The organism is Allosphingosinicella sp. (assembly GCF_036402135.1).
GTDB lineage: Bacteria > Pseudomonadota > Alphaproteobacteria > Sphingomonadales > Sphingomonadaceae > Allosphingosinicella.
Genome location: NZ_DASWTN010000045.1, coordinates 1 through 54,216, shown reverse-complemented (window position 1 = coordinate 54,216; position 54,216 = coordinate 1). Strand labels below are relative to the sequence as shown.

Genomic DNA, 54,216 nt, shown 5'->3' with positions numbered 1-54,216 from the left:
CGGCCGGCCTTTGGCAGACCGGCCTTGGCGACGACCTCGACCTTCGCAATGTCGTCCTGGTCGGATCGCGCGACATCGATCCTTCCGAACAGGCGCTGATCGATACCGGCATAGTTCGGGTGGTGCCGCCTGGGGAGCGGCTTGCCGAGCGATTGCGAGAGGCCGTTGCTGGGCGCCCGGTCTATATCCACCTCGATTGCGACGTGATGAGCGCCGGCCTCCTGCCGACCGAGTTTCAGGTGGAGAACGGGCTCGACTTCGACGATCTAAGGCGCGCAGCCGAGATATTGGCTGCGGAAGAAGTTCTCGGGATCGAGATAGCGGAATTCGAGGGCGAGTGGCCTGACGGGCGGACTGCAGCCTCGCCCGCGGAACTGTTGTCCGCGCTTGAGCCGCTCACAAAGGCTGTGAACCGAGCCGATTAGTTCCACCTCCATTATGAACATCGGCTGCCAAGGCGGTTAAGGTCCCGATAAAGCCGTCTCCCGCATACCCATCCCACAAGAACAGGGATGAGGAGTTTCCCATGAAGACGATCGTTCTCGCTTTTGCGGCGCTTGCCGTGACGGCTGCGGCGCCCGCGGCGGCGAAGCCCGGCAACGGCCATGGCGGGCACAAGGCTGCCAAGCACCAGAACCATAAGCAGGATCGCGGCCTCGACCGCGGCGGCTTCTACAATTCCGCTTTCGGCGAGCGCCGCATGGGAAACTGCCCGCCGGGCCTTGCCAAGAAGAATAACGGCTGTCTCCCGCCCGGCCAGGCGAAAAAGTACGCCGTCGGCCAGCGGCTGCCGAGCTACCTGTCGCGTTACAATATCCCGGCGCAGTATCAGGACCGCTACTATGACAGCGGCGTCTACAACTACCGGTACGAGGACGATAACATCTACCGCGTCAACCGGCAAACCGGCCTGATCGACAGCATCATCTCGGTGCTCGGCCTCTAAGCCGCCAACCGAGATCAACGAGCCGCGGGCGTCCGAAGCGCCCGCGGCTTTTTCATGTCCGACGCTCGCGCTTTGCCGTGCGCTGCGCTAGCGAAGCACGATGCCGAGCCGCTCCCTGTTCGCCACCCGCTTCTATGAGGGCGACCTTGCCGCGCCCGAACTGCTCGCCGAGTTGGACGAGGCCTGCCGGATGCTGGCGGAGGAGGATGAGGCGGGGCGGCGCTGGTCGAAGGCGCACGGCTATCGCGGCTATACGAGCTACGCGTCCCTCAACGACCTTCCGAGCCGCGACCCGCGCTTCAGCGATCTCGTTCGGCTGCTGAACCGCCATGTCGCCGGCTTCGCCGCCGACTGCGCTTTTGATCTCGGCGGCCGCCGCCTGAAACTCGACAGTCTGTGGGTCAATGTCCTGAAGCCCGGCGGCATCCATTCCGGCCACATCCACCCGCACAGCGTCGTTTCCGGCACAATCTACGTCGCGGTGCCGCCGGGCTCCGGCGCCCTAAAACTCGAGGACCCGCGCCTGCCGATGATGATGGCTGCGCCCCCGCGGCGGGAGGATGCGCCGGAGGGCCTCCGCACCTTCGTCTATGCGGAGCCGAAGCCCGGAAGCATCTTCCTGTGGGAAAGCTGGTTGCGTCACGAGGTCGTCCCCGGCACAGGCAAGGGCGAGCGCATCAGCATCAGCTTCAACTATCGGATTTAGGAAATGGGTTTTCGTTGCGGGATTGTGGGGCTGCCGAATGTCGGCAAGTCGACCTTGTTCAATGCGCTGACAGAGACTGCGGCGGCGCAGGCGGCCAATTATCCCTTCTGCACGATCGAGCCCAATGTCGGCCGCGTGGCGGTGCCCGATCCGCGGCTGCAGGAGATCGCGAAGATTGCGGGCTCCGCGAACATCATTGAGACGCAGCTTGAGTTCGTAGACATTGCCGGCCTCGTCCGCGGTGCATCGAAGGGCGAAGGGCTCGGCAACCAGTTCCTCGGCAACATCCGCGAGGTGGACGCGATCGTCCACGTGCTGCGCTGCTTCGAAGGCGGCGACGTGACGCACGTCGAGGGGCGCGTGGATCCGATTGCGGATGCGGAGACGGTTGAGACGGAGCTGATGCTGGCGGACCTTGAAAGCCTTGAGAAGCGTGTGCCGGCCCTGGCCAAGAAGGCGCAGCAGGGTGACAAAGAGGCCAAGATCCAGGCGAGCGTGCTCGGGCAGGCGCTGGAGCTGCTGCGGGAGAGCAAGCCGGCGCGGCTGACGGAGCCGAAGGACGAGGAGGAACGGAAGGCGCTGGAGCGGGCGCAGCTGCTGACGGCCAAGCCCGTCCTCTACGTCTGCAACGTCGACGAAGGCGAAGCCGCGACCGGCAATGCCCACAGCGCCCGCGTGTTCGAGAAAGCTGCCGCCGAGGGTGCGAAAGCGGTCATCATCTCCGCGGCGATCGAGGCCGAGATCGCCACCATGCCGCAGGAGGATCGCGCCGAATTCCTGCGCGACCTGGGCCTTGAAGAAACCGGCCTCAGCCGCATCATCCGCGCCGGCTACGAATTGCTCGACCTTATTACCTTCTTCACGGCTGGGCCGAAGGAGGCCCGCGCGTGGACGGTGGAGAAGGGGTCAAAGGCGCCGCAGGCGGCGGGCGTCATCCATAGCGATTTCGAACGCGGCTTCATCCGCGCGGAGACGATCGCCTTTGACGACTTCGTAAAACACGGCGGCGAAAGCGGCGCGCGGGATGCAGGCAAGCTCCGTTCCGAGGGCAAGGATTACGTCACCAAGGACGGCGACGTGATGCTGTTCCGGTTTAACGTCTAAGCAGGCTTTCGAACAGCGGCAGCACCTTGTCGCGAGTGAGCGGCGCCAGCGTGAGTTCGCGCGCCTCTGCGAGTGTCACCCAACGCGCCTCTGCAAGCTCCGCGGCAGGCACAACAGTGCCGGACATGCTGACGCGGAAGATTTCCGCCGACACGAGGTGACCGGGCTCGTTCGCCGCCTGCGCGGTGAAGGTGCCGAGCGGAATGCCCTCGCCCGCACTTAGAGCCACCCCCAACTCTTCCTCCAGTTCGCGGCAGAGCGCATCGTGCGGCGCCTCGTCCGCCTCTATCTTGCCGCCCGCCTGCATGAAGGCCCCGGTTCCCTGCTTGCGGACAAGGAGCAGCCGCCCCTCACCATCTTCGATCAGAGCCGCGGCAATGCGGATAATCTTCGCCCCGTCGCTCTCCGAACCCATTACGCCCCCACTCTGTGCTACTTGAGTTCACATCTTCCCGCCCGTACCGCAAGCGGAACGGGAGACGGCAATGATCTACCTCGAAGATATCGAAGTCGGACAGAGAGCCTCGTTCGGCAGCTATCATGTGACGCGCGAGGAGGTGATCGCATTCGCCTCCAAGTACGACAAGCAGCCGTTCCACCTGTCGGACGAGGCGGCGGCGAAGACGCATTTCGGGCGGATCGCCGCGAGCGGGTGGCATACCTGCGCGATGACGATGGCGATGATCGCCGAGAATGTCGTGGCGACGGAGCAGGCGGGTTTGGGGTCGCCGGGCGTGGACGAGCTCCGCTGGCTGAAGCCGGTTTATCCGGGGGATACTCTGCGCGTTGAGAGCGAGATCGTCGAGGTGCGGCCGTCGCGGTCGAAACCGGAGATTGGCTCCTTCCGTACCGCCGTCACCGTCTTCAACCAGGACGATGTGCCGGTGCTGACCTTCACCTCGATCGTGCTGATGCGGCGGCGGCCCGCCTAGGCGAGCCGCCCTCCACGGTCAGTCGCGGCGGTCGCGCCGGTTCTCGCGGCGAAGCTCCTGCCGGTCGCTGCGACGCTCGGCGCGAGCTTCGCGGCGCGTCTCGCGCCGCTCCTGCCGGAACTGCTCGCGGGTGATGGCGCCGCTCTGAAGCCGCTGACGGTTCTCCAGACGCTCGGCGCGGACGGCGCTCCGGTCCTGCTGGCGCTCCTGCCGGAATGCCTGCCAGTTGTCGCGGATCTCGCGGCGGTCCTCGGCCGAAAGACGGGCGCGGCGGCTCTCCCAGTAACGCTGCTGGCTGTCGTTCCAGCGGTAGCGGCTGCCATAGCGGTCGTAGACGTAGAGGCCGGTGCCCGGATAATAATAATTGCCATACCAGCCGTAATAAGGATCGTAATAGCGGCCGCCGTAGCGGCCGTAGCGGCTCCCGTACCGGCCGTAGCCGTAATAGGGATCGTAATAGCCGCCGGTGCTGACGCCGACGGACAGGCCGCCATAGCCGTAGCTGGTGCCGAAGCCGCAGCCGGCGAGCGTGAGGGAAGCGGACGCTGCGAGTATCGCATTGCGAAGACGGGGGGCGAGCATGGGGGCGACTCTCCAGAAAAAGATAGTGAATAGAGAGACTAAGCCGCCGAATGGCTTGAATGGCGGCTTAACGCCGGAGATCGAGCCTCAATGGCCCTCGTAGGCGAGGAGCGCGTGGACCGGCACCCCCTCCGCCCGGAGCCGGTCGGCGCCGCCGAGCTCGACGAGGTCGATAGCGAAGGAGGCACCGGACACCACCGCCCCAGCCTTCCGCAACAGCTTCACGCCGGCAAGGGCGGTTCCGCCGGTCGCGATGAGATCGTCGACCAGCAGCACCTTCGCGCCCGGCGCGCAGGCGTCAATATGCATGGCGAGGCGGTCGGTACCATATTCCAGCGCATATTCCTCGGCGATGGTCTCGCCGGGAAGCTTCCCGTCCTTGCGGATGAGGAGGAGGCCGCGGTGGAGGCGCTGGGCGAGCGCCGCGGCGAAGACGAAGCCGCGGGCGTCGATGCCGGCGATTAGGTCGGGCACCTCATCCAAAGCCGCCGCCATCCGCTCGACCGCGGCGGCGAAGCCGTCCGCGTCGAGCAGAAGAGTGGTGATGTCGCGAAACTGGATGCCGGCCTTCGGAAAGTCCGGAACAGTGCGGATCAGCGCGCGGAGATCGTCGTTGCCGTCGGCCATGGCGGCCGGCCTCAGCCCTCGATCCCCGCCTTGCGCTTCGCCGCCTTGCTCTTCGCCTGGTTCTCCGGGTCCAGCGGGCCTTCCGGCCGCACCGTCCGGCCGCGATTGGAGTGCCAGATATTCTGGTACGCCATGTAGGCGAGCACCGTCGCGATCAGCAGGAAGAACAGCACCGCGATGCCCGTCCGGTGACGGCTTTCGAGGTTCGGTTCGGCCGTCCAGATAAGGAAGGCGGATACGTCCTTCGCCATCTGGTCGCGGGTCGCGGCGGTCCCATCCGCATAGGTCACCTGACCGTCAGCGGTAATGGGCGGCGGCATGGCGATGTTGAGGTTCGGGAAATAGGGGTTGAAGTGCAGCCCCTGCCCCGGCCGCGCCTCGGGCGGAAGGTTGGCGGGCGGGTTCTGATAGCCCGTCAGCAGCGAGTAGATGTACGCACCGCCGCCGTGCCGCGCCTTGGTGATCAGCGAAAGATCGGGCGGCATCGCATTGTTGTTGGCCGCGCGCGCCGCTACTTCATTGGGATAGGGGCTCGGGAAACGGTCGGCGGGGATCGCCTTCCGCGTGTTGGCTTCGCCCGTGTTCGGGTCGATCGAGGGAACCTCGATCTGCCACTGGTCGGCGATCGCCTTGATCTCCGGCTCCTCATAGCCGAGGTCCGCCAGGTTGCGGAACGCGACGAGGTTGAGGCCGTGGCAGGCGGCGCAGACTTCCTTATAGACCTGGAAGCCGCGCTGTAGCTGCTGCCGGTCGAAACGGCCGAACGGACCGTCGGTCGAGAAAGCGACGTCCTTCGGCTCCTTGTGGAACTTGTGCTCGACGGTCTCCGCCGGCGGCTCCGTGACGAAGCTCACCGCGCCGGTGATGAGCGAGATCACCAGGACCAGGATGAAGCCCAGGCCGACCAGGGCGCCAATCAAACGAACCATGACCAGTCTTACCCCTTATTCAGCCGGTGCGGCGCGCGTGCGCTTCGCCCGGGTGGCCGTCTTGTTGGTGCCGAGCGGCGCGGCTTCTTCCGCCTCGCCGTGAAGGACGCTTGCCGAGATGGAGGTCGGCAGCGGCAGCGGCTTTTCGAACTTCGCGATGAGCGGAAGAATGATCAGGAAGTGCGCGAAGTAGTAGATGGTCGCGAGCTGCGAGATCATCACATAGGGCTCTTCCGCCGGAAGACCGCCGCACCAGCCGAGGATCAGCACGTCGGCGACCAGTATCCAGAAGAACATCTTGAAGGTCGGCCGGTAGCTGCCTGAGCGAACCGGCGAGCGGTCGAGCCAGGTGAGGAAGAAGAGCAGCAGGATCGAGGCGAACATCGCGATCACGCCCCACAGCTTCGCCGGCAGGATGAAGTCCACCGTGAAGGCGCGGAGGATCGCGTAGAACGGCCAGAAATACCATTCGGGCACGATATGCGCCGGCGTCGCCAGCGGGTTGGCCGGAATGTAATTGTCCGCGTGGCCGAGATAGTTAGGCGCGAAGAAGAGCATGATCGCGAAGGCGATCAGGAAGATACCGAGCCCGAAGCCGTCCTTCGCGGTGTAATAAGGATGGAAGGGCACCGTGTCCTGCGGCGTCTTCACGTCGACGCCGGTCGGGTTGCTCGAACCCGGAATGTGCAGCGCCCAGATGTGGAGGATGACCACGCCCGCGATCACGAACGGCAGCAGATAGTGAAGCGAGAAGAAGCGGTTCAGCGCCGCATTATCTGGCGCGAAGCCGCCGAGCAGCCAGGTCTGGATCGGCTCGCCAATCAGCGGGATGGCGCCGAACAGGCCGGTGATCACCTTCGCTCCCCAGAAGCTCATCTGCCCCCAGGGAAGCACATATCCCATGAAGGCGGTCGCCATCATCAGAAGGAAAATAACGAGGCCGAGCAGCCACACCATCTCGCGCGGCGCCTTGTACGATCCGTAATAAAGGCCGCGGAAGATGTGGATATAGGTGACGATGAAGAAGAAGCTTGCGCCGTTCGCATGGGCGTAGCGGAGGAGCCAGCCCTGGTTGACGTTGCGCATGATGTGCTCGACCGAGTTGAACGCAATGTCGCCCGCCGGCGCATAGTGCATCGCCAGGATGATACCGGTGATGATCTGAATGCCGAGCGCGATCCCGGCGAGGACGCCGAAATTCCAGAAATAGTTCAGGTTGCGCGGCACCGGATAGCCGCCGCCGACGCTGTTGTAGACGAGGCGAGGCAAGGGAAGCCGCTCGTCGATCCACCGCATGAACGGGTGCTTGGGTTCGTATTGCTGTGCCCAGGGAAAGCCCATCTTGATTTACCTCAGCCGATCTGGACCACGGTGTCGGATACGAAGCTGTATTCCGGCACTTCGAGATTCTTGGGAGCCGGTCCTTTGCGGATGCGGCCGGCGGTGTCGTAGTGCGAACCGTGGCAGGGGCAGAAATAGCCGCCATATTCGCCCTTATTCTCGCCCGGTGCCGCGCCGAGCGGCACGCAGCCAAGATGCGTGCAAACGCCGAGAGTGATGAGCCAGTTGGCCTTTCCTTCCTTGGTCCGCTCGGCCAGCGACTGCGGATCGCGAAGGTCGCCCGAGGGCACGGCATTGGCCTGCTGCACTTCCTGCGGCGTGAGGTTGCGGATGAAGACCGGCTGCTTTCGCCAGATCGTCTTGATCGCCTGGCCGGGCTGGATCTGGCTGATGTCCACTTCGGTGGATGCGAGCGCCAGTACGTCCGCCGACGGGTTCATCTGGTTGACCAGCGGATAGACCACGGCAAGGCCGCCGACGCCGGCGAAGCTTACCGCTGCGATATTGATGAAGTCGCGGCGGCGGACGCCTTCGCCCTCCCCCTGCGTGACCGTGTCATCGGTATGTTGGGCCGTCGCCATCATGATCCTTCGAGCGCGATTCAAACTGGATGTGCGGAAAACCCGCCGCCCGCCAGGAACGACGGAAGCAGGTCAAGCACGCCGCCCCTGAGGTGCCCCCAACAGCGGCTTGGCGCGCCTGATAGCCGCGCAGAAGGCGATTTGCCAACAGCGATTTTTAGCCGAGGCGCGCCGAGCGCAACGAAGCAGCGCGAAGAGTCGCGCCGGGCCGGCCTGCGGCCGAAGCGCCGATCGACGGCGCGGCTTTGCCGCGACGGCTGTTCCTAGGAGGCAAACAGCACGGCCATTGCAAAATAGGATTTCACTTGTTCTTTTTCTGTTCACTTCACTCGAAAGGAGCAGAACATGTCGGACGCCGTCGCAGCCGTGGAGGCGGTGCTGTCCCTGCCGCACGACAAACTGGATTATGCGAGGGCGAAGATCGCGTTCGACAGGATCATCGATCCTTCGATCGATGAACAATGGGTGTTGGCGGAGCTGGACGGGCTGACGGAAAGAGCAAGAGAGCTGGCCGGGGCGAGCGCCCGCGACAACGCCAAGCTCAACGCGCTCCACAAGCTGATTTATCGAAGCGGCCCTTGGAATGAGCACCGGCCCTTTTCCTATGATCATGACGATCCGCTTGGACAAGGAATTTGTCGCAAGCTGCTCTCAAATTATTTGCGGACCCGGCTGGGGCAATGCGTCTCCATGCCGATCCTCTACCTGATCCTCGCCGAGCGGCTAGGGCTTGCTGTCGCGCTTTCAAGCGCTCCGGACCACCTGTTCGTGCGCTACAGCAATGAAAACGGCCGCATCATCAACCTAGAGACAACCAGCGGCGCTCTTCCCGCGCGGGAAGAATGGATGCGCCAATGTTTCTCCATAACGGACGTTGCTCTCAAGAGCGGCCTCTACCTGCGATCATTCTCGAAGCGGGAAGCAATCGGTCGCACGGCAAGTACGGCCAACGAGTATCTAATGGAGCAGGGTCGCTACGAAGAAGTGGCGGGGGTCTCCGCCGCAATCCTCAGACGCTGGCCGAGAGACGACCACGCGCTGCTGAGCTTCGGGTCGGCCTACGGCCATTTGATTGAGGAGTTCAGGAAGAAGTATCCGACGGCGCTCCTCATCCCACCGCCGCTCCGTCACGAACATCGTCGAATGGTTCAGTTAAACGACGGCGCCTTCGAAGCCGTAAAAGCCTTAGGCTGGCAGCCACGCTAAGCTTCCAAACAAATAGGATTTGCAAAATAGGATTTCAGATGTTCTTCATTTGTTCAAGCAAAGGAGAACAGCATGTTCATCAACCCTGCCGACCTTCACGCTCTTCCTGCCCCCACTCCCCTTCGCCCGACTGCGCGCCGAAGCTCTCCTAAGTACAGCCGTTTCGTTCAGCCAGATCCGATTGGGTACGAAGCGGGCATGAACCTCTACAATTATGTTAGCTCCGATCCCATCAACTTTACGGATCCTCTCGGACTTCAGGAAGAAGAAGACGTACCAAATGATGAGGACATAATCGTCATTGGCGATCGCTCGCGAGGAGGCGGTGGCGGCGGCGGCGGCGGCGGTGGGCACTCTGGATGGAACACTCCACCAATTTTGTTGCCGGGGCCGTTCGAGGATCAGCCAAACCCCGGCGTGGAGTGCTTAGGCGAGAATTGTGAAGGAGTGCAGGTAACAGCGCCGCCCCGCGGAACTCCCTTCATCCTGGTGAAGGGGCGCTATGTTCTTAATCGGCATTATATCAGGCCTTGGTGGTCGGACTGCGTCGATTACGGCTTTGTATTTGGGCCTCCGCTGGCTGGGCTTGCCGCAGCCGCTGCACCCGGAGCGGCCATATCGACTGGACGCGCGTTAGGACCCGCAGGTCCCCTTTTTGGTCATCCCGCCTTCGGAGCCACTCATAAAGGAATTTTGAATGGGAGGTTCGGCGGTGGCTTTCGGATCGGCTTTGGAAGAGGTAATAATATGGCGAACTTCCGGGCAGGTTATCGAGATCTGAAAACGGGAGACTGGTTTCGCGTTAAGCCGTGAGAATGCAATGATGAGGAAACTTCTAGAAATCCTGGGTTTTCGGAGTTTGATTACGAGTCCTGAGCGAACGTTTTTGGACCTCAGGTTAGCCGATGTTCCAAAGCTCGTGGAGGCTCATCTAAAAGGCGGTAATGATGAGTTTCATGAGAATGCTCTTTCCGAGTTCCTTCTAATGAAGGCGCCCAAACAGGAACTAACGGCTTTTTGGAAAGATATGGAGAGGATTGATACCCAATTTGGGGAGCCTGGTAAAAAAAATGGCTTGGACACTGATCGGGGTAAAGCTGAGTTGGAAAGATATCTCGTGACACTACTCCGCTGATCAAGTCTCCTCCGATGTTGACAACAAAGTTAGACGGTGATCGCTCTGGAGGAAGATCCTGCAAAGGATTAGGGGCGTATTTCCAATCTTTGCGATAGAGAGGTGACTAGGCTCAATGAAAGCGGTTTAGGAGGAGCGGTTAATGGCTTACCCTACCAATTTGTAGCGGATTGGGATATTCGTCGCAAAGATGAAGTGTATGGAGAGAATCAGCGCAGAGAAATAAATCAGTTTCTACGCCTACTAGATTTTGATCAGCCTTCTGAAATTAAGTAAGCTTCTCTGTGATAAGGTCTTTGACTAAACTTTCTGTAGTGATCACTCGCCACATCGATGGCTCTGGAAATGGATTTGAATTGGATGATCTTCTTAGTGGAGGATATGGCCCAATTGATCCAAGCTTGAGAAATGCCCTTCTCAAGATCGACGAGGAATATCGGAACAGCGAGTTTCGGATTGGGACCTCTAATCCGGCTTCGTATGAGGAGCTTCGATCACTGGCAACAAAGTTGGCAGCCGAAGGAAATTAGCTCTCGGTGTTAGTCCCGACTGCACCGACAAGGAGCGGCCATGCGCCTCGCCCTTTACGAGCCCGATCAGGCGGGAAATGTCGGCACCATTCTGCGGCTCGGCGCATGCCTGGGCGTACCGGTGGATATCATCGAGCCGTGCGGATTCCCTTGGAACGACAAGGCGCTGAAACGGGCGGGGATGGATTATGCGGCAGTCGCCAATGTGACGCGGCATTCAAGCTGGTCCAGCTTCAAGAGCGATGCGGGGGCACGGATCGTTCTCCTCACCACCAAGGCGGACATGCGTTTTGACGAAGCGCAATTCGCGCCCGATGACATCCTCCTACTGGGCTCCGAAAGTGCGGGCGTGCCGGAAGAGGTGCATGCCCGCGCCGACCTCCGCGTGCGCATTTCGCAGGCGCCGGGCACGCGGTCGTTGAATATCGCGGTTGCCGCTGGCATCGCGATCGCCGAGGCGCTGCGGCAGACGAATGGATGGCCGGAATGATCAAGTTGGATGAAGAGCAGCAGGCGGCGCGGGACTGGTTCGAGGGACTCCGCGATCGGATTTGCGCCGAGTTCGAGGCGATTGAGCGTGAGGCGGATAGCGACGCGGCGTTCCAATATACGCCCTGGGACCGCACCGACCATGACGGCTCGCCCGGCGGCGGCGGCGTGCGCGGGCTGATGAAGGGGAAGGTGTTCGAGAAGGTGGGCGTGAACGTCTCCACCGTCGGTGGCAGCTTCAGCCCGGAATTCGCCAAGACCATTCTTGGCGCGGCGGAGGATCCGAGCTTCTTTGCCACTGGGATCAGCCTCGTCGCGCATATGGCCAACCCGCATGTGCCGGCGGTGCATATGAATACGCGCTTCCTCGTCACCACCAAGCGTTGGTTTGGCGGCGGCGCGGACCTCAATCCGCCCCTCCCTTATGAAGAGGATACGGCGGATTTCCATGCGCGGCTGCGGGCCGCCTGCGCGGCGCATGACCCGACTTACTATCCGCGCTTCTCGAAATGGGCGGAGGAATATTTCTTCATCCCGCACCGGAACGTGCACAGGGGCGTCGGCGGGATCTTCTATGACCATTTGGAATGCGCGGAACCCGGCAAGGGCGCGGACTTCCACCGGCATTTCGCCTTCACCCGCGACGTGGGCGAGGCGTTCCTCGACATATTCCCGAAGCTGGTGCGGCGGCGGATGGCGACGCCCTTCACGCCCGAGGACAAGGCGCGGCAGCTCGAATGGCGTGGCCGGTACGCCGAATTCAACCTCATCTACGACCGCGGCACATTGTTCGGCCTTAAAACCGGTGGCAATGTCGACGCCATCCTGATGAGCCTGCCGCCGGAAGCGACGTGGAGCTGACATGGCTCTGATCGACATCCCGCCTGGCGAGGTGGGGGCGGTCGTCACCTATCTCGAAATGGCGGAGCGGCCGAGGCTAAGACCCATGCCGCCCTCGCCGCTTCGCCTGAAGCCGTGGCCGGATGTCACGCCCGCCGAATACCGGCTGCTGTTCGAGCGGGTGGGCGGGCGCTGGCTGTGGTTCTCGCGGCTGCGGATGGACGATGCGACGCTTAGCGCGAACATCTGCGAGCTGCACGCGGTCGTGGACCGCTCCGGGATCGAGGTCGGCATGGTCGAGCTCGACTTCCGCGAGAAGGGCGAGTGCCTGATCCGCTTCTTGGGCCTGGTGCCGGAGCTTGCCGGCAAGGGCCACGGCGAATGGCTGATGGCGCAGACGCTTGCGCTCGGCTGGCGGGCGGGCGTGACGCGCGTTCACGTCAACACCTGCTCACTCGACCATCCGGCGGCGCTGAAAGCCTATCTCCGCGCCGGTTTTCGCGCCTATAAGCGCGCCTTCGAAAGCTTTCCCGACCCGCGCCTCACCGGCCTATTGCCGAGGGATGTCGCGCCTCAGATCCCGTTAGTGGGCGGTGCCGGGCACTGAAGCCGCGGGTGCGCTGAGCCTGCGGTAGATGGCGGCGAACAGCACCACGAGAAGCAACGAGAAAAGCGCGCTGAGCGCCGAGGCAAGGATGAGGACCAGCAAACCGCCGACGCCATCCTGGCCCCCGATCAGGATGAAGACCGAGCCAAGCACCGCTGTGACGACCGAAGTGAGTATCCAGCCGACGACCGCGACGATGACAACGAAGCCCGCAACCGCCCAGCCCTTGCGCTTCGTCAGTCTCCAGGAGCCGCCGATCGCTGCGAAGGGGCTGCGGCGCCCCTCCCCCACCATCAGCGCGCCGCTCACGACTAGGCGACCGAGCAGATAGATACCTGGGAGGATGAACCACAGGCCCGCGAACAGGATGAGCGCGGTCGTGAGGAAAGACAGGAGGAAATAGAAGGGCAGGATCGGTAGCGCCCCCGCGATAGCACCCCCTACCGTGTGGCCGTGAACGTCGAACAGCAGCAGATAGATCGCGATCGCGCCCACCATATTGACGATGTTGGCGGCCAGCAGCCAGACCCAGTTTTCGGTGAAATAGGCCTCGATATCGTTGAGCATCTGGGTCATCGTCTCGGCGCCTTCCGGCTGGGGAGCGAAATAGCCGACCAGGAGGGCCGGCAGGAAAAAGAATACGCCGGCTATCCCGAGGAGCAGGGACGCGTTGCTCCGCATCATCCGGACCGTCTCTTCCCAAACCGCGCTGTAGGAGAATTTCATGTCACATCCCTGCTGAACGGCGGGACCATGCCCGCGCGCTTCGGCAGATTCAAGGAAGGCTTGATCCCGGCGGGCGGGTGGATCAGACGCACGCCATGGCATCGGCAAGCGACATCGAGTGGCGGGAGAGCCCGGGCCTGACGCCCTACCCTGAGGCGCTGGCGGAGATGGAGCGGCGCGTCGAGGCGGTGCAGCAAGGCGAGGCGCCGGAGCTCGTCTGGCTGCTGGAGCATCCGCCGCTCTACACGGCCGGGACCAGCGCGGATCCCGCGGAGTTGTTCAACCCTCAGAGCTTTCCCGTCTACGAGGCGGGCCGCGGCGGCCGTTATACCTATCATGGGCCGGGGCAGCGCGTCGGCTATCTGATGCTGGACCTGAACCGCCGCGGCAAGGACGTGCGGCGCTTCGTCCATTCGCTCGAGGGCTGGCTGATCGATACGCTTGGGGAGATCGGCGTCGAGGCGTGGCGCGCGCCGGGGCGGATCGGCATCTGGACCGACCGGCAGGGCGCGGAGGCGAAGATCGGCGCGATCGGAGTCCGGGTCCGCCGCTGGGTCACGATGCACGGCTTTTCCGTCAACATCGATCCGGAACTTTCTCACTTTTCGGGCATAGTGCCCTGCGGCCTGGCCGATTACCCGGTAACCAGCCTGGCCGAACTGGGAGTGTCTGACGGACAGAAACGTTTCGATACGGCACTGAGACAGGGGCTCAGCCAATTCCTCGCCCGCCTTCAGGGGGAGGATGAGGAGGCTTGAGGGCCCCTCCTTTTCCATTTATCATCCACGGTGATTTGGCAAAAGACGGGGCCACCCCGCCCAAATCGTCAAACTAGGGAGTTTCGAGAATGCGTGACCTTTTCAAGAAAGCCGTTGCCGGTTCGATGATCGCCGGTGCGGCCCTGCTCGTTTCCGCTTGCGGCGGCGGCGAGAATGCCGAAGCCAACAACACCGCCATGACCGAAATGGGCACCGATCCGATGATGGACGGCACGACCAATGACGTCACCGCGATCGACGCCGGCACCGGCGCCGACGCCAATATGGCGATGGACGCGAACATGACCATGGACGCGAACACCACCACCAACACGACGACGACCGACGCCAACATGACCAACGGAATGTAATTTCCGTTTTCATATGCGTTTCGGAAGGGGCCGCTCGGGAAACCGGGCGGCCTTTTCTTTTCGCCTCGCCGAAACGAGCGCCGCTTCGCTCTTGCGGCGGACGGGCGGTTAATCCTAGGAACAGGGCGAAGCCGCTACAGGCGGCGCAAAGCCTTTGGAGAGGTTCTGAGAATCATGAAATCGTTCGGGAAATTCCTAGGTAAGGCCATGACCATGGCTGCGGCCGTGACGCTGGTTCCGCAGGCCGCATCGGCGCAGCTGTTCCTGAACGACCCCAATTTCCAGCGCGGACCGATCGATCCCAGCGACCCCCTGGTCGGCCTACCGATCCCTGGCGCGACGCCTGCCGAATATCGCGCCCACCTCCTCTGGAACATGAGGGCCGGCCTCAACGTAGCAGCTCTCCAGTGCCAGTTCTCGCCGTACCTGCGCACGGTCGACAATTATAACGGCATCCTCGCCCACCACTCGAAGGAGCTGGCGGACGCCTACACGACGATGAACAATTACTTCAAACGCGTGAACGGCGCGAAGGCGGGGCAGAAGGCGTTCGACGATTATACGACAATCACCTACAACAATTTCTCGACGCTGCAGGCGCAATATGGCTTTTGCCAGACGGCGGCGGCGATCGCCAAGGAGGCATTGTCGCAGCCGAAGGGCGAGCTGTTCACGCTTGCGCAGCAGCGGATGCGGGAGCTTCGCAACAGCCTGACGCCGGCTTACGATTCCATCGGCACCTATAATCCGCAGACGATCCGCCAGCCGGTATTTCCGTCGCTCGATCCGAAATGCTGGGACAAGAAGAACCGCCTCAAGAAGCAGTGCGCGACGCAGCCGTTCGGCTGATCAGGGCAGCCCAAGCAGCTTGTGCGTCTGGAGGCTGAGCCGCCAGCGCGGATTCTTCATCACGAAATCGATTGAGGCGGCGAGCGCGGCCTCGCGTTCCGGCCCGTCCATAGGCTGGATCAGGAACACGCCGAAATCCCAGTTTTCGAGCGCAGCTGGATCCACCCCCGGCTGAGGCCAGACCAGCTTCAGCTCGTTCCCGCTCCGCTGCACGACCTCGGTCCCCGCCTTGGGGCTGACGCAGATCCAGTCGATGCCGGGCGCCGCAGCCAAGGTGCCGTTGCTTTCCATCGCCACCTCGAAACCCTCGGCATGCAGCGCGTCGAGGAGGTAGCTATCCAGCTGAAGCATCGGCTCGCCGCCGGTGACGACGACCAGCTTCCGCTCCCCCTCGCCCCATAGGTCGGCAACCTTGGCAGCGAGCGAAGCCGCATCGTAGCGGCCGCCGTTCAGGCCGTCGGTGCCGACGAAATCCGTGTCGCAGAAAGTGCATTGTGCGCTCGCCCGATCCTGCTCCCGTCCCGACCAGAGGTTGCAGCCGGCAAAGCGCAGAAAGACGGCTCGGCGCCCTGCCTGCATCCCCTCCCCCTGCAAGGTGAGGAAGATCTCTTTGACCGCGTAGCTCATGGCCGGGCGGCGTAGCGGGTCGGATCGGGCAGACCGGCTTCCGCATAGCCTTTCGAGCGGAGACGGCAGCTGTCGCAGAGGCCGCAATGAAGGTCCCCGGCCGGATCGTAGCAGGACCAGCTCATGCCCGCGTCAAGCCCGAGCCGCTCCGCCTCCCGCGCAATGTCCGCCTTGGTCATGGAAAGCAAAGGCGTGTGGATGCGGAAGCCGTCGCCTTCCACCCCAGCCTTGGTGGCAAGGTTCGCCATCTGCTCGAAGCTTTCGATGAACTCCGGCCGGCAGTCCGGATAGCCCGAATAATCGAGCGCATTGACGCCGATGAAGATGTCCCGCGCTCCGGACGCTTCGGCAAGGCCGAGGCAGAGGGACAGGAAGATCGTGTTGCGGGCGGGAACGTAGGTGACGGGAATGTCGCTGCCGACGCCGTCCTTCGGAACGTCGATATCGGCGGTGAGCGCCGACCCGCCGAAGCGGCTGAGATCGAGCGGCAGGACCAGGTGCCGTTCGGCGCCGAGTGCCTCGGCAATCGCAGCAGCCGCCTTCAACTCCACCCGGTGACGCTGGTTATAGTCGATCGTCAGCGCGACAAGGCCGAACCCCTGCTCGCGCGCGATGCCGGCGGTCACCATGGAATCGAGCCCGCCCGAAAGCAGGACGACGGCGGAGGGAGAAGCATCGTTCATCGGCTGGCGCGGCTAGTCCCGAAGCGCGCGCCGTGCAAGCCGCACAAAATAAAGGGGCCGCCCGATGAGCGGCCCAGTTCCCGGCTTTAAAAGCCAACTAGGGAGGAAAGCGTGCCGATCACGACACGAACATCTGCCTAGCATGATCCATGTAAATGCCGGCTTAACGGCGGCATGAGGCGGTGCGGCGCGCTTCCAGCCGGTATTCGAATGGCATGCCGCCAGCGATCCCCTGTGTGTCGATGATGGCAAGGCGCGGCGAATCCACCCTGATGCTGCTTCGGCCGAAATCGCCGCCCGGACAGGTGTAATGGACCGTCGCCCTATTGCCGTTGTCCGCGATGACGAGCCGGGAGCAGGGCGTACCCTGATGCTGGATTTGCATCAGGATACGCGGGTCGGTGACGCAGATGGAGCGGGGCTGGGCGCGAGCATTGCCGATTTCCCGCATATCCCAGCGGCCGGACTGGAGCTTCGAGAGCGCAGACAGCTGTCCCCGCCCCTGCGTAGAGGCGGGCGCCGTCGTCATCAGGACCGCGCCGAACGCAAGAAGCGCCCGGCACAATGCGCCGCTCATCATGGCCAAAGCCATCCCTTCATATCTGGAGCGAGGGTTTCCCCTGCCCCGCCCCTGTTCAGCGGCCTATGCCCCCGACCGCTATCCTTCTGCCTTAACAGCAAAAGGTTGAAGAATCGACTTCGCTTCAGCTTGAAGTGCCGCTTTCGAGGTCCTTCCGCGACAGCGGGAAGACGCGCGAGCAGAATTCGCAATCGACGCTGATGAAGCCGTCATCGTCCGCCATATGCTCAAGCTCCTCCTCGCCGAAGCGGGCGATGACGCTGCGCACATAGTCGAAATTGCAGCGGCAGCCCTTGGACAGCGGAACGGCGGAGAGCACCCTGATCTCCTCTTCCTCATGGAACAGGCGCCAGAGCAAAGTGTCGAGCGGCAGCTCCTGGTTGAAGAGCTCGTTCGCCTTGATCGTCTCGGCGAGGACGCGGACATGCTCCCATTCGGGATGATCGAGCCGGGTGTGAAGCCGCTCGCGCCCCTCCTCACCCTCCGGCAAATGCTGGATCAGGATGCCGCCGGCGATATGGCCGGTATCGTCGACCGCTAGGCGGACGAGGCTCGGCACCTGCTCCGACTGGCTGAAATAGCTTTCCGCCGCCTCCGCGAGCGAATTGCCTTCCAGCGGCACGATGCCCTGGTAACGCTCACCCGCGCCCGGAAGGTCGAAGGTGATCGCGAGATAGCCCTTGCCGAACAGGGCGAAGAGCGACGGCAGCGACGCTGTCTCGGCCAGCCGCTCCTTGTCGAAGCGGACATAGCCGCGAAGCTCGCCGTCCCGGTAATCGGCGACGAGAAGGTCGATGATACCGCTCTCCGTCTGCGCCTGAAGCGTCACCTGCCCCTCCGGCTCCTTGAGGAGCGAGCCGAGCAGGGCCGTCAGCACCAGCGCCTCCGAAAGGATGCGGGCGATCGGCGCCGGATAATCGTGCGCGGAAAGAATGTGGTCGAGCAAAGGCCCAAGCCGCACCACCCGGCCGCGGGCATGCCGCGCCGGAAGCGTGAAGCTCACCGCCTCGTCGAGATTGGCGGTTAGGACCGCCTCGTTGAAATCGGAAGATGCCATGCGGCTGATGTAAGAAGGGTAGCCGGCTTTTTTAGAGGGGTGGAAGCGCGCGCACGTAGATGTCCGCCATGCCACGCTCCTGACCCTGCCGTTCAAGGGTGCTCGCCAGCCACAGCGACTTGCCGTCGCGGCTGAAGCGCGGCGTGAAGTTGAACGGGCCGAGGTTCACCGATGCGGGCAGCGGCGCAGGTTCGCTCCAGCCTGCCGCCAAGCGGCGGGAAAGCATGATGCGGGCCGTGCCGTCGCCCAAGCCGCGCCAGAAGGCCGCATGCCGCCCGTCGGGGCTGATCGTGAAGTCGCTGTCGCTCTGCGCGCTGTTGAATGGACCCGCCAGCGCTTCGGCCGGTCCGAAGCCGCCCGCCGCCTCCCTTGCCGTGTAGATGTCGAGGCCGCCCTTCCCGCCCCGTCGGACGGACGCGAAGTAGAGGATACCGCCGTGCAGCTCCGGGCCGAGTTCAGGGTTGGGTGAATTGACCGCATCGCCGAGATGCTCCGGTGCGGACCAGACGCCTCTCACCAGCCGCGAGCGCCAGAGATCGAGGTCCTTCTTGTCGGGCCGCGACGCGGTCGGGCGATCGGACACGAAATAGAGCGTCCGGCCGTCCGGCGTCAGCCACGGATCGGAATCGCTGTAGCGCGGATCGGAAAAGCCGATTTGCGCAGGGGCAGCCCATTTGCCGCGCCGCTTCTGCGAAACATAGATTTTCGCGTTCCGGAACTCGGCCTCGGAGCGGGCAAAGACCATCAGGCGCTCCGGGCGATCGAAGCTCGGATTATATTCGTTCAGCGGCGAATTGACGAACTGAAGCGGCTCGGGAGCCGCCCCAGCAAGCGCCAGCGCGGCCACCGCCGCCAGAGGCTTCAACATGTCAGGCCGCGGCTTGCGGAACGTCGTAGTGCCGCGCGGCTTCGGACAGCCGCTCGACGAACTCCGTCACATGCTCTTCCTCGATGATGAGCGGCGGCAGCACGCGGAGCACGTTGTCGCCGGCGGCGACCGTCAGAAGGCCCTGCTCGCGGAGGTAGCCGACGAAGGCGCGGCTGTCGGTCTTCATCTTGATGCCGAGGATCAGGCCCATCCCGCGCACGCTTTCGAACAGATCGTCGTGATTGGGGATCATCTGCTCGAGCGCGCCGCGGAGGCGCTCGCCCATGCGGGTGACATGATCGAGGAATTCGGGCGTGTTCACCACGTCCAGCACCGCCTGACCCGCAGCCATGGCGAGCGGATTGCCGCCATAGGTCGAACCGTGCGTGCCGATCACCATCCCGGCTGCCGCCTTCTCGGTGGCGAGGCAGGCGCCCAGCGGGAAGCCGCCGCCGATGCCCTTCGCCACCGCCATGATGTCCGGCTCGATGCCATAATGTTCGTAGGCGAACATCTTGCCGGTGCGCCCATAGCCGCACTGGACCTCGTCAAGGACCAGCATCAGGTCATTCTCGTCGCAGAACTTGCGGAGGCCCTTGATGAATTCGGGGCTGGCGGGGCGGATGCCGCCCTCGCCCTGGATCGGCTCCAGCAGGAAGCCGGCCGTGTGCTCGGTGACCGCATCGAGTGCCGCATCAAGATCATCGAAATCGACCACTGTGAAGCCCGGAAGCAGCGGCGCGAAGCCGTCGCGGAGCTTCTCCTGATTGGTGGCGCTGATCGTCCCCATCGTGCGGCCGTGGAAGGCGTTCGAGAAAGTGATGAGCGTATGCTTCTGCGGCTGCCCTTTAGCATGATGGTAGCGGCGCGCGGTCTTGATCGCGCATTCGACCGCTTCAGCGCCCGAATTGGTGAAGAAGACGGTGTCGGCAAAGGTCGTGTCGACCAGGCGCTGCGCCAGCGCCTCGCCCTGCGGACTGCCGTAGAGGTTCGACACGTGGATCAGGGTCGCCGCCTGATCCTGGATAGCCTTGGTGAGGTGCGGGTGGCCGTGACCGAGCAGGTTGACCGCGATGCCGCTCGCGAAATCGAGATATTTCTCGCCCTGCTCGCCGTAGAGATAGACCCCCTCTCCCCTCACCGGCCGCACGGGCGAACGCGGATAAACGGGCATGAGCGGAGTGATGGCCATGTCTCTTCCTCTTTGGACGAAGGTTCAAAAGAAAAGGCGACCATCAAGGGTCGCCTCTTCCATTCAGCTATAGAGGGGGACCGGGCGCCGCGCAACGGCAGCGCCCGGTCCTCTGTGCTTAGTCGTCCCAGCGGTCGCGGCGGTCTTCCCACCGATCGCGGCGGTCGTCGCGGCGATCCTCGCGCCCTTCGCGGCGCTCACGCTGGATGCGCTGGCGAAGGTCCTGGAGCCGGTTCTGAATGTCCTGATGCTCGCGTTGGCTGAGGCCGTTGCGGGCGTAATCGTAGAAGCGGCGCTGGATGCCGTCGGCCTGGCTGTGGAGGCTGGTCCGCTCCCGATTGGACAGCAGGCGGCGCTGGTACATCTGCTCGATACGCTGGTGCGTCTGGGTGATCTGGCGCTCGACGGCGACATTATGACCGCGATTATAGCCATAGCCGCCGCCCCAATTCTGCGCAGCGGCCGGAGCAGCTGCGAAGGCGGTGGAAAGCGCCAAAGCCGAAAGGATGATCTTACGCATTACAACTGCTCCTTCTTCTAATGTTGGAAGCAGATGTACCTCGAGTCGACTGTTACGGCGCTGAACAGAGATGACAGCCGCCGTTCAGCTAAAACGCTAAGTAGCTGAACAGACTAGCTTTTGATCTTCCAACCGCTGCGAAGCAGGAAATAACAGGAGGCGCCAAGCACCACGTTGATCGCGAGGAGGAGCACCCCGCCGAACTGCACTGGCGAGTCGGCGACGTCGAGGAAGCCGTACCTGAAGCCGGAAATGACATAGAAGAACGGGTTTGCGTGGCTCACCGCCTGGAAGGCCGGAGCGAGGCTTTCGATCGAATAGAAAGTGCCCGACAGGAGCGAGAGCGGCGCCACGACGAAATTGGACACTGCCGCGGCATGATCGAACTTTTCCGCCCAGATGGAGGTGAGAAGGCCAAGGAAGCCGAGCATCATGCTCCCCATGATCCCGAACCAGAGGATCGCGCCCGGATGCACCGGCGTCACATGGACGCCCGGCCAGAACAGCATCGCCAGCCAAACCGCGAGGCCGACCAGCACCGCCCGGGTGACGGACGCGCCGATCAGGCCGGTGATGAGCTCCCCCGTCGAGAGCGGCGGCATGAGATAGTCGACGATGTTGCCCTGGATCTTGCCGACGAGCAGCGAGAAGCTCGAATTGGCGAATGCGTTCTGGATCATCCCCATGACGATCAGGCCCGGCGCCAGGAAATCCGCGAACGGAACGCCCATTACTGTCCGCCCTGTGCGGCCCAGAGCGACGGTGAAAATGACCAGGAACAGCAGGGTCGTGATGGCTGGTGCCCAGATAGTCTGAAGCTGGACCTTGAAGAAACGCCTCACCTCCTTCAAATAGAGGGTCTTGAGGCCGCCCCAATTGACGCTTCTGATAACCGGAACGCCAGGGTCGGACCGAACCCAATTCGAAGGCTGCTCGTTCATGGCGCCGTCGCTAAAGGCAGACGCTGTGGGCCGCAAGCTGTGAAGGCGATAAAGGAATAATGCATGTCGTGGACCGATGAGCGCATCGACCGCCTGAAAGAGCTTTGGTCGAAGGGCATGACCGCGAGCCAGATCGCCGACGAGCTTGGCGGCGTGTCGCGCAATGCCGTGATCGGCAAGGCGCATCGCTTGGGCCTCCAGTCGCGCCCGTCGCCCGTAAAGCCGAACGAGCCCGCGCCCGTAAAGGCGAAAGCGAAGCCCGCTCCCGCGCCGGAAGCAAAGCCGGCCCCGGCGCCCGTCGCTAAGGCGCCCGCCCAGCCCGCGCCGCAGCAGGCGCAGCCCGTGCAAGCGCCGCGCCCCGATCAGCCGCGCATCGTCTCCGTCGGCCCCGGCGGCTTCCTTCGTCAGGGTCCGGGCGACCAGCAGGCGCCGATCCCGCCCGCTCCGCCGCGCCGCCTCGTGCCGGCCAAGCCCAGCGCCGAAGTGGCCGACAAGACCAGCCTGCTCGATCTCAACGAGAAGATCTGCAAATGGCCGATCGGTCATCCGGGCGAACCCGACTTCCATTTCTGCGGTTCGCCTGCGAACCCGGGCTTCCCCTATTGCGTCGAACATTGCGGCGTCGCCTATCAGGCGCAGCTCCCCCGCCGCGACCGCCGCGCTCCACCGCCGCTTCCGTTCGGCGGTCCGCGCATCCGGTAAATTGCAAAAATCCGCAGAAATCAGCCACTTTCTGATTTAGGTTAAAGCGATTTCTCGGAACGCTGGGCGCTGAATCTCGTTAAGCAGGCACAACCATCTGCCGCCTCGTTCTTCGCCGGCGGCCTGTTCAGGAGTGTCGGAAGGACCATGTCTCACGAGGACGTGAATTATTACGAGCAGCGGGCCGAAGCAGAGATCGAGATGGCCCAGCGATCCAAGAGTACCCCGGCGGTTCAGGCGCATTACCAGCTTGCCACCGCCTATCTCGACAAAATTTACGGTGGGGCGACGCCCGCCGCCGAATGACAGCGCGCGTGCGCTGAAAGTGGCGGCGTCTCCTCCATGGGGCGCCGCCATTTTCATGTTCCGCCAGCTTCTTCTTTTCAGCGCTTTACTCGCCCTTACCGCCTTTGCACCGGTTCCCGACCGCGCGGCGGAGCGAGACCTGATGATCCTCACTATCGAGAATATGGCGGCGACGGCGGGTGCGGAGCGCCACAGGACGATCGATTCATCGGTTCTATCGGCGATGCGGAAGGTGCCGCGTCACCTGCTGGTGCCCGAGGAGGTGCGGGCCCGCGCCTACCAGAACACGCCGCTTCCCATCGGCTACGACGCCACTATTTCGCAGCCCTATATCGTCGCGCTTATGACGGATCTGCTCGAAGTACGGCCGGAGCATAGGGTGCTCGAGGTCGGCACCGGCTCCGGCTATCAGGCGGCGGTGCTCGGCCATCTGGCACACCACGTCTATACGATCGAGATCGTCGAGCCGCTTGCGGCGCGTGCGAAGGCGCAACTTGCCGCCCTCGGCTATGCCAATGTCCACGTGCGCGCAGGCGACGGCTATGCCGGCTGGCCGGCAGAGGCGCCGTTCGACCGGATCATCGTCACGGCGGGCGCCGATCACGTGCCCCAGCCGCTCCTCGATCAGCTCGCGCCCGGCGGCCGCATGGTCATTCCGCTCGCTCAGACGGACAACGAAATGCAGCTGACGCTAATCACTAAAAGCAAGAACGGCGGCATCTCCCGCGAAAAGGTGCTTCCGGTCCGCTTCGTGCCGCTCGTCCGCTCTGGAAGCTGAACCGCAGCTAACAGCCTCGTTGTAATGGGCAGCGGCTGCGGCCAGGAGCCCACTAGGCCCGGAACCCCCTCCTCACGCCGTCTGTTCTTTTCCTCAAGGAAACAGGAGGTTTCAGATGAAGAAGTTCCTTTTGGCAGCGAGCGCCGCGGCGATGGCTGTGAGCATGCCTGCCCTAGCGAAGCCAGGTAACGGCAATGGCAATGGCAATGGCGGCGGTGGCGGCGGCAACAAGGGCGGCGGTCATGCGGCGCATGTCGCGAAGCCGCAGAAGGCCGAACGCCAGTCCTTCAAGGCCCCGAAAGCCGAGCGCCAGTCGTTCAAGGCGGCCAAGGCTGAGCGTGTACAGTTCGGCGGCGGCCGTGTCGAAAAGGCGCAGAAGCGACAGCAGGTGCGCTTTGCGGATCGTCCGGCCAAGGCCGAGCGCAAGTCCATCGCTCGCCGCATCAAGGCGGAGAACAAGCGCATCGAGCGCGTTCGCGAGAACCGCTTCGAGGATCGCCGCGTCAATCGTTGGGATGACGACGACCGGATCCGCACCGCCACTTTCCGTAACTTCAACGCCAATGGCGATTGCCCTCCGGGTCTCGCCAAGAAGAATAACGGCTGTCTGCCCCCGGGCCAGGTCGGCAAGACCTACAATGTGGGCGAGCGGCTGAGCTCGGAATGGTACCAGAACTACAACGTGCCGCTGGCCTATCGCAGCTTCTATGCCGATACGCCGGACTATTATTATCGCTACGACGATAACGGCTATATCTACCGCGTCAGCCGCGACACCAACCTCGTGAACGGCCTCGTGCCCTTGCTTGGCGGCGGCTTCGGCATCGGTCAGGTACTTCCGGCCGGCTACGACATCTACAACGTGCCGCTCCAGTATCGCGACACCTATTACGACACGGACGACTATTATTACCGCTATGGCGACAACGCCATTTACCAGGTCGATCCGCAGTCGATGATGATCGAAAATGTGGTGGCGCTGCTGACGGGCGATACGCTCGGTATCGGCCAGACGCTTCCGGCCGGCTACGACATGTACAATGTGCCGTGGGAATATCGGGATCAGTATTACGATACCGACGAGTATAATTACCGCTATGCGGACGGTAACATCTACCAGGTCGATCCGCAGACGCAGATCATTCAGGCGATCATTTCCGCCCTCGTCTGATCCTGTGTTTTCATGACGCAACCGCAACGGCACTCATGCGTAGTGCCGTTGTGTTTTCTCCCTTCAGAGGATCAGCGTCATGAGCAGAATGCGTCATTCCGTAATCGCATTGGCAGCCTCCGCCCTTCTGGTCGGGGGCTGTCAGCGTGAAGGTGACAGCGGCAACCAGGCCGCGGCCCCAGCAGGCAACCAGACGGCGGCCAAGGGCAAGGCCGGGCAGCAGTCGATCGGCCAGACGCTCGGTCAGTCCGGCGATCATTCGAGCCTAGTCGGCGCGGTGAAGGCGGCGGGGCTCGAGGCGACGCTGTCGGGCTCGCAGCCCTACACGCTATTCGCCCCCACCAATGCCGCCTTCCAGAAGGTGCCGAACGGTCAGGCGCTGCTGCAGCCGGACCAGAAAGCGCAGCTCACCAGCATCCTCACCTATCATATCGTTCCGGGCGTCGTGACGGCGGAGGATCTCGGCCGCGCCATTCAGGCGAAGGGCAAGGCGGAGATCGCAACCATGGGCGGCGTCAACCTCACCGCCACGCGCGAAGGCGATGCGATCGTCGTCACCGATGCCAAGGGCGGCAAGGCGCGCGTGACGCAGGCGGACCAGCTTCAGTCCAACGGCGTCATCCATTCGGTCGATACGGTGCTGATGCCGAGCTGATCGCTCGGCCGAAACGTCAGAAGCGGGCGGCCTTGGTCCAGGCGCCGGCCTTCAGGGTCGCCACTTCGACGCGCTTGCCCATCCATTCGGCAAGCTCTTCGAACGACAGCGGCCGCTTGAAGACGATGCCGGCATAGCCCGCTTTGTACCAGCGGATCGCACCCTTAATCGGGCGGAGGCTTTCCAGCGTCACGACCACGTCCTTGTTGACGCAGTTCCAGTCGCTGATCGACACCTTGATGCCGCCCAAGGAGATGTCCTGCACCTCGGTGCGGTAGAGCACGCCCTCAACCAGCAACTCGGCGCTGCACGTGATGTCGAGGCGCGGCGGACGCACCGTCTTGCCTTTGCCACGTGCGGGACGGTTGGCGAGCAGCTCGCGAAGATCGACATCCTTGTCGAACTTGATCCCGCAGCTCGTCTCGCGCGTCCAGACGACTTCGCCCGGGAGATGCTGGTTGGAATTGAATTCCACCCGCACCCGCGTTCCGATCGGATGGCTGGTGCTGGTTTCGGCGGAAAGCCCGCCCGCCGAGATGTTTCTAACCCGGCAAATGTCCTGCCCGTGATCCATCACCAGCCTGGCGATCGGAAGGACGGCGCGGAGCCGTTCTTCGACCCGGCGGTCGGTCGGACGCGGAACTTCAGTGCTGAGCGAGAAAGTGGTCGTCTCGAAGGCGATATCGTCGGTCCGGCCCTTAAGGCCGCCGAGACTCCTGCGAATGAGATCTCCCAACATTCCCGTTACTTACCCTTCCCGCCAGAGCAGAACCCGGCAAAGCTACGCCCCATCGGTTAAGTTTCCCTTTCCGAACGCCTCCAGAACATTGCTGTGGATTAACGAAGGCCGCTTGCTTGGCAGAAAGAGACGCGGAGCCTTATAGCTCTCTGCCATGACCGATCTGTTTGCGTCCGGACCTCAAGGCAATAGCGACTATGACGCCTCGTCGATCGAGGTGCTGGAGGGGCTGGAACCGGTTAGGCGCAGGCCGGGCATGTATATCGGCGGCACCGACGAGCGAGCGCTCCACCATCTCGCCGCCGAAGTGCTCGACAACTCGATGGACGAAGCGGTGGCGGGCCATGCCAGCCGCATCGAGGTGACGCTGGAGGCCGGAAACCGCCTCACCATCGCCGACAATGGCCGCGGCATCCCGATCGACGAGCATCCCAAATATCCGGGCAAGTCCGCGCTGGAGGTGATCCTCACCACGCTCCATTCGGGCGGCAAATTCTCGGACAAGGCCTATGCGACCTCGGGCGGCCTGCACGGCGTCGGCGTCAGCGTCGTCAATGCGCTTTCCACCGACACGGTGGTGGAGGTCGCCCGCAACAAGGAATTGTACCGCCAGACCTTCGCCTGCGGCCTTCCCACTTCGAACCTTGAAAAGCTCGGCGGCACGCCCAACCGCCGCGGCACGACGATCAGCTTCACGCCCGACCTCACGATCTTCGGCGAGGATGCGAAGTTCAAGCCGGCGCGGCTTTACCGCCTCGCCCGCTCGAAAGCCTACCTCTTCGCCGGCGTCGAGATACGCTGGAAGTGCGATCCGGCGCTCATCACCGACGAAACCCCCGCCGAAGCCGTGTTCCAGTTCCCCGGCGGCCTTTCGGATCACCTGAAGGAACAGGTCGGAAGCCGCGCCTGCGCCACCAGCGACTTCTTCAAGGGCCGGCAGGACTTCCCGGACAGCCAGGGCTCCGTCGAATGGGCGGTCGCCTGGCCGCTGTGGAGCGAGGGCGGCTCATCCTATTATTGCAACACCATCCCGACGCCCGACGGCGGCACGCACGAGCAGGGCATCCGCGCCGCCCTCACCAAAGGCATCCGCGCCTTCGGCGAACTGGTCGGCCAGAAGAAGGCCAAGGACATCCAGGCCGACGACGTGGTCAACGGCGCGGAGATCATGCTGTCGGTCTTCATCCGCGATCCTCAGTTCCAGAGCCAGACCAAGGACCGGCTGACCAGCCCCGACGCCGCCCGCCTCGTCGAAGCGGCGATCCGCGACCATTTCGACCATTTCCTTGCGGATCATATGGACCGCGGCCGTGCTTTGCTCGGCTTCGTACTGGAGCGGATGGACGAGCGCCTGAAGCGCAAGGCCGAACGCGAAGTGAAGCGGAAGACCGCGACCAGCGGCCGCAAGCTCCGCCTCCCCGGCAAGCTCACCGACTGCGCCAACGACGATCCCGCCGGCACCGAACTCTTCATCGTCGAAGGCGACAGCGCCGGCGGCTCGGCCAAGCAGGCCCGCGACCGGAAGACGCAGGCGATCCTCCCCATCCGCGGCAAGATATTGAACGTCGCCTCCGCCACCGCCGACAAGATCCGCGCCAATACGGAAATCGCCGACCTCATTCAGGCGTTGGGCTGCGGCACGCGCGACCGCTGCAATATCGACGAGCTTCGCTACGAGCGGATCGTCATCATGACGGACGCGGACGTGGACGGCGCCCATATCGCCACCCTGCTGATGACCTTCTTCTTCCAGGAAATGCCGGAAATGGTGCGGAAGGGTTGCCTGTACTTGGCCCAGCCGCCGCTCTACCGCCTCTCGGCCGGCAACATGAACGCCTATGCCCGCGACGACGCCCACCGCGCCGAACTCGAAGCCACCATGTTCAAGGGCAAGAAGGTCGAGGTCAGCCGCTTCAAAGGCCTCGGCGAAATGAACCCGAACCAGCTTCGCGAAACCACGATGGACCCGAAGACCCGCTCCCTCATCCGCATCACGCTTCCCGCGGAATATGAGGAACGGCAAGGGATCAAGGACCTCGTCGACCGCCTGATGGGCAAGAACCCCGAACACCGCTTCACCTTCATCCAAAGCCACGCGGCCGAAGTGGACGAAGAAGCAATCGACGCCTGAGAGCTGCAGGACTGCTTTCGAGCCATTGCAGACAATTGCGGCTTAGGACAGCATCGTCAGTATGTTCGATGAAGTGCCCGTCCGCGTCTGGCTCCTGATTGTTATTGCTGTCGCCGCCTTCGCGCCCGCGCAATACGTCTACCGGCACGTCGCTCACTCGCCATCTCGACGCGACATCACTCAGCCAACGGAAGATCTGAGCTGGCGGACGACCGAACGCTTTTCCTTAAGCCTGTTAATGCTCGTGGCGCTCCTCGGCCTTGCCATATTCATCTTCACACCCACTGCGGAGCATGTCGCAGCTTCGCCGCGCTTCTGGCCCGTCTTGATGCTGGTATTCGGCGTCTTTGCAGCGTTCACTGTTGTACAGGGATTCGCAACTAGGCGAATAGAGCCGCTCGTGAGGGGTTTTTCCGGCACCTATGAACGCTCCATCCACCCGAAGCGCTACTGGGCGTCCATGGCGTGGAACGCAGCCATGGGCTGCTTGGTCATCTGGCTAGCGTACCAAGCCAACGAGGACGCATCGACACAGGCCATTGCCGACAAGTGTGTGTCCGCGATCGATGTTCATCTTCTTGAACAGCAGCTGGCGGCTTGTACGAAGTTTATAGAAGCCCGGCCAGACGACCCCGCGGGGTATATGGATCGCGGCCTGCTCTATCTCGACATCGGCGCGCTCGATCAAGCTGCCGCCGATTTCACGAGGGCCCATGGCCTTGACCCGGAAGATCCTGGGCCGCTCGCATATCGGGGAGCCGCGTCCGCTTGGAAGAATGACAGAGTCAGCGCCGAGAAAGACTTCCTCGCCGTCCGCTCGATGGATCCGTCAAATCCGGTCATGCTCCGGGGCGAAGCTATACTAAAGAAAGAAGCGGGGGACCTCGAAGGGGCAGTGGACCGCCTTACGGCCTCCTTGGCTCGTGAGCCGGACAATTTGTGGGCTCTTCGCACCCGCGCTGAACTGTACTGGGAGTTGGGCGAGCACGAGAAGTCAGCCGCGGATGACCGGCGCTGGCTGCAGCTCAAGAAGCAGGTTGAGGGCTCAGGTGAATAAGGCCTGGAAAAAACGCGCGACTCAGGTCGTGCAGCAATGTCCACCTTCCACCCATTGCGGACGCAGAAAGCCCTCGCCTACTACTTTGTCCACAAATTCGCCGGAGCCGCGACGTCCATCAGCCCGAGCCAATCCGCCATCGATCGAAGCTCCGCGAGCAGGCGCTCCGCCGTCTCCGGCGCAGCCTCGGGCTCCAAGTGTGCGCTCTGGACGCGAAGCACCCCCGCTTGCCGGTCCGCCTTCAAGTCGACACGCGCCGCGATGCGGTCGCCGAGGAGGAAGGGCAGCACATAATAGCCGTGCACGCGCTTTTTGGCGGGCGTGTAGATCTCGATCCGGTAGCGGACGCCGAACAGCCGCTCGGTGCGGCTCCGCTCCCAGATTAGCGGATCGAAGGGCGCGAGCAGCGCCTGTCCCATCGCCTTGCGCGGCCGGCGGGCGCCCGCGTGGAGATAAGCGGGCTGGCTCCAGCCCTTAACCGCCACGGGGAGCAGCACGCCTTCCTCCACCAGCTCATCGATGCGCGGCTTCGCATCCTGCGGCTTCAGCCGGAAATAGTCGCGGAGATCGCCCATCGTCGCCACGCCCAGCGCCTCCGCCGCCTTGGCAAGCAGCGCCCGGTGCGCGTCCGCCTCGCTCGGCGTCGGTTGGTTGAAGATGGCACCCGGGATCACCCGCTCCGTCAGATCGTACACCCGCTCGAAGCTGCCCCGCCGCGTTGCGGTGGTTACGCGCCCGATCCAGAACAGCCATTCGAGCGCCCGTTTCGTCTCGCCCCATTCCCACCAGCCGCTCCGGCTCTTGCCCGTCTCGAAATCGGACGCGGCAAGTGGCCCCTCCGCCTCGATCCGCTGAAGCACGCCCGCGATCACATCCTGGTGCGAATTGGCGAAGGCGCGGATGTTCCGCCACACGCCCTCGCCCCGCTCCGCGCGCGCCATGCGCCAGCGGAACAGCGGCTGGTCCTCGATCGGCAGCAGCGACGCCTCATGCGCCCAATATTCGAACAGCCGCCGCTTCCGTCCCCACGCCGCCTCGTCCAGCAAGGCCCGCGGATAGGCGCCGAGCCGCGAGAAATGCGGCAGGTAATGCGCCCGCACCAGCACATTGACGCTGTCGATCTGGTGGAGGTGCAGCCGCCGCGTAACGCGCCCCATATGCCCCTGGTTGACCGTGCCCTCAGCCTTAGGCCGGTCGAGCCCCTGCGCCGCAAGCGCGATGCGGCGGGCAGCGGCAAGCGTCAGCGTCTCGGGCAAGGCAGCCTTATGTCGTGACCGCAGGCGCCACGAGCGGGAAGCGCGGGATGTCCACGGCAAAGGCGGAGCCGTCCGAGCTCACCATGTGGTAGAGCCCCTCCATCGCGCCCGTCGACGTGGTGAGCGGGCAGCCCGAGACATAATCGAAGCTTGCGCCCGGCTCGATCACCGGCTGCTCGCCGACGACGCCCTCGCCCACGACCTCATGGCGTCCGCCGCGCCCGTCGCTGATGATCCATTCGCGGCTGATCAACTGCACCGTCTCCCGGCCGCCATTTTCGATCCGGACGTGATAGGCCCAGAACCAGCGGCCCTTGGCGGGCTCCGACTGTTCGGGAAGGAAGCTGACCGACACCCGGACGGTGACGTCGCGCGTCGTGGCGCTGTGCGGAAAGAGGCTCTTCACGGCGCCGACTTTCTACAGTTGGAAAGGCGGCGTCAACGGACCACCCGCCTGAGCCGCTCCACCAGCCGCTCGCGCGCGGCGAGCACGTCCGCCTGCCGCTCGATCAATATGTCGCGGGCCAGGAAGTGGCCGGTGATGCGGAGCCCGTCGCATATCTCGTCCCATTCCGCCGCGCCGCCGCCCAGCAGGAACAGCGGCAGCGGGAACAGCCGGTCGATATATTCGCCCGCCGCCTCCGCGCTCACCGCGCGCCCGCTCTTCGGGCTGACATAAGCAAGATTGGCCCGACTGCCGGTTGCGGCGCATTCGGAAAGATCGAGGCCGAAGCCCAGCTCGGCAAGGATCAGCAGCTCGTAGCGGACGAGCGCGGCCGCCCATCCCTTGGCGCTCGGCGCCGCCTCCACCGCCGAAAGCACTCCGTCCAGCACCTCGTAAAGCCGCGGATAAGCCTGTCCCTCCGGCAGCGCCGCCGCAGTCAGCGCACACACCCACTCGATCGCGGCGGCAGGCAAGGCCTCGCTCAGCAAGGGCGCCCGGCTATGCACCAGTTCGACGGAAAGCTGCGCCAACTGCTCCTCGGTCCGCGCCCGATATTCCGCCTGCACCACATTGCCGGGCACCAGCACCGGCCGAACCCGCCGCGACCGCCCGCCCCGAACATAGCCCGCCTGCATCCCGTCCAGAGGCGTCAACGCCCGCACCACCGCCCCATGCTCCCCATGCGGGCGAACGGCGCAGATCAGGGCTTGGGTAATGAGGTGCATGAATGCCGCTTAGCATCTCCGGCGGCACGCAGCCAAAGCGGACTACCGTTATTAGTGGCCGCTTACGCTGTATAAGGTGACCGAATTCACGTTCTGGACCCACACGGTTTTTCCGGCTTCAGCAAATCCCATCGCATAATTGCCGCTTGGAGCTGGGATGGTTTGAAGAATCGCACCGCTTTTAAGCGATACGACAGCGATCGAACGCCGCTTGCTATAAAGGACTGAAAACGTCTCGTTCTCTGCAATATCCGTTGGAACAAGTCCGACGAGAGCGAACCGGTTGTCAGGACTGATCGCAGAGCTTGGTGTTTCGTCCTGCGGATCGAACTTCCAGCGGAAGGACCAAATCACATCGCCGGTCACGGCATCATGCATCGCCGCAAGCGTCATTTCCGTGCGCTGCCGAGGCCGGCACGGAGGATGCCTCGGCGGACCGCAGCTCGCTATCACGATAACCTCCGAGTCTCCCGGCGTTTGCGGCTTGGTGAGCAAGACCATGCGGCCGTCGCCCGAGAGCGTATAGGCGCGCGCCTCGGGAAGCTTCGGCCCTTCCTGTATCGGATCACCTTGGTTCCAACTGACCCAACCCTCCGTAAAGTGCAGCAACGCACGCACGCGTCCGTCCGGCAGCTGGGTGGCGAGCACGTGCCGGGTGAGCCGTTGTGCGCCGGGATGCCTCTTGGGCTTTAACAATGGCTCAAGGTTAGCGAGCGGCAAGGCATCGAGCACGCGCCCCGCCGCAGCATCCACGATGGCGAAGGTGGGAGTCGGATTGGGTCGCTCCGGCCGGTAATAGCCCCCGCGGGTGCCGAACTGGGCAAGCGCGCGCCCATTGCCGCCGACCCAAAGCAGCCCATCTAGGGACCCCGCCGGATGTTCCAGCTGCGGCAGGTCTGTCACATGTCCGCTCACAGAAGCGCGGACCGGTTGGAGGGGCGAAAGGGCCCATCCCCCGGTCGGACGCATCCGTTCCTGGCGTGCCGTCCACAAGAACTTTGAATCCGAACTCCACGCTACGACTGGATCGGAGCCCAACGTCCATTCGTCGAATGCCACGCCGGTATCGTAGGAAACGGAGGCTTCCTTCTCCGACATCTTCATGATGCGTAACACGCCGCGGGGGTCGCCGAAGGTCGCGCGATGCCTGGCATCGGGAGACACTGCGGGAGCGCGGTTGTTGTAAGTTCCGATATCACCCGAATGGCAATAGACGGCTCGGAGCGTGAGTGGGCCGGGGCCATGCGGCTGCGGATCGAGCGCGAGTTCCGACGGTGACGTGCAAAACGCTCCGCGAATGAACTTGGTATTTTTTGCGTCGGGAATCTCACGGCCCGCGAGCGTATCCGGCCGCAGCATCGCGAGGGTGGCGAGGAAGGCCATGGTCAACAGGGATCTCATGCCGCCCTCCTTGTAAGCCCCTGACCAGCGTGCGTTCCTTGCGAAAGGATGAAGGTCCGATTGGCACCCGTTGCCGACTTTTGGCTATGGCTAACGGGTCCGTTTCCCATCGGTAGAAATGCGCATCAACCCCTCGGGTGAAAATAGTCGTAGATGCTGCGTGCCATGGTGCGGGAGATGCCGGGCGCTTTCTCCAAATCCTCCAGCGCCGCGCCCTTAACGGCCCGTGCCGTACCGAAATGCATCAGCAGCGCGCGCTTGCGGCTTGGACCGATGCCAGGCACGTCGTCGAGCGGGCTCGTCACCATGGACTTGGCGCGCTTCTGCCGGTGGGCGCCAATCGCGAAGCGGTGCGCTTCGTCGCGGAGCCGCTGCAGGTAGAAGAGCACCGGCGAATTGGTCGGCAGGCTGAATTCGCGGCCGCCCGGAATGTGGAACACCTCGCGCCCCGCATTTCGGTCCGGCCCCTTGGAGATCGCCACCACCGGCACGTCGTGGACGCCGGCATCTTCAAGTGTCTCGCACACGGCCGAAAGCTGCCCCTTGCCGCCGTCGATCAGCAGCAGGTCCGGCCATTCGCCCTTGGTGCGGTCCGGATCCTCTTTCTCGAGCCGGGCGAATCGGCGCGAAAGCACCTCGCGCATCATCGCGAAATCGTCGCCGGGCGCAGTCTCCGGCCGCTTGATGTTGAACTTGCGGTACGCGTTCTTGCGGAAGCCCTCTGGCCCCGCGACGATCATTGCGCCGACCGCATTCGTGCCCATCACATGACTGTTGTCATAGACCTCGATCCGCTGCGGCGGTGCTTCCAGCTCGAACAGCTCGGCAACGCCGCGCAGGTTCTGGTTCTGCGTCGACGTCTCGGCGAGCCGCCGGTCGAGCTCCTCCTCGGCATTGCGCTTCGCCTGCCGCACCATCCGCACATGGTCGCCGCGCTGCGGGACGCGGAGCGTCACCCTCCGCTCCGCCCGCTCGGATAGCGCCTCCGAAAGCAATTCCGCCTCCGCCAGCGGCCGGTCGAGCAGCACCTGCTTCGGCGGCGGCACTTCCTCGTAGAATTGGACGAGGAAGCTCGCCAGCACCTCGTCTTCCGGCACGTCGTTGGTATGCGCGGGGAAGAAGCTACGCGCGCCCCAATTCTGGCCGCCGCGGATGAAGAAGGCCTGGATGCACATCGTCCCGCCCTTGCAGGCGAGCGCGAAGATGTCGGCATCGCCGAGCCCCTCCGCATTCACCGTCTGCGTGCCCTGGATGTAGGTCAGCGCGCGGAGGCGGTCGCGGTAGATGGCGGCAAGCTCGAAATCCATGGCTTCGGCCGCCCCGGTCATCAGCTTGCCGAGCTTCTCCTGCACCTTGTTCGACTTGCCGCCGAGAAAGTCCTTCGCGTCCTGGATCAGCTCGCCATAGCCGTCCTTGTCGATCCGCTCGACGCAAGGCGCCGAGCAGCGCCGGATTTGATAGAGCAGGCACGGCCGCGAGCGGTTGGCGAAGAAGCTGTCCGTGCAGCTCCTGAGCAGGAACAATTTCTGAAGCGCCGTGAGCGTCGTCCGCACCGATCCGGTGCTCGCGAACGGTCCATAATATTGCCCCTTCGCGCGCCTTGCCCCCCGGTGGAGCTGCACGCGCGGAAACGGATGATCCTCGCGCAGCAGGATGAAGGGGAAGCTTTTGTCGTCGCGGAGGAGGACGTTGTAGGGCGGCCGGTAGCGCTTGATGAGCTGCGCCTCGAGCAGCAGCGCCTCCGCCTCCGTATTGGTCGTGACGATCTGCATCGACCGCGTCTGCGCGACCATCCGCTGCAGTCGCTTCGTCAGCCGCGACACCTGCGTGTAGTTGGAAACGCGGTTCTTCAGCGCCCGCGCCTTGCCGACGTAGAGCACGTCGCCCTTGGCATCGAGCATCCGGTAGACCCCCGGCCGCACCGGCAGCGTCCTCACGACGGCGCGGATCGCCGCCACGCCCGCATCGATGTCGGGCTGGTCCGATCCGCGTACGGTATAAGCGGATTTCTCCTCGCTGAAGCGGTCGGAAGGCGGCTTGGTCACGGGGAGGGATTTAGGCGGCCCGCCGCGCCCAGACCACCCTCCCCGGCTCAGAAAGTCGTGATCCGCACCATCCGCTCCGGCTTCAGCATCAGCTCGGCGAGAGCCTCGATCCAAGGGCTTCCCAAGCAGCGGACTTAGGCTCTGCGGCAACAGCCCCACTGCTTCGCACTCAAGGGACAACGGTTGTGAAGAGATACACTCCCAATATTACCAGATGAACCACCCCCTGCAGAATCGTCGTTCGACCGGTAGCGAGGGATAAAGTCGAAACCATCAGTGTCAGGAACAAGAGGATAATCCCCTTGGGCTCCAGCCCCAAAGCAACCGGCAGGTCGACAAAGAGCGACAGTGCGGCAACGCCAGGAATCGTGAGGCCGATGGTTGCCAATGCCGAACCGAGGCCAAGATTGAGGCTGGTCTGAAGGCGATTGGCTCGTGCTGCCCGCACGGCCGCGATGCTTTCCGGAAGCAGAACCAGAGCAGCGATAATAACACCTACCACTGCTCTTGGTGCGCCAGCATCGGCGACTGCCAATTCGATTGGATCGGAGAGCGCCTTGGCCAGCAGGACCACCGCGCCGAGGCAGGCGAGCAGCAAGACCCCGGAAGTAATCGCTCGGCGCTGCGTCGGCGGGTCGGCATGAACCGCCTCGTCCATCGCCATATCCTTAGGCGGCAGGAAATAGTCGCGGTGTCGAACGGTCTGGACCGACACAAAGGTCAAATAAAGAATGAAGGAAACCACCGCCACGAACGCCAGCTGCGGCGGCGAATAGACAGGCCCGGCCGCGCTGGAGGTGAAGTTGGGCAGCACAAGCGTCAGAACAGTCAGTGCGCAAAGCGTGGCGAGCGCGGCGCTAACACCGGTCTGCTGGAACGTCTGCTCGCGATGGCGGATTGCGCCAACCAGAATGCAGATGCCGACAAGGCCGTTGAGGATGATCATCACCGCAGCGAATACGGTATCGCGCGCCAGAGTGGCCGCATCTTCGCCGGCTGCTGCCATCAGTGTGACGATCAGGCCGAGCTCGATGATGGTCACGGCTATGGCGAGCAGGAAGGTGCCGAACGGCTCCCCGACTTTATGGGCAACTACTTCGGCATGATGAACGGCGGCAAGCACTGTGGCGATCAGAGCCGCACCGATGACGATCGGGGGTACGGCCATTCCGGCCAGAGCTAGAACGAAGAACCACGCGACGCCGGGAGTGATCCAGGTCCAGTGTTGAAGCGCGCGTAGCATGAACCCCATCTAGGGCAGCTTCAACTGTCCGCAATGGGCGGAAAGGGGACATTCCTCGGCAGCAGCAATACGTCGATACCCTCAATCCACCCACACCCCTACACGGCGCTTTCCCTCAATCCCGCAGAAAGTGCATTCGCTGGAGCGCCATAGCCTGGCAAGTTGCGATATCGTGGTGGCGGGTTTCTCAAGTTCAGGGATGGCCGCAAGCGGGACGGGAAGTACTTCCTCACAAGCCGCACAAGAGATGGAAACTTGAACCTCATCAGCGATGGCCTCGGCGACGCTGAACTGAAGCAACCAACCCCGAGGAGCGTCTCTCCGACCGATGGGCAGGCCGCCAGTATTTTGCAGTTCGGCACGATTTGCTAGGTGGTACCCAGCGTTCCAGCATCTTCTGGCCCAGTTGGTCTCTGAAATGAGGGAAGCTAGGTGCGTAGGTTGGTATTCCAGCACTTGGTAGCTCGCAACGATGCCCGCGTGGAGGAGGTCTGCGACGCGCCGTTCAACGCAATCGTTTCCCTTTAAAGCAGCCTCCTTTTCGCATTTCATGAACCGACTTAATACCCGGCCTGGAAAGTCATTCGTCTGCCCGACGTATATAGGAGTGCCGGGATTACCTCGCTTATCCGGGTAGCGAGGGTCCCGGATCAGGTAGGTTATCCAAAGCCCCTCTCGCTGCGCGAGTTTGGCTCGCGCTGTTTCAGCCATGATGGCGTCCAGGACAGCCTTCCTTGCGGGATCAGCCTGGTACCGAGGCATGCATGCTCCCCTAAACCTTCCTAGCACGCCAGACGGTCAGCCCGTCTCGCAATCCCCGCCATGCTTTCACGGCTCGATACCAGTCGCCATTCACCCAATGGTCGAACTCACGAAAGTTCAGATCATAAATGTGCTCTTGGTTTCGCTTGTCCCACAGCCAGTTGAGGCGGCGCTGAAGCTTCTTGTCGATTACTTCTAGCTCGACGAGCCGCGCGATACGTTTCTTCTGTCCCGAGCCACGTCCAAGTCCATACTCCTCGGGAAAGATCGTGATGCTCTCGCAAATCGTGCCGAGAAGACAGACAGCTTCCTTGATGATCATTTCCCGGGCCTGACCACTTAAATCGGTATGGTAGGCGAGCCAACGGAGAACATCATGGGTCATTAAAGCGTAGCTGACGTTCCGCTTCAGAGTCTCATCGCTAATGAATGATAGCTTCCTGCGCTTATCCTGAGCGGTTCCGATGAAGCCTCGGGGAAAACGGACTCGTCCGTGCCATGCTTCGCCCGGGTGGAGCTTCGTATAGTCAGCAATCTGTTGAAGCAGCCCGTTGGCCTCAGCGGCTACGGCGATCAATTGATCTTTGTTCTCGATCATGTGTGGAGGGTGTCTGATTAGACATCCACATGGAAGCTTCTAAGCGCCGTTTTCCACAGCTTGCATGCTCAGGCGCCGGATCAACTCCAGCACTCAAGCCTCAGTGCGTCCGCCCAAGCCCCGCGATCGTCTGGTCCACCATCGCCCGGTCCGCGTCCGCATCATGCGCTTCCGCGATAAGCGCGGCAGCGGCGGCGGCGGCGGCAGCGGCGGCGCGGGCGCGGACTTCCGCGACGGCGCTGCGCTCGGCGGCGGCGATCTTGTCTTCAGCCATGCAGTCGCGGGCCGCAGCGAGCGCGATGCCCGGCACGGCATCGGGCGGCATTTCAAGACCTTCAGGGTCGAGCACCTCATCGGTGCCGTCTCTTAGATGCAGGTAATATCGGGGCATGTAGGGCTCCTCGTTTAGGCGGGAGCTCATGGAAGTCTCTCAGTCGCTGATGCCGAACGCCCACCTCATCAGGCCCTCTTGCCTCGATCAGCCATCGCAAGACTCGCCGCCGCCACATGATGAGGCAACGCATTTCGCGCCTGCCCCTTGGATTGGCGGACATGGCACGTTGGCATACGAGCAGAACACGCAGCAGTCGCCCTTCAGTGGGCGCAGCACCTCCCCACAATGCTTGCAGTCGTAGAAGAACTGGCACGCATCGGTCGGCATTGTCTCCACTGAGACACCCCGACATTTCGGGCATGTGAGGGCGGATACGAGTTCGGTCATGCCCCCCCCAGCAATTTCATCAGCGGCTTCTCAAGGAACGAAGGCCATAGAGCAGACAGGAGAACGAACACAGTCGCTAGCGTTAGCATAATGAGCGTTCCTCGCTTTGGCGCCTCAGTGCCGCAACTCGCGTCCGCGGCACAATGCCGCCGTTTCCGCAAGTAAAGCAACCAACCCAAGGTGATCGCCACAGCCGCTGCAATGGTCATCGGCCAGTGGAAAGGCACGAAGGCCGCCAAACCACCGGCTCCGACGCCTAGAGCAGCTAAAACCAGCGGCAGGACGCAACAGGCGGCGGCGGAAAACAGCGCGCCAGCACCTGCAATGGTGCCAACTGCTGCTACCCCGCGATCTGGTGCCTCAGACGAGGTAGAGCGTATCGCAGTCTCATCCATCGATCTGGTCTCCAAGCCGATTCGCTCCTATGTGCCACCTGTAGCTGTTACAGGATCAAGGATAATCGTCATGCCTGCTGCCAGAGCGAGACGCATCACTCGAGGCGAGTTGGCCCGCCGCACGGGCGTCAACATTGAGACGATCCGCTATTTTGAAAATATCGGCGCCTTGGCGAAACCGGAGCGAACGGAGGGCGGACATCGCATCTATGACGAAGGGCATGTTCGCACGCTCGGGTTCATTCGTCGTGCCCGCAGTCTCGGCTTTTCCCCGCAAGAGGTGCGAGCGATCCTTGCTCTTGGAGGGCCAGGGAAAGCGGACTGCGGCGAAGTGCGCACGATCGCGGAGCACCACTTGGAACAAGTGCGAGCCAAGCTGGCCGATCTGTCAGAATTGGAGCGGCTACTGACGCAAACCGTTGAGCATTGCTCTGGAGACGCTGCTCCCGATTGCGCCGTCATGGATCTGATTGAGGAAAGCTCAGCAGCTGAAACGACACTGCCCTGTGTCCGCAATGGGTCGAGAGCAGACATTCGGCGGTGACGGGCACTCGCTGATAAACTCCAGCACGAAGCCTCAGTGCGTGCTGCCAAGCCCCGCGATCGTCTGATCCACCATCGCCTTATCCGCGTCGGCGCCATGCTGCTCGGCAATCAGCGCGGCGGCGGCGGCGGCGGCGGCATCGGCTGCGCGGGCGCGGACTTGCTGGATCGCGGCGCGCTCGGCGGCGGCGATCTTGTCTTCGGCCATGCGGGTACGGCGCTCGACCAGAGCGGCGCTGTCGGCCTTCGCCTGCTCGACGATGGCATCGGCTTCGTGGCGGGCGCGGTCCAGCATCTGCTGGGCTTCGGCGCCGGCCTGCGCGGCCTTGGCTTCATATTCGGCTTTCAGCGCCTCGGCTTCGGCACGGAGTTGCGCGGCTTCGTCCAATTGCTCGCGGATGCCGGCGATCTTCTTGTCGAGCGCGCGGCCGATCGCGGCCGGCACCTTTTTCCAGAGCAGCAGGGCGATGACCACGATCATCGCCAGCGACACCCAGGCGGTGGCGTTCAGGCCAAGCGCCGTCGGGTCGGCGTGCGGCGCCTCGCCATGGCCGCCGTCGGCGGCGGTGGAGGCGATGGCATGCTCGCCGCCATGCGGCAGCTCCGCCTCGCCCTTGGTGGACTGGGCGGCGATATTGGCCTCTACGGCCGCGCTTGCAGAAGGATTAGCCATTGACGAGCGCCCGCTTCACCGCCTTGGCGGCCTGTGCCTTGGTCACCTTCGCGCCCGAAAGCTTTGCGACCATTTCCTGCGCCGCTTCCGCGGCGACATTCTCGATATCCGCCTTGGCAGCGTCGGCCGCCGCGCGGATCTGCGCTTCGGCGGCCGCCGTCTTGTCGTTCAATTCCGCGTCCGCGGCCTTGATCTTCTGCTCGGTCTCGCGGGCCGAAGCGTCCTTGGCGGCTTGCGTCACCTTGAGCGCTTCGGCGCGGTTGACCTCGAGCTGCTGCCGGTATGCCTCCTCCGTCTCGTCGGCCGCCGCGCGGGCGCGCTCGGCGGCTTCGAGATCGTCCGATATCCGCCGGTCGCGCGCTTCCACGGTCGAGCTGATCTTCGGCACCATGCCAAGGCCGATCACCACGAAGATGAGGCCGAAGGTGATGGCGAGCCAGAACAGCTGCGACGCGAAGGTTGCGCCTATTTGGGCTATCTGAGGCATCGGCTGTTTGCTTTCGTCAGCTTAGCCGACGACGAAGAGCAGGATCATCGCAACGACGAACGCCAGCAGGCCGAGAAGCTCGGCGGCGGCGAAGCCGATGAAGAGACGGCCCTGCTGGCTGTCGGCGGCGGCGGGGTTGCGGAGCGCGCTCTCGAGGAACGATCCGAACACGTTACCCACGCCAAGCGCGGCCATGCCGACGCCGATCGCGGCGAGACCTGCACCCAACAACCGTGCTGCTTCTGCGTCCATTATGAAAACTCCTTTTGAATAAACCGGTAAGCGTTGAAGAAACTCAGTGAAGATTGATCGCGTCGTTGAGGTAGAGCGAGGTCAACAAGGCGAAAACGTAGGCCTGGATGGCGCAGACCAGCAGCTCCAGCAGCGTGATGCCGATCATCAGGACGAAGCTTGGCAGGCTGACAATCGGGGCGACCCAGAGCGCCTCCGCATTGAGGCCGTTGATCACGAAGCCCGCAAGCACCTTCATCAGGATGTGGCCTGCGGTCATCGCGACGAAGAGTCGAAGCGCGAGGCTGAACGGACGCACCATGAAGGAGACGAACTCGACCGGGATCAGGATCGGAAGCATCCACCAGGGCGCGCCGTGCGGCACGAACAGGGAGAAGAAATGGAGGCCGTGCTTGGCGAGGCCGACGATCAGGACGATGCCGAACGACACGATGGCGAGGATGCCGGTGACGGTCACGTGGCTCGTGACGGTGAACGGGTGAAGTCCGACCACGCCGATGGGAAGCATGCCCATCAGGTTCGCGATCAGGATGAACATGAAGAGCGAGAAGACATAAGGCGTGAACTTGCGGCCGGCGGGGCCGATATTCGTCGTCATCATCGATGAGATGAAGCCGGTGACGCCCTCGACCGCGGCCTGCCAGCGGCCGGGGACCAGCTCCCGCTTCATGCCGCCGAGCATGAACACCCCCAGCACGATCAGGGTGACGAGCATCCACAGCGCGCTGTTGGTGAAGGCGATCTGCTGACCGCCGATGGAGAATCCTTCCGCGATGGTCTGCACCTCGAACTGGTGCATCGGGTCGATTTTACCCTCTTCGGCCGCCACGCTGTAGTTCCCGTTCAAATAACCCAAACGCCCGAATTTACGGGCGCCGGTTGGAAAGCTTGATGATGTTCCAGAACCCAGCCGCCGTTCCTAAAAACAGCATGATGAGCAGGAGCCAGGGGGAAGTTTCGAACAGCTGGTCCAAAGCCCAGCCGATCGCCGCTCCGCCAAGCATTCCCCCGATCAGATAGGACAGAACGCGGTTGCCGAGCTGCTCGCTTGAGTCAGCGGCCTTCCTGTTCCGGCCGGTCCGTTCCGCTTCGTCCGCCTGCGCCTTTTGAAGCCGCTCGTCGAGCGAAGCCAGCCGCGCATCTTCCGGAAGCTTAGGGTCCTGCCCGGGTTCGTTTTCCGCCATGCTTCTTCCCAAGGTGAGGCCCCGCGGAAAACGAGGTTCACGAAGGGCTGGAACATGCCGGCGAACAACCCCGCCAAGGCGCGCTCCCTTTAGGAAGGGTGGCACCTCAAGTCAACAGCGCTGCTGCAGTGCGAAAAGAAGGAAAAAGGCGTCGCGGGAATCAGCCGCAATAAGCGGGGCGGAGCACCGGCTGACTGCCCTGCCGCTGCCGCCAGATGCCGTCCGGAAGACGATAATATTGCCCCGGCGCGACGGCGGTGGCGAAGATTTCGCAGGCCATGGTCGCGCCCACTTCCTCAATGGTTGCGGCGCGGCGCCCTGCAAGGCTCGTATAGCTCGCCCGCCGCCGCACATTGATCGCGTTCACCGCGGCGCGAATGTCCGCGGGCGCGTTGCTGCCGACGATCCCCAGATACCCGTTCGCCTGCTCACCCACGAAGCCGGTCGCGCGCAGCTCCGCGGCCGTATCCGCCTGCGCATAGGCAGGGGCCGCAAGGCCCGCGGCCGCGGCGATGATCAACCCTCTACGAAACGACATTTCCTAAAAAACCCCCGGCTCCCTCTGGCGCAATTCTCGCACATCCTCGGTCAACCGCACAACAACCTCCTGCCGGATGTTGATGTTGAGGTTGATCTCGATCGGCTTGTCCGGCGCGCTGATTTCAACGCATCCGGGCAGCGCCGCGATCGCGGTCACGCCGGCCAATATCTTCCCCGGCGTGGTGCCGAGACGCACCTTCTCTATTCTGGCCTCTTTCATTGCACTGTCTCACTTTCCTGGGGCTGAACGCTTTCCTGCTGCGGTTGGGTTTGCTGGCTTTGCTGCTCATCCTGCTGGATCACCTCGACTGGCAGATCCTGAAGCTCGGGCGGAAGCACCGGCTGGATGATCTGGCTGGGATCCTCGAACGAGCGGGCGGTGGCGATGAGTGCGCGGAACGGCCCGCGAATGGCGATATTGAATTCGAAGGGTATCTTGGCGATCTGGCTGATGATGTAGCCGGCGATGCCGCCCTGCGGCGCGGTATTGGTCGCGATTCCGTCAAGCTCGATATCGGCCAGGAATTCGCCTTCGAGCGAGCCGTTGAGGCCGATGATGAACTTGTCGTAGCGGAGCGACTTCAGCGCGTTGAAGGCGAGAAGGCCGTAAGCGCCAAGATCCGCTTCGGTCACGACGCCGACATAGGACAATGTGCCGCCGCCCGGGCGCGCTTCCAGCCTGCCGTTGACGATCCGGCCGCCGGTTTGGTCGAATTCCATCGGCAGCACGCCGTCGAAGATGCCGGTCGCCTCGATATTGGCGAATTCCATCTGCTGGATGAAGATCGCGGCATCGAGCCCAATGACGTCGAAGGTAAGCCGTTTCGTCGAAGGCTGGCTGAAGTCGAGCAAGGTTTCGCGAAGGCGAAGCTCGCCGCCCATGAAGGGCCAGACGCCCGATTCGACGCGGACGCGGGAGTCGGGGAGCAGCTGGTAGCGGATCGTGCCGTCCACCACGTCGATGCCGGTGCGGATGAGGTCCACCTGTGCCACCTGCCCCGGTGCGCTAGTGAGGCCGAGAAGATCGGTGAAGTTGACCGTCGTCGTCAGCCCTTCGACCGGGCCGAATGGCGCGGCGAGATCCATATCCTGGGTCGAGAAGGTGCCTGTGCTGCTAGTGCCGTTCCGGTCCCAATTGATCTGGCCGCGGCCGACGAGCGTGCCGTCGACAAGGGCGACGACCCCGGTGGTGAGCCGGGTCAGCTCTTCGGGCTGATAGCCGTCCACGGCGAAGGTGATGCCGGGCACATCCAGGACGGCATTGCCCGAGCCGCTGTTCAGGGAATGGCGGATCGTCGCTTCGGTGACGCGGGTGCCGGTGTCCGGGTCGATCAGCCATCCGCGCGCATCGATCTGGTTGTTGCGCAATGTCAGTTCGAAATCGTTCGAAACTAGCGGCCAGAAACGCGGCGGATCGGCCTGATCGGACACGGTCAGCGATCCGTTCAGCGACAGGTCGCCGCCTGCAAGCCGCCAGTCCCCACGCGCATTTGAAATGTTGAGCGGGACATTGGCGATGGCGCCGTTCGCGCCGGCGAAGGTACCGGCCGCGCCTTCCGCCGTCATGCGGCCGTTGAAGGTGCCCATGTCGATGCGGTTCACATAGCCGCCGCCGCCGAGGCGAATGGCGGCGTCGCTGCTGGTGAAGCTCTTGTCGGCGAGATTGAAGCGGAAGCGGCTGGCGGAGAAGCTGAACGGGCTCAACCCGAGGCGGCCGCTGATCCGCGCGGGCCGGATCTCTGCCCCGCCCTGCACCGGACCGTTGGCCGTCTTCCAGACCAGCGCGCGGCCGGTCGGGCAGAGCGGCAGGCGGGTGCGGCCGAAGCGGAAGTTCGAAATCTGCAGCGCATCGAAGCTTACGGCGACGCAGCGTTCGCCAATCGCGAAGGCGCCACCGCCGAAATAGCCGGCGATCGGAAGCGAAAGGCCGCGGACATAGCCGTCGCCGATCGGCCCGCTCATCACCGCCGCCGTTTCGATACGGGTCGTGCCGTTCCGGCCGGCGCGGAAGCGGATTGGCGCAAGCGCGAGCCGCGCATTGCCCGCCGCCATCGGCGCGATCCGTGCTTCGCCGCGCATCGGCGCGCCGCCGCGCGGCTGGTTGAGGCTGAGACGCGTTGCCGGAAAGCCGCCGCCGGTCAGGCCGAACTCGCCATCGACGCGCATAGCGCCGCTCGGCCAGTAGTAAGTGATGCCCTCCCCGCCATTGAGGCCGATCCGCGCGCCGCTCCGGCTCTCGGCGCTGAGGCGCTCAACCCGCACCGCGCCGTAGCGGGTGGTGTTGACCATCCGGAGCGACGCCGACGCGTCCATGCCGCCTGCCGCGCGCCGAACCGCAGTGGCAAGCGCCGCTCCGATCGGCTCCAGCGGCGTTCCTTCGGCGCCGGCGATTGCGCCAACGATTGGCCCGACAAGGGCATTGCCGCCCGTCACGCCGGTGGCGCTGGTGTCCGCCAGCATGGAGATATCGCCGTTCTTCAGCGAGATCGCGTAGCGGCCCCTGAGGTTGGTTCGCGCGGCACCGAGCGCGCCGACGCGCGTCTGGACGGCCGACAGGTTCATCGCGCCGCGCGTCAGCTTCCGCATGCCGTCGAACGTGATCCGGCCCGATACGCCTGCCGCGCCGTTGGCGCCAATCCGCGCCCGTTGCATGGCGAGGCCCGCATTGCCGCGCCAGGCGTTCAGCGTCTCCGATACCTTGGCATTGAGGTCGATTACCGGTTTGGTCAAGTCGACGCCGGCGCCCGGGCAAAGCAGCCGGTCGGCTCTGAGCGGACCGTCAACCGCAGGGCTGCGGTCGTCAATAGCGACCTTGGCATAGCCGACGACGTTGCCGACCGCACAGCGTCCCAGCAGAAGCTCGGAGGAACGCACCGCCATCTCACCGCGGAAGCCGTCGGCAAGATTGCCCACGCCTTCGACCGCCGCGGCAATGCGGCCGGACTTCGTGTCGATGGCAAGCGCCGCGTCGGCGAGATCGACGTTAAGGTCCGGGAATTCGAAGGGCTTGCCAGTCGGCGGCGGCAGCAGCTTATCCACCTCCCCGAAGGACAGGCGCTCGTCGACTATACGCCCGAACATGCGGACGCCCCGTGCCTTGACGAGGCCGATCTTGGGGCGGCGAAAACCCCAGCTGATCTTTACCTCGACGAATTTGGCGGTGAGGTCCGGCCGGCGGGGGTCGCCGATCACCAGATCCTCCATCTGCTGCGTGCGGAAGCCGACGCGGGTCACGCGGTAGGTCGCCTGCACGCCCCTCCGCTCGAGCTCCCGCTCGATATAATCGGTGGCGAGCTGCCGCCGCTGCGTCCAGATGATGACGATCAGCAGCAGGACGACGAGGATGAATCCGATGATGACGGTCGCCCAGCGCGGCCGCCTCAACGGCAGCCTGATACGCCGCCGGCGATGAACTGCTTCCTCTCCCGCTTCCATCTATCGGCCTTTAACGCAGAACAGGGGACGCGGGAGCCATGAGCATCAAGAACATTGCTCCTAAACCTACGCTATGCGGGAAGCGTTCCGCCACCGTCACTTTTTCCGCACCTCGCTTGCACTAAGGTCACAGCGGCGTTTGCCTAAGGCCACTCCGCGCCTTAAGCCAGTCTTATGGCAGACCAGCCTCTCGACGGAACCGGCCACCGCGCGCGGCTCCGCCAACGCCTCATCGACGGCGGACCCGATGCGTTGTTGGATCACGAACTGGTCGAATATCTTCTCACCCTCACCATTCCCCGCGTCGACACCAAGGCGATGGCGAAGAAGCTCATTCATCAGTTCGGCAGCTATGGCGCCCTTCTCACGGCCGATGCGGAAGCGCTGCATCGTGCGGGAGCATCGGAAGCAGCGATCGGTGCGCTTAAGATCGCGCAGGCCTCCGCGCTAAGGCTCTTGAAGTCGGAAGTGCAGGACCGGCCGGTGCTAGGCTCCTGGCAGGCTCTGCTCGACTATCTCCACGCCGATATGGCGCACAATCCGGTCGAGCGGGTGCGCGTTCTCTTCCTCAATTCGAAGAACATGCTGATCCACGACGATCAGATGTCGGAAGGCTCGGTGGACGAAGCCGCGGTCTATGTCCGCGAGATCATGCGCCGGGCGCTCGACTATAATGCGACTGCACTCATCCTGGTGCATAATCATCCAAGCGGCGACCCGAGTCCGAGCAGCGCGGACATCAAGCTGACCCGCGACATCGCAGAGGCCGGGCGGCATCTCCGCATTGCGGTTCATGACCATGTGATCATCGGCACGCGCGGTCATTCGAGCCTTCGCGCGATGGGATTGATCTAGAACCGCCTCAAGCGTTCTCGCGGTAGGCTGCGCCCATCACGTTGCGGACCGCCTCGGCCAGTTCCTCGGCCTTGATCGGCTTCTGGATCACGGTCACGCCCGGCGCGCGTTCCTCAAGCTCTTCGGCATAACCGGTGATGAAGATGGCGGGGATCTTCCGCCTCTTGCATATCTCTTCCACGGCGCGGAGGCCGTCGCCTGGGAGCAGGCGCACATCGGCGGTGATGAGGTCGATCTTGTCTCCGCCCGCGCCGAACACGGCGGCATCCTCCGACCGGGCGAAACTGAACGACGTAAAGCCCAGATCCTCGAGCATATCCTCGATGGACCGGGCGATAAGCTGTTCGTCTTCTATAATGAACGCGTGCATCAACGTACCTGCTGAGCGAAATTCTACCATCTGGATTTCAGGTATCAACCATCGCCTGCCGGTTCAGTTGCGCGCCCCGCCTATTGCAACAGGCTGCCTGCCGCTCACGTTGAAGCGCAGAAGCGTCTTTGCTACCCCGCGCCTCGCCCAAAGACCGGAACTCCGCATGATCCCTCGGTATTCGCGTCCCCAGATGACCGCCATCTGGGAGCCGGAGGCCAAATTTCGCATCTGGTTCGAAATCGAGGCGCATGCGACGGACGCGCTTGCGGAGCTCGGCGTCGTTCCAAAGGAGGCCGCCAAGGCGCTCTGGGATTGGTGGGCCACCAATCCCATCATCGACGTCGCCGCAATCGACGCGATCGAGGCGGTCACCAAGCATGACGTGATCGCCTTCCTCACCTGGGCCGCCGAGAATGTGGGCGAACAGGCCCGCTTCATGCACCAGGGCATGACCAGCTCAGACGTGCTCGACACCTGCCTAGCCGTACAGCTCGCCCGCGCGTCGGACCTACTCCTGGAGGACATCGACCAGCTGCTTGAAGTGCTGAAGCGCCGCGCCTTCGAGCACAAACTCACCCCCACCATCGGCCGCAGCCACGGCATCCATGCCGAGCCCGTCACCTTCGGTCTGAAAATGGCCGAGGCCTATGTCGAATTCGCCCGCAATCGCGAGCGGCTGGTTGCGGCCCGCAAGGACATCGCCACCTGCGCCATCTCCGGCGCGGTCGGCACCTTCGCCAATATCGACCCGCGCGTTGAAGCGCATGTAGCCGAGAAAATGGGGCTCAGCGTCGAGCCGGTCTCGACCCAGGTCATCCCTCGCGACCGCCACGCGATGTTCTTCGCAACCCTCGGCGTGATCGCCTCCTCGATCGAGCGCCTCGCGACCGAGATCCGCCACCTCCAGCGCACCGAAGTTCTGGAGGCCGAGGAATATTTCTCGCCGGGTCAGAAGGGTTCGTCGGCCATGCCGCACAAGCGAAACCCGGTGCTGACCGAAAACCTCACCGGCCTCGCCCGCATGGTCCGCGCCTATGCCCTCCCCGCGATGGAGAATGTCGCCCTCTGGCACGAACGCGACATCAGCCACTCGTCCGTCGAGCGCTATATCGGCCCCGACGCCACCATCACCCTCGACTTCGCCCTCGCCCGCCTCACCGGCGTGATGGACAAGCTCCTCGTCTATCCGGAGCGGATGCAGAAGAACCTCGACCGCATGGGCGGCCTCGTCCATTCCCAGCGCGTGCTGCTGGCCCTGACCCAGGCGGGCGCCAGCCGTGAGGATTCCTACCGGCTTGTTCAGCGGAACGCGATGAAGGTTTGGGAATCGGACGGCCAGCTCTCGCTGCTGGAGCTGCTGAAAGGCGACCCGGAAGTCACCGGCCTGCTCTCTCCCGCCGAAATCGAGGAACGTTTCGACCTCGGCTATCATTTCAAGCATGTGGACACGATCTTCGCCCGCATCTTCGAGTGAACGCCAGAGCAGCCCTGCGTGCGGCGACCGCGGCCGATCACGCGCGCGTGGACGCGCTCTTCTCGCGCTACGACCTCTCGGGCAAAGAGGGCTACCGCCGCTTCCTCCTCGCTCAGGCCGCAGCCTTCCTCCCTGCCGAGCAGGCGCTGGAGGAGGCAGGCGCTGGCGGTCTGCTGGAGGACTGGCCGCAGCGCCGCCGCTCGCACCTCCTCATCGCCGACCTTGAGGCGCTGATTGCCCCCGCGCCCGAACCCATTCCTCCTCCGCTTTTTCCCGACCAAGCCTCCGTCATGGGAGGAATTTACGTGCTGGAAGGGTCCCGCCTGGGCGGCGCGGTCTTGAAGAGGAGCATTGCCGAAGGAGCGCCCCGGCAGTTTCTCGCCGCAGATCAAGGCCGCGGAAGCTGGCGGATACTGCTGGAAAAGCTGGATATATTTCTGTACCGGTCCGACCTTATCGAAGCTGCGGCAGACGCTGCGAAGAGCGTATTTCAGAGGTTCGAAGCCGGGGGGCTGCGCTATCTGGAGACGAATCAGGAGTGAGTGACGCGTACCCCCAGGTTGACCTGACCAACTGCGACCGAGAACCGATCCACATTTTGGGCGCGATCCAGCCGATCGGCTTCCTCATCGCCCTCTCCTCCGACTGGATCATCCTCCGCGCATCCGAAAATGTGGCGGATTATCTCAGCGCGTCTGCTGAGGAGCTGATCGGCCAGCCGCTCACGTCACTGCTCACGCCGGCTGCTGTGCACGGCCTGCGCAACCGCGTGGCGATGCTTCGCGGGCCGGACTCCGTCGAGCGCATCTTCGGCTGCACCCTCATCGACGGCAAGCACCCGTTCGACATCGCCATCCACATGTCGGGCGGCTCCATCGTCATCGAGGCGGAGCCGGGCACCGAAGAGCATGGAGACGTCACCGGCATCGTCCGGGCGATGATCACGCGGCTCGACCAGACTCCCGATATGACGGCCTTCTTCAACGAAGGTGCGCGGCAGGTCAGGGCGCTCACCGGCTACGACCGCGTCATGGTCTATCGCTTCGCACCGGACGGCTCGGGGGAGGTCGTCGCCGAAACCTGCAAGCCCGGAATCGGCTCTTTCCTGGGCCTTCACTATCCGGCCACCGATATCCCCGCGCAGGCGCGCGAACTCTACAAGCGGAATCTCCTCCGCATCATCACCGACGTGAATGCGGCGCCGGTCGCGATCTTACCGCAGCGCGACGAGGAGGGACGGCCGCTCGACCTGTCGCTTTCGATGCTTCGCGCGGTTTCGCCCATCCACATCGAATATTTGAAGAATATGGGCGTCGGCGCCTCCATGTCGATTTCGATCATGGTCGAAGGGCGGCTCTGGGGCCTCTTTGCCTGCCACCATTATTCCGCCCGCTGCCCGAGCTTCGAACGGCGTTCGGTGGCCGAGCTCTTCGCTCAGATGTTCTCCATGCGCCTCGAAAGCCGGGAGCGGAAGGAGACGGTGGAGTTCGAACGCCGCGCCCGCGATATTTCCGACCAGCTCCTCGGCGCCGTCGCGTCGGACGAGACGCTGCTGAACGATCCCGACTGGCTGTCCGACATCCTCACCAAGACCATTCCCGCGGACGGCGTCGGCGTCTGGATCAACGGCAATCACGCATTTTCGGGCCTTACTCCGAACACCGAGCAATTCTCCCGCATCATCCGCGCCCTCAACGGAACGGCGGCGGGCAAGGTCTACGCCACGGACCGCATCGCCGCCCTGGTGCCCGGCGCGGAGGAATTCGCCTCCACCGTCGCGGGCATGCTCGCCATCCCGATTTCCCGTTCGCCGCGGGACTATGTGGTGCTGTTCCGCTCGGAGCTGATCCGGTCCGTCCGCTGGGGCGGCGATCCGCACAAGCCGATGGAATACGGCCCCAACGGCCCCCGCCTCACGCCCCGTGAAAGCTTCGAGGAATGGAAGGAGCTTGTGGAAGGCCGTTCCCGCGCCTTCACCCCTTCCGAGCTGCGGGTCGCCGAAACGCTCCGCGCAACCCTCATCGAGGTCGTGCTCCGCATGTCGGCCGAGGCCAATGCCGAGCGGCAGCAGGCGAATGAGCGGCAGGAGCTTCTGATCGCCGAGCTCAACCACCGCGTCCGCAACATTCTCGGCGTGATCCGCGGCCTCATCCGCCAGTCGAAGCCAAAGGAAGGCTCATCGATCGAGGATTTCGTCAGGCTGGTGGACGGCCGCATTCACGCCCTCGCCCGGGCGCACAACCAGATCACCGACGACCATTGGGGCCCTGCGCCCTTGCGCGCGCTCATCGACGCGGAAGCCGCCGCCTTCCTCGCGGGCCAGGCCGATCGCGTGGCTGTCCAGGGCCCCGAAATTCTTCTCAATCCGCAGGCCTATTCCACCATGGCGCTGGTGGTGCACGAACTCGTCACCAACTCAGCCAAATATGGTGGCCTTTCCGACAGCGGCCGCGTCCATATCGCCTGGGACCTTGAACATAATGGCGACCTCCTCATCCGTTGGCGCGAAAGCGGCGGCCCGCCGGTCAAGGCACCGACCCGCAAGGGCTTCGGCAGCACGATCATCGATCGCTCCATCCCCTACGACCTCGGCGGCAAGGCGCGGATCGACTATAATCCGGACGGCGTCGAGGCGACGTTCCGCATCCCGGCGAAGCACGTCACCGAGCCCAAAGACCATAGCGGGCCGATCATTCGCTTCGCCAAGCCGGACGTTCCGGTCATGACGGCAAAGCCGGAGCAGGTGATCGCGGGCAAGCATGTCCTGATGGTCGAGGACAGCCTCATTATCGCGCTGGACGCAGAGGACATATTGAAGCGCCTGGGCGCGGCGAGCGTCACCACCGCCGGAACCGTCGAGCACGCCCTGGAGGCAATCCACGACAGCCGCCCCGACATCGCGATGCTCGACATCAATCTGGGCGACCAGACCAGCTTCGCCATCGCCGACCGGCTGCACGAGCTCAACATCCCCTTCCTCTTCGCAACCGGCTATGGCGAACAGGCGCAGCTTCCGCCCGACCACAAGGCACGGACGGTGGTGCAGAAGCCCTATACGCTCGAAAACGTCGCCCGCGCCCTGCCGGAGCTGGTCAAGGAGCCTGCCGAGTAGGCGCGTCTAGTGCGAGTGCGTCTCGCCGCCGTGCACATGTGCCTGCTTCGGCGAACTGCGAAGGCTGTTGTACACCACTTCGACGAATTGGTCGGGCTTGATGAAGCCGTCCAGCATTCCATAGACCGCAACCGGCTTTGACGCCTTGATCTGGTCGAGCGTGCGGCCGGCCGCAATCCCCGCGGCGACTTTCCCACGAATATCGACCATCATGTCGCGATAGGCGGCAAGCTCCCGCTTCGAAGCCACCGGCCCATGACCCGGTATAATGCGCGTCGCATCGTTCGCCATCTCCAGGCCCTTGTTTGCGGCCGCGATCATGCCGTCGATCGAACCGCCGGAGCTGATATCGATTACGGGGAATGTGACTTTGTGGAAGAAGGTGTCGCCCATGTGGAGCACGTTCGCCTTCTGCCAGTGAACCAGGCTATCGCCGTCGGTGTGCGCGTTCCTGACGTGGACCGCGTGGAGGGTGTCGCCGTTGAGGTGCAGCGCCAGCCCCTCGTCGAACGTCACCACCGGCAGCGCGTCTTTGGGCGAGGCGGGGAAGGCCTGGTTCATGAGGCTGATGAACTGGTCGGTCGACATGCGCTGCCGCACATTGTGATGCGCGACGATCACCGCGCCGCGCTTGCCCAGATTCTCGTTCCCGCCGGTATGGTCGAAATGCCAGTGCGTGTTGATGACGAAGCGGACCGGATCGGGATCGAGCGTCCCGACCGCAGCAATGATCTTGTCGGTGAGCGGCGCGAACTGGTCGTCGATAATGACGTTCCCATCCTCGCCATAAGAGAGGCCGATATTCCCCCCCGCGCCGAACAGCACCGCAACACCCGGCGCGATCCGCTCTACCCTGATCTCGACCCTCGACATGTCGTCCTGAGCGACGGCGGAAGTCCCCGCCAGCGCGACCAAAGCCGCAACGAAAATACGCATGATGGATCCCCCTCTTTCGAGCTATCCTATCGCGGTTTTTCCGGCAGGAAAGGGCCTACGCGCCGAAATCCGCGGCAAGCGTCAGCAGCAGGCGGCGGTGATCGCTCGGGCGGAAGGACGAATTCGAAAAGACGTCCCAGCCATAGGTGTTGAACACATTGGTCACTTGCGCCCGGAAGGAAGCGGGCGAGGAGGCCAACGTGAACCGGTAGCGCGCGCCGATGTCGAAGGTGGTGCGGCCCTTGGTCATCAACTGCTCGCCTCCAAGCTCGGCGTAGGTTTGCGCGCTGGCGACACGGCCGCTCAGATTGTTGATCCCGAGATCGACCGACAATGCGTCGAACTCCGGCAGCCGATAGTCGAAGTTCGCCCGCACCGTCCTTGCCGCCGTTCCCACGGGACGCGGTCCAATGATGCCAAGGTCGACAGCCTCGCCGGAAACCTCGGCGTCCATCAGTACGGCTCCGGCGACGACGCTCAACCCCTTCACCGGCTGTCCGGCAAGCGACAGCTCGATGCCGCGATGGCGGACGGTGCCAAGCTCCCGATAGACGCGGGCGGGATCGAGATTGAAATAGGGCTTTCGCACGTCGAACAGGCCCGCAACGAAGCTGAGGTTCGGCATGATCGCATATCGGATCCCGGCATCGCGCTGACTGGTCCGAATGGCGGGCGGCGCCGAGTTGCGGTTGCTTGCATTCGGGGGTGCAATCCCGCTTTCTTCGAGCCCGCGCGTATAACCGGCATAAGCGGCCAGCTTGCTGCTTAGATGAAGCGCGAGTGTGCCGTTATAGAGCCACGGACTGTCCTGCGTGGTGATTGTCGGCCCGGCAGGAACGACCGTCGTTTTGTTGTAGTCGGTTTTCTGAAGTCCGAGGCTCAACTCGCCGACGCCGCGCCAGCGCCCTTCATAGCCGATGCCGCCGGTGATCTGCCGGACCGTATCACGGGTAAGTTCGCCGAAGGTCAGCTCCGGCTCCGGCACGTCTTTCCTTATCCCGAATATCACCGGCCCGAGGTCCCGCTCGGCGGAGCCGCCGTACGCGCGCTGGGTGTCCCGGCCGCGCGCGGACACATGAATGACGTGCCGCCGCGGACCCTCGGCGACGGTGTAGGACGAACGCAGCTCCCCCGAGGTCGATTCCGCGGTCTGGACCTTGCTGGCGATCAATGTGCGCCGTGCCGTTCCGTCCGGCTGAATGTTCCGGTAGAATTCGTAGAGCGTGCGCTTCTGATGATCCTCCCAGCGAAACGCTCCCGCCCTTACCTGCCAGTCTTCCGCAAGCTGAAAGGATCCTACGGCGCCGTACGACTGGCGACTGATGCGGCTGTCGGTCCAATCGAGGCCGAAGTAGCGCCGCTCGATTTTGGGCGGAAGATAGGGGCCGCCGCTGAAGATATATCCGAGCGTTTTGTCGTCGAAATATTCCATCCGTCCGTAGAAGGGCTTGATCTCGACGCGGTCGCTTGGGCGCCAGCGGAGGACGCCGCCTAT

General features: G+C 63.5%; 61 protein-coding genes (1 of these 61 only partly in view). 25 read left to right on the top strand and 36 right to left on the bottom strand.

The features are described 5' to 3' along the window. The 4 genes from VGD10_RS12855 to ychF all read left to right on the top strand — a co-directional run. Window positions 1-425 carry the 3' portion of an arginase family protein gene (locus VGD10_RS12855; protein WP_331041219.1) on the top strand. The gene continues 418 nt to the left of window position 1, outside the view, so 425 of the gene's 843 nt are visible here — the last part of the coding sequence; its start codon lies beyond the left edge, outside the window; its stop codon occupies window positions 423-425. Between the two features lie 101 nt (window positions 426-526). Next, entirely contained in the window at window positions 527-946 is a 420-nt protein-coding gene (locus tag VGD10_RS12850; protein WP_331041218.1) for a hypothetical protein, read from the top strand. Window positions 947-1,046: 100 nt separating this feature from the next. Then, window positions 1,047-1,652 (top strand): TIGR02466 family protein, encoded by a 606-nt coding sequence (locus VGD10_RS12845; protein ID WP_331041217.1) that lies wholly within the window; start codon window positions 1,047-1,049, stop codon window positions 1,650-1,652. Window positions 1,653-1,655: 3 nt separating this feature from the next. Continuing rightward, the gene (gene ychF, locus VGD10_RS12840; RefSeq protein ID WP_331041216.1) at window positions 1,656-2,756 is read left to right on the top strand and encodes a redox-regulated ATPase YchF; all 1,101 of its coding nucleotides are present in this window, start codon (window positions 1,656-1,658) and stop codon (window positions 2,754-2,756) included. Here ychF and VGD10_RS12835 read toward each other — a convergent pair. Further along, a complete protein-coding gene (locus VGD10_RS12835; RefSeq protein ID WP_331041215.1) occupies window positions 2,746-3,171 on the bottom strand; it encodes an NUDIX domain-containing protein in 426 nt (141 codons plus the stop codon). The two genes, ychF and VGD10_RS12835, sit on opposite strands and share 11 nt — an antisense overlap. A 70-nt stretch (window positions 3,172-3,241) precedes the next feature. Here VGD10_RS12835 and VGD10_RS12830 point away from each other — a divergent pair, with 70 nt between their 5' ends. Then, a complete protein-coding gene (locus VGD10_RS12830) occupies window positions 3,242-3,688 on the top strand; it encodes a MaoC family dehydratase (protein WP_331041214.1) in 447 nt (148 codons plus the stop codon). An 18-nt stretch (window positions 3,689-3,706) separates the two neighbouring features. On the opposite strand, the gene VGD10_RS12825 is transcribed toward VGD10_RS12830, so the two are convergent. From VGD10_RS12825 to petA, 5 genes are all read right to left on the bottom strand, one after another. Further along, the gene (locus VGD10_RS12825; protein ID WP_331041213.1) at window positions 3,707-4,270 is read right to left on the bottom strand and encodes a hypothetical protein; all 564 of its coding nucleotides are present in this window, start codon (window positions 4,268-4,270) and stop codon (window positions 3,707-3,709) included. 87 nt (window positions 4,271-4,357) lie between these two features. Then, window positions 4,358-4,897, bottom strand: coding sequence for an adenine phosphoribosyltransferase (locus VGD10_RS12820; RefSeq protein WP_331041212.1), 540 nt, complete (start codon window positions 4,895-4,897; stop codon window positions 4,358-4,360). A gap of 11 nt (window positions 4,898-4,908) precedes the next feature. Next, the gene (locus VGD10_RS12815; protein WP_331041211.1) at window positions 4,909-5,826 is read right to left on the bottom strand and encodes a cytochrome c1; all 918 of its coding nucleotides are present in this window, start codon (window positions 5,824-5,826) and stop codon (window positions 4,909-4,911) included. 15 nt (window positions 5,827-5,841) lie between these two features. Continuing rightward, window positions 5,842-7,167, bottom strand: a complete 1,326-nt coding sequence (locus VGD10_RS12810) for a cytochrome b/b6 (RefSeq protein WP_331041210.1) — start codon at window positions 7,165-7,167, stop codon at window positions 5,842-5,844. Window positions 7,168-7,178: 11 nt separating this feature from the next. Beyond that, window positions 7,179-7,748, bottom strand: coding sequence for a ubiquinol-cytochrome c reductase iron-sulfur subunit (petA, locus tag VGD10_RS12805; protein WP_331041209.1), 570 nt, complete (start codon window positions 7,746-7,748; stop codon window positions 7,179-7,181). A 345-nt stretch (window positions 7,749-8,093) separates the two neighbouring features. Here petA and VGD10_RS12800 point away from each other — a divergent pair, with 345 nt between their 5' ends. The 5 genes from VGD10_RS12800 (at window position 8,094) to VGD10_RS12780 (ending at window position 12,555) form a co-directional block, all read left to right on the top strand. Then, window positions 8,094-8,954, top strand: a complete 861-nt coding sequence (locus VGD10_RS12800) for a transglutaminase family protein (protein WP_331041208.1) — start codon at window positions 8,094-8,096, stop codon at window positions 8,952-8,954. Between the two features lie 72 nt (window positions 8,955-9,026). Continuing rightward, window positions 9,027-9,767, top strand: coding sequence for an RHS repeat-associated core domain-containing protein (locus tag VGD10_RS12795; RefSeq protein ID WP_331041207.1), 741 nt, complete (start codon window positions 9,027-9,029; stop codon window positions 9,765-9,767). 892 nt (window positions 9,768-10,659) lie between these two features. Continuing rightward, window positions 10,660-11,109 (top strand): tRNA (cytidine(34)-2'-O)-methyltransferase, encoded by a 450-nt coding sequence (locus VGD10_RS12790; protein ID WP_331041206.1) that lies wholly within the window; start codon window positions 10,660-10,662, stop codon window positions 11,107-11,109. Then, complete coding sequence (gene hemF / locus VGD10_RS12785; RefSeq protein WP_331041205.1) at window positions 11,106-11,969, top strand: oxygen-dependent coproporphyrinogen oxidase; 864 nt, start codon at window positions 11,106-11,108, stop codon at window positions 11,967-11,969. The genes VGD10_RS12790 and hemF overlap by 4 nt, the downstream gene beginning before the upstream one ends. A 1-nt stretch (window position 11,970) precedes the next feature. Next, entirely contained in the window at window positions 11,971-12,555 is a 585-nt protein-coding gene (locus VGD10_RS12780; protein WP_331041204.1) for a GNAT family N-acetyltransferase, read from the top strand. Here VGD10_RS12780 and VGD10_RS12775 read toward each other — a convergent pair. Then, a complete protein-coding gene (locus tag VGD10_RS12775; protein ID WP_331041203.1) occupies window positions 12,532-13,281 on the bottom strand; it encodes a hypothetical protein in 750 nt (249 codons plus the stop codon). The genes VGD10_RS12780 and VGD10_RS12775 overlap by 24 nt on opposite strands. Before the next feature lie 95 nt (window positions 13,282-13,376). Here VGD10_RS12775 and lipB point away from each other — a divergent pair, with 95 nt between their 5' ends. The 3 genes from lipB to VGD10_RS12760 all read left to right on the top strand — a co-directional run bounded on the left by lipB (window position 13,377) and on the right by VGD10_RS12760 (window position 15,259). After that, window positions 13,377-14,039 carry a lipoyl(octanoyl) transferase LipB gene (lipB, locus tag VGD10_RS12770; protein ID WP_331041202.1) on the top strand — a complete coding sequence of 221 codons (663 nt, stop codon included), beginning with the start codon at window positions 13,377-13,379 and terminating at the stop codon, window positions 14,037-14,039. An 89-nt stretch (window positions 14,040-14,128) separates the two neighbouring features. Next, window positions 14,129-14,410, top strand: coding sequence for a hypothetical protein (locus VGD10_RS12765; protein WP_331041201.1), 282 nt, complete (start codon window positions 14,129-14,131; stop codon window positions 14,408-14,410). A gap of 207 nt (window positions 14,411-14,617) precedes the next feature. After that, entirely contained in the window at window positions 14,618-15,259 is a 642-nt protein-coding gene (locus tag VGD10_RS12760; RefSeq protein WP_331041200.1) for a hypothetical protein, read from the top strand. On the opposite strand, the gene queE is transcribed toward VGD10_RS12760, so the two are convergent. The 8 genes from queE to VGD10_RS12720 form a co-directional block, all read right to left on the bottom strand. Continuing rightward, window positions 15,260-15,886 (bottom strand): 7-carboxy-7-deazaguanine synthase, encoded by a 627-nt coding sequence (gene queE, locus VGD10_RS12755; RefSeq protein ID WP_331041199.1) that lies wholly within the window; start codon window positions 15,884-15,886, stop codon window positions 15,260-15,262. It abuts the gene before it with no gap. Next, complete coding sequence (queC, locus tag VGD10_RS12750; protein WP_331041198.1) at window positions 15,883-16,569, bottom strand: 7-cyano-7-deazaguanine synthase QueC; 687 nt, start codon at window positions 16,567-16,569, stop codon at window positions 15,883-15,885. Before queC ends, queE begins: the two co-directional genes overlap by 4 nt. Window positions 16,570-16,732: 163 nt before the next feature. After that, window positions 16,733-17,098 (bottom strand): hypothetical protein, encoded by a 366-nt coding sequence (locus VGD10_RS12745; protein ID WP_331041197.1) that lies wholly within the window; start codon window positions 17,096-17,098, stop codon window positions 16,733-16,735. A gap of 175 nt (window positions 17,099-17,273) precedes the next feature. Next, window positions 17,274-18,206: an Hsp33 family molecular chaperone HslO gene (locus VGD10_RS12740; protein ID WP_331041196.1), complete on the bottom strand. Its 933-nt coding sequence runs from the start codon at window positions 18,204-18,206 to the stop codon at window positions 17,274-17,276. A 31-nt stretch (window positions 18,207-18,237) separates the two neighbouring features. After that, window positions 18,238-19,074, bottom strand: a complete 837-nt coding sequence (locus VGD10_RS12735) for a hypothetical protein (RefSeq protein ID WP_331041195.1) — start codon at window positions 19,072-19,074, stop codon at window positions 18,238-18,240. A gap of 1 nt (window position 19,075) precedes the next feature. After that, window positions 19,076-20,266 carry an aspartate aminotransferase family protein gene (locus VGD10_RS12730; RefSeq protein WP_331041194.1) on the bottom strand — a complete coding sequence of 397 codons (1,191 nt, stop codon included), beginning with the start codon at window positions 20,264-20,266 and terminating at the stop codon, window positions 19,076-19,078. Window positions 20,267-20,384: 118 nt separating this feature from the next. Then, window positions 20,385-20,786 (bottom strand): hypothetical protein, encoded by a 402-nt coding sequence (locus VGD10_RS12725; RefSeq protein ID WP_331041193.1) that lies wholly within the window; start codon window positions 20,784-20,786, stop codon window positions 20,385-20,387. Between the two features lie 113 nt (window positions 20,787-20,899). Then, on the bottom strand, window positions 20,900-21,727 hold the full coding sequence (locus VGD10_RS12720; protein ID WP_331041192.1) for an ABC transporter permease: 828 nt from the start codon (window positions 21,725-21,727) through the stop codon (window positions 20,900-20,902). 63 nt (window positions 21,728-21,790) lie between these two features. Between VGD10_RS12720 and VGD10_RS12715 the strand changes: the two genes are divergently transcribed. The 5 genes from VGD10_RS12715 to VGD10_RS12695 all read left to right on the top strand — a co-directional run bounded on the left by VGD10_RS12715 (window position 21,791) and on the right by VGD10_RS12695 (window position 25,339). Then, entirely contained in the window at window positions 21,791-22,429 is a 639-nt protein-coding gene (locus VGD10_RS12715) for a GcrA family cell cycle regulator (protein WP_331041191.1), read from the top strand. Between the two features lie 147 nt (window positions 22,430-22,576). Then, window positions 22,577-22,735, top strand: a complete 159-nt coding sequence (locus VGD10_RS12710; protein WP_331041190.1) for a hypothetical protein — start codon at window positions 22,577-22,579, stop codon at window positions 22,733-22,735. A gap of 55 nt (window positions 22,736-22,790) precedes the next feature. Further along, window positions 22,791-23,513 (top strand): protein-L-isoaspartate(D-aspartate) O-methyltransferase, encoded by a 723-nt coding sequence (locus VGD10_RS12705; RefSeq protein ID WP_331041189.1) that lies wholly within the window; start codon window positions 22,791-22,793, stop codon window positions 23,511-23,513. A gap of 115 nt (window positions 23,514-23,628) precedes the next feature. Next, window positions 23,629-24,684 carry a hypothetical protein gene (locus VGD10_RS12700; protein WP_331041188.1) on the top strand — a complete coding sequence of 352 codons (1,056 nt, stop codon included), beginning with the start codon at window positions 23,629-23,631 and terminating at the stop codon, window positions 24,682-24,684. Between the two features lie 79 nt (window positions 24,685-24,763). Then, window positions 24,764-25,339, top strand: coding sequence for a fasciclin domain-containing protein (locus VGD10_RS12695; RefSeq protein WP_331041187.1), 576 nt, complete (start codon window positions 24,764-24,766; stop codon window positions 25,337-25,339). Window positions 25,340-25,355: 16 nt separating this feature from the next. Here VGD10_RS12695 and VGD10_RS12690 read toward each other — a convergent pair whose 3' ends face one another. Then, complete coding sequence (locus VGD10_RS12690; RefSeq protein ID WP_331041186.1) at window positions 25,356-26,078, bottom strand: PilZ domain-containing protein; 723 nt, start codon at window positions 26,076-26,078, stop codon at window positions 25,356-25,358. Between the two features lie 154 nt (window positions 26,079-26,232). Here VGD10_RS12690 and parE point away from each other — a divergent pair, with 154 nt between their 5' ends. Together parE and VGD10_RS12680 are read left to right on the top strand one after the other, a co-directional pair. Continuing rightward, the gene (parE, locus tag VGD10_RS12685) at window positions 26,233-28,209 is read left to right on the top strand and encodes a DNA topoisomerase IV subunit B (RefSeq protein WP_331041185.1); all 1,977 of its coding nucleotides are present in this window, start codon (window positions 26,233-26,235) and stop codon (window positions 28,207-28,209) included. 61 nt (window positions 28,210-28,270) lie between these two features. Continuing rightward, entirely contained in the window at window positions 28,271-29,266 is a 996-nt protein-coding gene (locus VGD10_RS12680) for a tetratricopeptide repeat protein (protein ID WP_331041184.1), read from the top strand. An 80-nt stretch (window positions 29,267-29,346) separates the two neighbouring features. Here the strand turns inward: VGD10_RS12680 and VGD10_RS12675 are convergent, their stop codons facing one another. From VGD10_RS12675 to VGD10_RS12635, 9 genes are all read right to left on the bottom strand, one after another. Then, window positions 29,347-30,522, bottom strand: a complete 1,176-nt coding sequence (locus VGD10_RS12675; protein WP_331041183.1) for a winged helix-turn-helix domain-containing protein — start codon at window positions 30,520-30,522, stop codon at window positions 29,347-29,349. 7 nt (window positions 30,523-30,529) lie between these two features. Then, window positions 30,530-30,928 (bottom strand): Co2+/Mg2+ efflux protein ApaG, encoded by a 399-nt coding sequence (gene apaG, locus VGD10_RS12670; protein WP_331041182.1) that lies wholly within the window; start codon window positions 30,926-30,928, stop codon window positions 30,530-30,532. A gap of 32 nt (window positions 30,929-30,960) precedes the next feature. Then, window positions 30,961-31,692 (bottom strand): DNA repair protein RecO, encoded by a 732-nt coding sequence (gene recO / locus VGD10_RS12665; RefSeq protein ID WP_331041181.1) that lies wholly within the window; start codon window positions 31,690-31,692, stop codon window positions 30,961-30,963. 51 nt (window positions 31,693-31,743) lie between these two features. Beyond that, entirely contained in the window at window positions 31,744-33,093 is a 1,350-nt protein-coding gene (locus VGD10_RS12660; RefSeq protein ID WP_331041180.1) for a hypothetical protein, read from the bottom strand. A gap of 125 nt (window positions 33,094-33,218) precedes the next feature. After that, complete coding sequence (gene uvrC, locus VGD10_RS12655; protein ID WP_331041179.1) at window positions 33,219-35,138, bottom strand: excinuclease ABC subunit UvrC; 1,920 nt, start codon at window positions 35,136-35,138, stop codon at window positions 33,219-33,221. A gap of 169 nt (window positions 35,139-35,307) precedes the next feature. Then, on the bottom strand, window positions 35,308-36,381 hold the full coding sequence (locus VGD10_RS12650; RefSeq protein WP_331041178.1) for an ionic transporter y4hA: 1,074 nt from the start codon (window positions 36,379-36,381) through the stop codon (window positions 35,308-35,310). 772 nt (window positions 36,382-37,153) lie between these two features. Next, window positions 37,154-37,741, bottom strand: a complete 588-nt coding sequence (locus VGD10_RS12645) for a hypothetical protein (protein ID WP_331041177.1) — start codon at window positions 37,739-37,741, stop codon at window positions 37,154-37,156. A gap of 100 nt (window positions 37,742-37,841) precedes the next feature. Then, window positions 37,842-38,162, bottom strand: a complete 321-nt coding sequence (locus VGD10_RS12640) for a DUF6894 family protein (RefSeq protein WP_331041176.1) — start codon at window positions 38,160-38,162, stop codon at window positions 37,842-37,844. Window positions 38,163-38,219: 57 nt separating this feature from the next. Further along, window positions 38,220-38,462, bottom strand: a complete 243-nt coding sequence (locus VGD10_RS12635; protein ID WP_331041175.1) for a GDCCVxC domain-containing (seleno)protein — start codon at window positions 38,460-38,462, stop codon at window positions 38,220-38,222. Window positions 38,463-38,642: 180 nt separating this feature from the next. Here VGD10_RS12635 and VGD10_RS12630 point away from each other — a divergent pair, with 180 nt between their 5' ends. Continuing rightward, window positions 38,643-39,401 carry a MerR family transcriptional regulator gene (locus VGD10_RS12630; RefSeq protein ID WP_331041174.1) on the top strand — a complete coding sequence of 253 codons (759 nt, stop codon included), beginning with the start codon at window positions 38,643-38,645 and terminating at the stop codon, window positions 39,399-39,401. Window positions 39,402-39,434: 33 nt separating this feature from the next. Here VGD10_RS12630 and VGD10_RS12625 read toward each other — a convergent pair whose 3' ends face one another. The 8 genes from VGD10_RS12625 to VGD10_RS12590 form a co-directional block, all read right to left on the bottom strand. After that, window positions 39,435-40,073, bottom strand: coding sequence for a F0F1 ATP synthase subunit B (locus tag VGD10_RS12625; protein ID WP_331041173.1), 639 nt, complete (start codon window positions 40,071-40,073; stop codon window positions 39,435-39,437). Beyond that, window positions 40,066-40,560: an ATPase gene (locus VGD10_RS12620; RefSeq protein WP_331041172.1), complete on the bottom strand. Its 495-nt coding sequence runs from the start codon at window positions 40,558-40,560 to the stop codon at window positions 40,066-40,068. Before VGD10_RS12620 ends, VGD10_RS12625 begins: the two co-directional genes overlap by 8 nt. Before the next feature lie 21 nt (window positions 40,561-40,581). Next, window positions 40,582-40,812 (bottom strand): F0F1 ATP synthase subunit C, encoded by a 231-nt coding sequence (locus VGD10_RS12615; RefSeq protein WP_331041171.1) that lies wholly within the window; start codon window positions 40,810-40,812, stop codon window positions 40,582-40,584. 43 nt (window positions 40,813-40,855) lie between these two features. Beyond that, a complete protein-coding gene (locus VGD10_RS12610) occupies window positions 40,856-41,641 on the bottom strand; it encodes a F0F1 ATP synthase subunit A (RefSeq protein ID WP_331041170.1) in 786 nt (261 codons plus the stop codon). 37 nt (window positions 41,642-41,678) lie between these two features. Then, a complete protein-coding gene (locus tag VGD10_RS12605; protein ID WP_331041169.1) occupies window positions 41,679-41,996 on the bottom strand; it encodes an AtpZ/AtpI family protein in 318 nt (105 codons plus the stop codon). Window positions 41,997-42,156: 160 nt separating this feature from the next. Beyond that, window positions 42,157-42,534: a YdbL family protein gene (locus VGD10_RS12600; RefSeq protein WP_331041168.1), complete on the bottom strand. Its 378-nt coding sequence runs from the start codon at window positions 42,532-42,534 to the stop codon at window positions 42,157-42,159. A gap of 3 nt (window positions 42,535-42,537) precedes the next feature. Next, window positions 42,538-42,756, bottom strand: a complete 219-nt coding sequence (locus tag VGD10_RS12595) for a YnbE family lipoprotein (protein WP_331041167.1) — start codon at window positions 42,754-42,756, stop codon at window positions 42,538-42,540. Continuing rightward, on the bottom strand, window positions 42,753-45,971 hold the full coding sequence (locus VGD10_RS12590; RefSeq protein WP_331041166.1) for an intermembrane phospholipid transport protein YdbH family protein: 3,219 nt from the start codon (window positions 45,969-45,971) through the stop codon (window positions 42,753-42,755). Before VGD10_RS12590 ends, VGD10_RS12595 begins: the two co-directional genes overlap by 4 nt. Before the next feature lie 174 nt (window positions 45,972-46,145). On the opposite strand from VGD10_RS12590, the gene radC reads away from it, so the two are divergent. Then, window positions 46,146-46,826, top strand: coding sequence for a RadC family protein (radC, locus tag VGD10_RS12585; protein WP_331041165.1), 681 nt, complete (start codon window positions 46,146-46,148; stop codon window positions 46,824-46,826). Window positions 46,827-46,833: 7 nt separating this feature from the next. Here radC and VGD10_RS12580 read toward each other — a convergent pair whose 3' ends face one another. After that, a complete protein-coding gene (locus tag VGD10_RS12580) occupies window positions 46,834-47,196 on the bottom strand; it encodes a response regulator (RefSeq protein WP_331041164.1) in 363 nt (120 codons plus the stop codon). 166 nt (window positions 47,197-47,362) lie between these two features. Here VGD10_RS12580 and purB point away from each other — a divergent pair, with 166 nt between their 5' ends. From purB to VGD10_RS12565, 3 genes are read left to right on the top strand one after another with little or no spacing between them, the layout of a single operon-like run. Then, on the top strand, window positions 47,363-48,673 hold the full coding sequence (gene purB, locus VGD10_RS12575) for an adenylosuccinate lyase (RefSeq protein ID WP_331041163.1): 1,311 nt from the start codon (window positions 47,363-47,365) through the stop codon (window positions 48,671-48,673). Next, entirely contained in the window at window positions 48,670-49,215 is a 546-nt protein-coding gene (locus tag VGD10_RS12570; protein ID WP_331041162.1) for a biliverdin-producing heme oxygenase, read from the top strand. Before purB ends, VGD10_RS12570 begins: the two co-directional genes overlap by 4 nt. Next, entirely contained in the window at window positions 49,212-51,785 is a 2,574-nt protein-coding gene (locus VGD10_RS12565; RefSeq protein WP_331041161.1) for an HWE histidine kinase domain-containing protein, read from the top strand. The genes VGD10_RS12570 and VGD10_RS12565 overlap by 4 nt, the downstream gene beginning before the upstream one ends. Before the next feature lie 6 nt (window positions 51,786-51,791). On the opposite strand, the gene VGD10_RS12560 is transcribed toward VGD10_RS12565, so the two are convergent. Continuing rightward, window positions 51,792-52,721: an MBL fold metallo-hydrolase gene (locus VGD10_RS12560; RefSeq protein ID WP_331041160.1), complete on the bottom strand. Its 930-nt coding sequence runs from the start codon at window positions 52,719-52,721 to the stop codon at window positions 51,792-51,794. Between the two features lie 55 nt (window positions 52,722-52,776). Further along, a partial coding sequence (locus VGD10_RS12555) for a TonB-dependent receptor domain-containing protein (protein WP_331041159.1) occupies window positions 52,777-54,216 on the bottom strand: 1,440 nt, incomplete at its 5' end.

What these genes read in the sequence shown, in the direction of transcription:
- VGD10_RS12850 (WP_331041218.1), top strand. Translation starts at nt 527, where the DNA reads ATGAAGACGATCGTTCTCGCTTTTGCGGCGCTTGCCGTGACGGCTGCG.
- VGD10_RS12845 (WP_331041217.1), top strand. Translation starts at nt 1,047, where the DNA reads ATGCCGAGCCGCTCCCTGTTCGCCACCCGCTTCTATGAGGGCGACCTT.
- ychF (WP_331041216.1), top strand. Translation starts at nt 1,656, where the DNA reads ATGGGTTTTCGTTGCGGGATTGTGGGGCTGCCGAATGTCGGCAAGTCG.
- VGD10_RS12835 (WP_331041215.1), bottom strand. Translation starts at nt 3,171, where the DNA reads ATGGGTTCGGAGAGCGACGGGGCGAAGATTATCCGCATTGCCGCGGCT.
- VGD10_RS12830 (WP_331041214.1), top strand. Translation starts at nt 3,242, where the DNA reads ATGATCTACCTCGAAGATATCGAAGTCGGACAGAGAGCCTCGTTCGGC.
- VGD10_RS12825 (WP_331041213.1), bottom strand. Translation starts at nt 4,270, where the DNA reads ATGCTCGCCCCCCGTCTTCGCAATGCGATACTCGCAGCGTCCGCTTCC.
- VGD10_RS12820 (WP_331041212.1), bottom strand. Translation starts at nt 4,897, where the DNA reads ATGGCCGACGGCAACGACGATCTCCGCGCGCTGATCCGCACTGTTCCG.
- VGD10_RS12815 (WP_331041211.1), bottom strand. Translation starts at nt 5,826, where the DNA reads ATGGTTCGTTTGATTGGCGCCCTGGTCGGCCTGGGCTTCATCCTGGTC.
- VGD10_RS12810 (WP_331041210.1), bottom strand. Translation starts at nt 7,167, where the DNA reads ATGGGCTTTCCCTGGGCACAGCAATACGAACCCAAGCACCCGTTCATG.
- petA (WP_331041209.1), bottom strand. Translation starts at nt 7,748, where the DNA reads ATGGCGACGGCCCAACATACCGATGACACGGTCACGCAGGGGGAGGGC.
- VGD10_RS12800 (WP_331041208.1), top strand. Translation starts at nt 8,094, where the DNA reads ATGTCGGACGCCGTCGCAGCCGTGGAGGCGGTGCTGTCCCTGCCGCAC.
- VGD10_RS12795 (WP_331041207.1), top strand. Translation starts at nt 9,027, where the DNA reads ATGTTCATCAACCCTGCCGACCTTCACGCTCTTCCTGCCCCCACTCCC.
- VGD10_RS12790 (WP_331041206.1), top strand. Translation starts at nt 10,660, where the DNA reads ATGCGCCTCGCCCTTTACGAGCCCGATCAGGCGGGAAATGTCGGCACC.
- hemF (WP_331041205.1), top strand. Translation starts at nt 11,106, where the DNA reads ATGATCAAGTTGGATGAAGAGCAGCAGGCGGCGCGGGACTGGTTCGAG.
- VGD10_RS12780 (WP_331041204.1), top strand. Translation starts at nt 11,971, where the DNA reads ATGGCTCTGATCGACATCCCGCCTGGCGAGGTGGGGGCGGTCGTCACC.
- VGD10_RS12775 (WP_331041203.1), bottom strand. Translation starts at nt 13,281, where the DNA reads ATGAAATTCTCCTACAGCGCGGTTTGGGAAGAGACGGTCCGGATGATG.
- lipB (WP_331041202.1), top strand. Translation starts at nt 13,377, where the DNA reads ATGGCATCGGCAAGCGACATCGAGTGGCGGGAGAGCCCGGGCCTGACG.
- VGD10_RS12765 (WP_331041201.1), top strand. Translation starts at nt 14,129, where the DNA reads ATGCGTGACCTTTTCAAGAAAGCCGTTGCCGGTTCGATGATCGCCGGT.
- VGD10_RS12760 (WP_331041200.1), top strand. Translation starts at nt 14,618, where the DNA reads ATGACCATGGCTGCGGCCGTGACGCTGGTTCCGCAGGCCGCATCGGCG.
- queE (WP_331041199.1), bottom strand. Translation starts at nt 15,886, where the DNA reads ATGAGCTACGCGGTCAAAGAGATCTTCCTCACCTTGCAGGGGGAGGGG.
- queC (WP_331041198.1), bottom strand. Translation starts at nt 16,569, where the DNA reads ATGAACGATGCTTCTCCCTCCGCCGTCGTCCTGCTTTCGGGCGGGCTC.
- VGD10_RS12745 (WP_331041197.1), bottom strand. Translation starts at nt 17,098, where the DNA reads ATGACGACGGCGCCCGCCTCTACGCAGGGGCGGGGACAGCTGTCTGCG.
- VGD10_RS12740 (WP_331041196.1), bottom strand. Translation starts at nt 18,206, where the DNA reads ATGGCATCTTCCGATTTCAACGAGGCGGTCCTAACCGCCAATCTCGAC.
- VGD10_RS12735 (WP_331041195.1), bottom strand. Translation starts at nt 19,074, where the DNA reads ATGTTGAAGCCTCTGGCGGCGGTGGCCGCGCTGGCGCTTGCTGGGGCG.
- VGD10_RS12730 (WP_331041194.1), bottom strand. Translation starts at nt 20,266, where the DNA reads ATGGCCATCACTCCGCTCATGCCCGTTTATCCGCGTTCGCCCGTGCGG.
- VGD10_RS12725 (WP_331041193.1), bottom strand. Translation starts at nt 20,786, where the DNA reads ATGCGTAAGATCATCCTTTCGGCTTTGGCGCTTTCCACCGCCTTCGCA.
- VGD10_RS12720 (WP_331041192.1), bottom strand. Translation starts at nt 21,727, where the DNA reads ATGAACGAGCAGCCTTCGAATTGGGTTCGGTCCGACCCTGGCGTTCCG.
- VGD10_RS12715 (WP_331041191.1), top strand. Translation starts at nt 21,791, where the DNA reads ATGTCGTGGACCGATGAGCGCATCGACCGCCTGAAAGAGCTTTGGTCG.
- VGD10_RS12710 (WP_331041190.1), top strand. Translation starts at nt 22,577, where the DNA reads ATGTCTCACGAGGACGTGAATTATTACGAGCAGCGGGCCGAAGCAGAG.
- VGD10_RS12705 (WP_331041189.1), top strand. Translation starts at nt 22,791, where the DNA reads ATGTTCCGCCAGCTTCTTCTTTTCAGCGCTTTACTCGCCCTTACCGCC.
- VGD10_RS12700 (WP_331041188.1), top strand. Translation starts at nt 23,629, where the DNA reads ATGAAGAAGTTCCTTTTGGCAGCGAGCGCCGCGGCGATGGCTGTGAGC.
- VGD10_RS12695 (WP_331041187.1), top strand. Translation starts at nt 24,764, where the DNA reads ATGAGCAGAATGCGTCATTCCGTAATCGCATTGGCAGCCTCCGCCCTT.
- VGD10_RS12690 (WP_331041186.1), bottom strand. Translation starts at nt 26,078, where the DNA reads ATGTTGGGAGATCTCATTCGCAGGAGTCTCGGCGGCCTTAAGGGCCGG.
- parE (WP_331041185.1), top strand. Translation starts at nt 26,233, where the DNA reads ATGACCGATCTGTTTGCGTCCGGACCTCAAGGCAATAGCGACTATGAC.
- VGD10_RS12680 (WP_331041184.1), top strand. Translation starts at nt 28,271, where the DNA reads ATGTTCGATGAAGTGCCCGTCCGCGTCTGGCTCCTGATTGTTATTGCT.
- recO (WP_331041181.1), bottom strand. Translation starts at nt 31,692, where the DNA reads ATGCACCTCATTACCCAAGCCCTGATCTGCGCCGTTCGCCCGCATGGG.
- VGD10_RS12660 (WP_331041180.1), bottom strand. Translation starts at nt 33,093, where the DNA reads ATGAGATCCCTGTTGACCATGGCCTTCCTCGCCACCCTCGCGATGCTG.
- VGD10_RS12650 (WP_331041178.1), bottom strand. Translation starts at nt 36,381, where the DNA reads ATGCTACGCGCGCTTCAACACTGGACCTGGATCACTCCCGGCGTCGCG.
- VGD10_RS12645 (WP_331041177.1), bottom strand. Translation starts at nt 37,741, where the DNA reads ATGATCGAGAACAAAGATCAATTGATCGCCGTAGCCGCTGAGGCCAAC.
- VGD10_RS12640 (WP_331041176.1), bottom strand. Translation starts at nt 38,162, where the DNA reads ATGAGCTCCCGCCTAAACGAGGAGCCCTACATGCCCCGATATTACCTG.
- VGD10_RS12635 (WP_331041175.1), bottom strand. Translation starts at nt 38,462, where the DNA reads ATGACCGAACTCGTATCCGCCCTCACATGCCCGAAATGTCGGGGTGTC.
- VGD10_RS12625 (WP_331041173.1), bottom strand. Translation starts at nt 40,073, where the DNA reads ATGGCTAATCCTTCTGCAAGCGCGGCCGTAGAGGCCAATATCGCCGCC.
- VGD10_RS12620 (WP_331041172.1), bottom strand. Translation starts at nt 40,560, where the DNA reads ATGCCTCAGATAGCCCAAATAGGCGCAACCTTCGCGTCGCAGCTGTTC.
- VGD10_RS12615 (WP_331041171.1), bottom strand. Translation starts at nt 40,812, where the DNA reads ATGGACGCAGAAGCAGCACGGTTGTTGGGTGCAGGTCTCGCCGCGATC.
- VGD10_RS12605 (WP_331041169.1), bottom strand. Translation starts at nt 41,996, where the DNA reads ATGGCGGAAAACGAACCCGGGCAGGACCCTAAGCTTCCGGAAGATGCG.
- VGD10_RS12600 (WP_331041168.1), bottom strand. Translation starts at nt 42,534, where the DNA reads ATGTCGTTTCGTAGAGGGTTGATCATCGCCGCGGCCGCGGGCCTTGCG.
- VGD10_RS12595 (WP_331041167.1), bottom strand. Translation starts at nt 42,756, where the DNA reads ATGAAAGAGGCCAGAATAGAGAAGGTGCGTCTCGGCACCACGCCGGGG.
- VGD10_RS12590 (WP_331041166.1), bottom strand. Translation starts at nt 45,971, where the DNA reads ATGGAAGCGGGAGAGGAAGCAGTTCATCGCCGGCGGCGTATCAGGCTG.
- radC (WP_331041165.1), top strand. Translation starts at nt 46,146, where the DNA reads ATGGCAGACCAGCCTCTCGACGGAACCGGCCACCGCGCGCGGCTCCGC.
- VGD10_RS12580 (WP_331041164.1), bottom strand. Translation starts at nt 47,196, where the DNA reads ATGCACGCGTTCATTATAGAAGACGAACAGCTTATCGCCCGGTCCATC.
- purB (WP_331041163.1), top strand. Translation starts at nt 47,363, where the DNA reads ATGATCCCTCGGTATTCGCGTCCCCAGATGACCGCCATCTGGGAGCCG.
- VGD10_RS12560 (WP_331041160.1), bottom strand. Translation starts at nt 52,721, where the DNA reads ATGCGTATTTTCGTTGCGGCTTTGGTCGCGCTGGCGGGGACTTCCGCC.